The sequence below is a fragment of the Allobosea sp. LjRoot237 genome (assembly GCF_964253285.1).
Lineage (GTDB): Bacteria > Pseudomonadota > Alphaproteobacteria > Rhizobiales > Beijerinckiaceae > Allobosea.
This window is the reverse complement of the sequence record NZ_CAXUQP020000001.1, coordinates 4,825,964-4,883,634: the sequence shown is the minus strand read 5'-3', so window position 1 is coordinate 4,883,634 and position 57,671 is coordinate 4,825,964. Positions and strand designations below refer to the sequence as shown.

Sequence of the window (57,671 nt, the reverse complement as noted above, 5' to 3'; positions counted from 1 at the left end):
GATGGCCGGTCGCCGCATGCTCGACGCCGGCCGGCGCAACACCCATGTTGCGCAGCCCGATCCGGACGGTGAAGCGCTCCGGCACGCGCAAGCCGTCGAGGGGATAATGAAAATAGACGAGCGCGCCGGGCGGCGGCTTCTGCCGCTTGGCGGTCTGCGCCAGCCCATCGGACACCCAGAAGGGGCCGGCCATCAGACAAGAGACCGCCAGGAGACCAGCCACGCTACGGCGCGAAGTTCTCATCGACGCCTCGCCGATTTGCGGCCGCCCGGCATCACCGTGACGGTGATGCGCTCCGACATGACCGGCGGATCGTGCGGCACATGGTTCGTGTCCGCGAGCAGGAGCTGCAGCGTATGCTTGCCGGGCGGCAAGGTGATGCGCCGCTCCGTCTGGCCACCGCCGAGGTGAATATGGTTGAGGTCGGACGGGATCGGATCGGCGAGCCCCGGTGTTGGCACGTCGACCAGCAGGTGATGGTGCCCGGTATTCGTCTTGGCGACGCCGGCCGGCGCGACGCCCATGTTGCGCAGCCCGAAGCGGATCGTCGAGCTCGGGAAGATCGTCGTGCCATCCTTCGGGTAGACGAAGTAGACGATGGCGTCATTGGGTGCAGCCGTGCGCGGGCGGCCCGCTCCCGCCGCCGGGGCAGCGGGCGCGGTAGGGCCGGCCTGCGCCGAGTCGACGACGCGCACCCGGATCCGCTCGGACATCACCGGCGGGTCATGCGGGACATGCTCGTGATCGCCGAGGAGAAGCTGCAGCGTATGCTCGCCGGGCGGGAGCGAGAGCTCGACCTCGGTCTGCCCGCGTCCGAAATGCAGATGGTTGAAGTCGCTGGGGATCTCGCGATCGAGCGCCGGCGCCTCCGCGTCGACCAGCAGGTGGTGATGGCCGCCATTGGCGCTCACCGTGCCGGCGGGCGCGATGGTGATGCCCTCGATGCCGAATCGGATCTTCGCGCGGGTCGGAATCGTGGCGCCATCCTTGAGGTCGATGAAGAAGACCCGGCCGGCAGGAGCGACGGCGGAGCGCGGCTTCTCGGCCGGATCGGCCGCGACCTCGAGGGTGATCCGCTCTGACACGACCGGCGGGTCATGCGGCGCATGGTTGTGGTCGGCAAAGAGCAGCTGGAGCGTGTGCCGGCCTGGCGTCAGCGCAATCTCGGCCTCGGTCTGCCCGCCGCCGAAATGGATGTGGTTGAAGTCGCTCGGGATCGGTTGGTCGAACGCCGGCAGTCCGGTGTCGATCAGCAGATGATGGTGCCCGGCATTGCGCCTGGCCTGCCCGGCAGGCGCGATCTCCATGCCGCTGATCGCAAAGCGGACCGTGAGCTTGCCGGGAACGCGGTCATTGTTGGAGAGGCCGACGAAGCTGAGCTTGGCAGTCGCCGGGGCCGGGTTGCGCTGCATTGCGCGCGCCTGGGCCACAGCCTCCCCGACCGGAAGAGCAAAGGCCACGGCGCATGCCAAAGCCGCCGGTACCAGGGCGGGTATAAGGCGAAGCGCCCTCGATGGCATCGACGTCCCCCAACCACGAGACGAGTGCAGGCAGGCTACCAGCGTGGCTGTATGTCTACAAGCCGAACACTTGGCGCTGACGTAGCTGGAGCGGCTTTGTTCTGGCGCCCGGTGAAGTCATGCGGTAGCCTGTGACGCCAGGAAGGGGGCCATGATCCTCATCGCCAGACTCTGCGGGCTGATCATGCTCATGTTGACGGGCCTCGCCATGGCGGCGCCGGCTTCGGAGCGCCGCGTTGCCCTCGTCATTGGCAATTCCAGCTATCGTAACGCGCCCGTTCTGCCGAATACGGTCAACGACGCCCGCGACATGGCCGCGGCGCTGCGCAAGGTCGGCTTCGAAGTGGTCGATGGCATCGACCTCGACAAGCGCGGCATGGACGCGGCGCTGACCCGCTTCGCCCGGCTGGCGCAGGACGCCGATTCCGTGATGTTCTACTTCGCCGGCCACGGCTTCCAATTCAATGGCGAGAATTACCTCGTGCCGGTCGAGGCCAAGATCGAGGACGAGGCCGGCGTCCAGTATGAGACGACACGGCTCAACGACGTCGTCACGGCGCTGAACTTCGCCAAGGGCGTCAAGATCATGGTGCTGGACGCCTGCCGTAACAACCCTTTCGTCAGCCAGCTTGCCAAGAGGCAGGCGACGCGTGGCTTCTCGGTCGGCTCGGGCCTCGCCCCCGTGGCGCGGGCACAAGGCATGGTCATCGCCTATGCGACGCAGGCCAACGACGTCGCCGCCGACGGCGCCGGCCGCAACAGCCCGTTCACGGCGGCGCTGGTACGCGAGATCGACCAGCCGGGGCTCGAAGTGGCGACCATGTTCCGCCGCGTCCAGAAGAGCGTCTACGATGCGACCGCGGGGCGGCAAACGCCGGAGCTCTCGCTGTCCTTGCTCGGCGATTTCTACCTTAATCTCGCGGAGACCGATGCCAGCGTCTGGCAGCGCATCCGCTCCACTGACGAGCCCGACGTTCTCCGGGACTTCATCCAGCGCTATCCGGCCAGCTCCTTGTCGATCGACGCCCGCACGCGCCTCGACCTGATCGAGCGCCGCTCGATTGCGGCGAGTGAACGCGACAGGTTGGTGCGCGAGTTCGCAGAGCGCGAGCGGGCACTGCTTGAACGGCTCGAAAAGGCCGAACAGGGGCGCCAGCAGGCCGCGACCGACCTTGCCCGGCAGGAGCCCGCCGAGCCGGTGCGGCCACCGGCCGGGACCAACGACACCACGCAAAGGAAGCCGTCCCCGAGCCCACCTAAGCAAGCGGCTGCGGACCCCGCCGAGCGTTCCCGTCTCGCCGACGAACTGGCCCGCCGCGAGAAGGAGTTGGCCACGCTCGAAGTCGAGAAGCGGCGCCTGGCCGAAGAGCGTCGCAATGTCGAGCAGGCGATGGCCGCGCGCCTCGGCACGCTGACGCCTTCGCCGCCCGATCGCTCGACACAGCCCCAGGCCGTGCCGGCGAGCGCCCCGCGCCCGGTCGAGCGTCGTGCCGATGCTCCGGCTGCGACCATGCAGACCAAGGCGCAGTGCAGCGAGCTTCTGCTCCGGGCCCAGCTCGGAGAGCTGACGCCGGCAGCACGCGAGCAGCTTCAGCAATGCCGCTGAGCGGTGCTGGCGGGAGCCTCACACGGGAGGAGGAATGAAGCATGTCGATCCTCACGCGCTTCGGTCGCATTCTGATTCCGCTGACGCTTCTGGCGAGCGCCGCCGCCGCGCGGGCACAATCGGCGCCGCCGCCCGTACCGGTGCCTTTCCCGCAAGCGCTGCAGAAGGCGGCCGACGACCTCTTCGGCAAGGCGGCGCTCACTGACCAGCAGGTCGATCTCGTCATCGATCCCCTGATCGACGCGGCCTCTGGCTCGCAATCGACTGCCACCCGCTCGATGCAGCAGACCCTGATCGAGATCGTGCGCAAATCCTATCCGCGCTTCACTGTGCGTTCCTTCGACAGTGCTTCGCTGGCGCGCAAACCGGTCGTGCTGGTCGGCACCTTCACGGCGGTGAACAACAGCGGAGCGACGGACGGCGCGCGTGACGCCTACCGGATCTGCCTGACGCTTGCGGACCTGAAGTCGAACAGCGTCGTCTCGAAGGGTGTGGCACGTGCCCAGATCGAGGGCGTCGATGTGACGCCGACACCGTATTATAGCGACTCGCCGCTCTGGGCGAAGGACCAGGCCACCGACGTCTATATCAAGACCTGTCAGGGCACGAAGCTCGGCGAGACGATCGACCCGACCTATGTCGAACGGCTGACTGCCAACGCTTTGGTCAATGACGGTATCCTTGCCTATGACGCCCAGCGCTTCCGCGAGGCGCTGGCCTATTATCGGGCGGCGCGCACCTTGCCGGGCGGCGAGCAGCACCGGGTCAGAATCGGCACCTATCTCGCCGCCAGCAAGCTCGCGCGGCGTGACGATATGGTCGACGCCTTCGGCGACCTCATCGATTACGGACTGGGCGCCAACCAGCTCATGGTGAAGCTGCTGTTCAAACCCGGGACCACGCAGTTCATCGATGATCCCCGGATCACCGAGCCCTATCCGATGTGGCTCAGCCAGATCGCGACGCGCGCGCGCCAGAAGGGAGCCTGCCTGGAGGTCGTCGGGCACACCTCGCGCACCGGGCCACCGCAGGTGAACGAGCGCCTCTCGGCGCTTCGCGCCCAGTTCGTCATGGATCTGCTGTTGACCGGCATGCCGGAGGACCGCGCCCGCGTGATCGCGAGCGGGCGCGGCTTCAAGGAAAACCTCATCGGAACCGGCAAGGACGACGGCAGCGACGCGCTCGACCGGCGGGTGGAGTTCAAGGTGATCGGCTGTTGACAGGTTAATCATCCTGAGATGCGTCGAAACAAGGTGACCTGAACGTATTCACGCCATGCTGACAGGGCTGGAGCCCAAGTCTTTCATTGCGGCTATAAGGGCACTTGGACGCAATCGGGATGGGATGTCCGCATGGCCAAGGACTTTGCCGGCAAGCGCGTGATCGTGATGGGTGGCAGCCGTGGCATCGGGCGCGCCATCGCGCTCGGCTTCGCGGCGGGCGGCGCATCCGTTTCGATCTGTGCTCGGGGCACGGGACCGCTCGAAGCAACGCGCCGGGAGATCGAGGCGCTCGGCGTTGCCGCTCACGGCGCCAGCGTCGACCTCGCCGATGCGGATGCGATCGAGGCCTATGTGCCCGAGGCGGTGAAGGCTCTCGGGGGGCTCGATGTCCTCGTCAACAACGCCTCCGGCTTTGGCCATTCCGATGACGAGGAGGGATGGGCAGCTTCACTCAACGTCGACATGATGGCCGTTGTCCGCGGCAGTCATGCGGCGATCCCTCACATGAAGCCGGGTGCGTCGATCGTGAACGTCTCGTCGATCTCGGCCCTGCGGGCCTCGTCCCGTTCGGCGCCTTATGGCGCCATCAAGGCAGCCGTCATGCACTACACGGCGAGCCAGGCGAAAATGCTGTCGCAAAAGGGCATTCGGGTGAACTGCGTCGCGCCCGGTTCGATCGAGTTCCCAGGCGGCACGTGGGAGGACCGGAGGGCGTCGAATCCCGAACTCTACCGGTCGACACTGGCCAGCATTCCCTTCGGCCGGATGGGCAAGCCCGAGGAGGTCGCCCAAGTGGTGCTCTTCCTCGCTTCAGACAAAGCCAGCTGGGTCACCGCTCAAACCGTGGTGGTCGACGGCGGCCAGCTCGTAGGGCCCTGATCTCGATCGGCACTCGCAATTGCTCGACCTCATCGCGCGCAGCTGATCTCGGTCAGGCTCGACAAAGACTGTTCCGGGCTGGGCTGCCAAACCGCGGATTGCAGCCTCCAAGGAAATCGAGGCAAGAAGGAAGGTACTGAATCGTTCGAGCTTGTCAGATCGTCGAGCTGGCGGTCCGGCGGGCAACTGGATGGTCTGATGGTTACACGCGTAGAGCTTGTGTCGCGGCTGGAGCGGGCGTTCCTCGACCATGGCTACGAGCACCTGACCATGACCGGTCTCGCCAAGGCCGTCGATGTCACGCGGCGGACGCTTTACAACTACTTCAGCAGCAAGGAGCAAGCCTTTCGCTTCCTGATCGAGAACGTCAACGCTCAAGCGGTCGAGATCGGGATGGCGGCAGGGCGAGAAGCTCTGGCAGACGGGCGAGACGCTGCTGAGATTCTGACGGTCATTCTCGATACCCGATATGGCAACACGCGCCGGCGTCTGGCGACATCGCCCCACGCCTTCGAAATCAACGATCAGGCTTTCCGGCGCTGCCGCGACATCATGATCGCGTCGGCGGTCGGGTTTCAGTCGGAGCTCGCGCGCTTCATCGGCGAGCTGGAGGGGGAAAGCCTCTTGCGGGTCAAGCCGGATGTCGGCGCCGAGACCTTGGCGCAATTGCTCGCCGATGGTGCGCGCGGCACCAATCAGAGTCTGCCTCCGATCGATCCAGCCAAGCTTCACCAGCGCTATCGCGACATGGTCCGCGCGCTGCTTCACGGAGCGACGCAGCTTGCCATCTGACGAGCTCGACTGTTTGGCCGAAACGTTGCGATGAAGACACTATTCGATGCGAACCAAGTGTCGCATCGCGTCTTGTGAACCGCCGTTCAAAAGGGGCCCGGCAGCGAGGCATCCGGCGGGGTATGCGCAGCTGTACGACGTTGTGCCGAGCGAACAATATTCGCCTGGCGTGTGCGAGCGCAGCAGGCGGGGGATCGAATGCAAACGCTGGAAGCGGAGATCGAGCAACTGCTCGCCCATCCGCTGTTCGATCGCGCCGTGCAGCGCCTGGCAGGAAGCTTCATGGCGGTGCAGGCTGCCGCGCCCCGGTTGGCCTCGCAGTTCTCGACCCAGCAGCGCTGGCTGATGTCGCATGCGGCATTGTCCCGCTATTTCCGTGGGCTGAAGATCGGCCGGCCAGGGTTGTCGCGGCGCGAGTTCGTCGAGGAGGCTCTCGCTCACGGGCTGGCGAGCCGGAACACCGCCACCTCCTTTTTTGGCGAGGCGTTGCAATACGGGCTCGTCCAGCCGACCAGAACGCATGCCGGTCTGGTGGAGCCTGCACCTTCGACCCTGTGGGCTCTGACCGAATGGTACGCGGGCCATTTGGCCGCGCTCGATGCTCTCGATGACGGGGCCAGGGCCTCGCGGTTGCGGACCTCGGGCGATGCTCTGCTGAAAGGGATCGAGCCTGCCACCGCTGATGCGCTGCTGTCGTCCGCGGTGATCCGCGTGCCGTCGCCGGGTTATGCGGTGTTCGCCTCGGTCGACGAGGGCGGCAGCCTGATGGATCGGCTCATCACGGGGGTCGACATTGCCGCGGCGCGCGGGGAGGAGAGGGCGCTCACGGATGTGACCTCGGTCTCGGCGCTCGCCCGTCCGTTCAACCTCTCCCGGACACATGCCGGCCGGACGCTCGCGGCGGCGGTGGCGATCGGCAGCATCGGCTGGAGCGGTGTGCGCGGGCGCTCCCCGATCTGGCTGTCGCGAGGCTTCCGCGACGAATACGCACGTTTTCAGGCAACGAAGCTCGCCATCATCAGCGCAGCCTTCGCGCAAGCCACAGCGATCTCGCCGCCAGAATTTCAGGACGAGAGCGCCGCGGTGGGAGCTGTTCGCGAAATCGCAGGCAGCCCGGCATGCTGACCAGGGCTGAGGACGTAAACGCGCCGATGCGGGCGATTGCCGAGCGGCTCGACGCCTTGCCCTTCTGCCGGCTGCGGCTGGCGCTCTTCGGCGTCCTGACCCTCGCTCTCTTCGCCGACATCGCCGAGGTCGCGCTCGGCAATGCCCTGGGAGCGGTGTTCCAGGCGCCGCCCCGCACCATGACGCAGGCCGAGCTGTCGCTGTTCCTCGCGGCGATCTTCGCCGGCGGCGCTGTCGGAGCCCCGGTCTTCGGCATGCTCGGTGACCGCTTCGGCCGCCGGCTCACATTGCAGGCGGCGCTCGTCGCGATCGCGCTCGGCTCGCTTGGCGCGGCTGCGAGCGACCATCCCACGACTCTGATCGGTCTCCGCTTCCTGTCGGGCCTGGGCATCGGGGCCTGCCCACCGCTGATCGCCGCCTATATGGCCGATGTCATGCCGCCGCGCTGGCGCGGCACCCTATCCTGCCTGTGTGCCGGCCTCGCTTTTCTCGGCGCGCCAGCCATCATCTTCCTGATGCGCGCGGCTTCTCCGACGCTGTTTGCGGTCGACGGCTGGCGCTGGGCTCTCGGCTCGGGGGCGCTCGTCGCCGTCGTCGCCGCGGGCCTGCTTGCGCTCTTGCCTGAATCGCCGCGCTGGCTTGCTGCCGCCGGCCGCTGCGCCGAGGCCGACGCTGCGCTGCAGCGTTTCGGTCAGCGGAGCAAGGTGGCGCTGACCGCTCCGGCAGGAGCGGGAGAGGCATCCCAAACGGCACTCGATCGCCCGCAGATCGATCTGGGGCGCAGGCTGCTCCTGCTCTGCGCCCTCTATGCGCTCGCTCCCTGGGCGACGGTCGGCTTTCCGCTGATGAGCGGGGCCGTGATGGTGGCGAAGCAGTTCAGCATCGGCGATTCCGTCATGGCGGCCGGACTGATCATGTTCGGACCGGCGCTGGGCAATCTGCTCGTCGCTCCGGTGATCGATCGGGTCGGCCGCAAGATCAGCCTGATCGGCGCCGCGAGTGCCATGGCCGCGCTGGGCCTGGCATTTGCCGCCGCAACCACCTTCCTGCCACTTGTCACCCTTGGCATCGCCTTCGCGCTGGCCAGTGCCATCTATGCCAGCGTCCTCGCCGTCTACGCCGCCGAGATCATCCCGACCGAGCTGCGGGCCTCGCGGACATCCATGGCGTGGGGGTAGGCCGCTTCATCTCCATCTTCGTGCCATTGGTCTTCTTCGCGCTGATCCACCAGGTCGGGACCTGGAGCATGTTCGTGCTGATTGCGGCAGCCTTGGGCCTCAGCGCGGCGCTGATTGCGGTCGCCGGACCACGGGGCCGATCGCAGCAGGCGGTCGCCTGAGGGCGGTCGGCGGGCCAATCGGCGTCGCCGTGAACGGCTGTTCGCATCCGGCCCTCTGCGCATTGATCAAAAGGGCCGATCGAGCAATATCCGATATGACCATTTTTGAAACCCGTATTGCGCAGTTTCGAGCAATTTGAGAAATCTGCGGCGTTCCGAGCAGCGATCCTCTCGTTGAGCGACATGGCACGGCCGGCAGGACATTGCGGATGAACTGGTCGGACGACCTGTCGGTGTGAGGAGCTTTCGCGGGGGCGAGGCGCCGGCGGCATGATTGGGGTGGGGACGTGACTGCAGTGCACACTTTGTTCGGTCCAGCGGTGCTGGGCATGGCTCTCGTCATGAACGCGGGTTCTGCCGTCGCGCAGTCGACGGCTCCAAAATCCGCCAGCCAGCCCGTGCCACCGTCCACGCCCGCCGTTCAGCCGGTGTCGACGGAGCCCAGCAGCACCACTGCGAGCTTTGGTGACTGGACGCTGCGCTGCCAGCGCGTCTCGGACAATCCCAAATCGGCCCGCATCTGCGAGGTCGCGCAAGTCCTGCAGAGCCAGGGGCAGCAGGCCCCGATCGCTCAGGTCGCCATCGGCCGCGCAGCCGCCGGGGAGCCGCTGCGGGTCACGGCCGCGATGCCGATCAGCATCTCCTTCCCCAGCGTCGTGCAGGTCGCTATCGGCGAGAAGGACGCAAAGCCGCTCGAGCTCGGCTGGCGGCGCTGCATTCCGAGCGGCTGCTTCGCCGATACGGCGCTTGGCGATGAGACGGTCAAACAGTGGCGCAAGGCGAGCGAGCCGGGCCGGATCGTCTTCAAGGATGCTGCCGGGCGCGACCTCGCCTTGCCATTGTCGACCCGCGGTCTCGACCAGGCTGTCGAGGCCCTCGCCAAGGAACGGCTTTGACCATGGCCCGGCGCCGCAAGGTTCGTTCACAGACCGCCACCCGGACCGACGGGGCGGTGTTGCGCTGCGTTGCGGCTTCGAGTGAGCGCCGCTCCGTCCTCGCCGCGCTGCGGCAGCGTTGCCTCGTCGGGCAGGCGATGGCGCTTGCCCTTTGGAACGCGCCTGCCTTCGCCCAGAACGTCATCACGCCGGACGGACGCACGCAGACCAATGTTGCAGTCAGCGGCAACACGACCACGATCACGACGAAGACGATTTCCGGCGCCGCCGGCTACAACTCGTTCTCACGCTTCGAGCAGGGCGGCGGCTCGACGGTCAACATGCACTTGCCGCAAGGCACCGGCGTGCTGGTCAACATCGTTCGCGATGGGCCGGTGGTCATCAACGGCATCCTGAATTCCTACCGGAACGGCCAGATCGGCGGCCATGTCTACTTCTCGGACTCGGCCGGCTTCACCGTCGGGTCGAGCGGCGTCATCAACACCGGCCGGCTGACGGTCAACACGCCGACACGTGAGTTCCTCGACCAGGTGATCGGCCGCGACGGCACCGTCAACGAGACGATGGCCGCCAGGCTCAAGGCGAACGACGTGCCGATCTCGCCCGACGGCAAGATCACCATCGACGGCGCAATCAACGCGCGCCGTGGTGTGTCGCTGAACGGCCACTCTGTCAGCGTCGCCGGGCAGATCAAGACGAATGCTGCTCCGGTCGACATTGCCGAGCGTCGCGAGCGGCACCGCACGGCCTTTTCGCAGAGTGTCAACACGGCCGGCCTCCGTCATGGCGCGGGCATGGTCGCGCGCAAGGGCGGTGGTATCGAGATCGTTGCAGCCGGCACCGTCACTGTCTCCGGCCAGCTCAGTGCCAACGCCACGGCGCGGCGCGCTGCCGGCACCGTCACCGTCCGCTCGGGCAAGGGGACCACGATCGCGTCCACGGCGAAGATCACCGCCACGGGCACGGCACCGGCACCTCTTCCGGCCGGTACGGCTCCGTCGGCCGTTGTAAACACGGCGGATGGCGGCAAGGTCTCGATCACCTCCGACGCCGCGATCACGATCGCCCGCGGCGCCACGATCGATGTCAGCGCGGCTCACGGCTCGACCGGCAAGGCCGGCTCGGCGATCGTCTTCGCCGGCACCAATCTCGATGTCGCGTCCGGCGCGGTGTTCCGCGGGGTGGCGGGCACGCGCGGCGATGGCGGCTTCCTCGAGCTCAGCGCCAAGCAGACCGTCACGCTCGGCGCCGTCGACGTCGACCTCTCGGCCCGCAACGGCAAGGCTGGCCTGCTCTATATCGACCCGACCGACATCGTGATCGGCACCGGCGGCAGCGCCAACATGGTCACCAACGGCACGAACGTGCTGTTGGAGGCGACGAACAGCATCACCATTCTCGGCGACGGGATCATCGATACCCGCAATTTCAACCGCTCTGCCAATGGTGGGGTGCTCGCGGCTGCGAACCCCTCCCTCGGCAATTCCGGCAGCATCACGCTGGAGGCACGGCAGATCAACGTCGCCGGTCAGCTGCTGGCCGGCGTCAGCCCCGGCAGCGCCTATGCCGCCGGCGACATCACGCTGAGCGCGAGCGCCTCCGACCGGCGCAATTCCGGCAAGGCGACGGCCGAGGCGACGGTCGACGTCAGCGGCACGATAACCGGGCGCGACGTCAAGCTGCTGGCGGACGCGACCGGGGTTTCCTCCTTCATCAATCCCGGCCCCGGCATCGCGCTGTTCGCCGGGCTGACCAATCTGTCCATCCTGACCGGTCTCAATGGCGGCTATGTCGCCAGCGACATCACCGCCCGCGTTTCGGTCAAGAACGGCGCTTCGATCACCGCGACGCGCGACATCGTCATCAGCGCGACCGGGACGCAGGAAGCGACCCTGCCGGCCGTCTCGGTCACGGCGGTGTCGCCGCTGGCGGCCGCAGTGACTTATGCCGATCTCAAGGCGCGGGTGACCGCCGAGATCGAGTCGGGGGCGTCGCTGACGATCGGCCGCAACCTGACCGTCGAGGCGAAGAACGAGGCGACTTTGGGGGCGACGGCGCTCGCGGCGTCAGCCGGACAGACCCTGGCCGCCTTCGCCGTCGCCGTCGGCACCACGGACATCGAGACCAAGGCGATCGTCAGCTCCGGGGCGACTGTCACGGTCTCCTCCTCGGCGAGCAATGTCCGGGTCTCGGCGATCAACGAGAACGCGTTCTCGACCTCGGCCACGGCGATGTCGATCAGCGGCGGCATGGTCGGCCTGTCCGTCGCCTATTCCGACACCAAGGCGAGTGCCGAGGCGAGGCTCGGGGCCTCGCTCGGTTCGAGCAGCGGCCGGATCGGCAACGTCACGGTCGAGGCCATCTCGGACAACAGCAAGAACGCGACCTCGTCGGCGGTGACGCTCGGGCAGAATCTGATCATCGAGTCGCTCCAGATCGCCAATGCGATGGAGACGCTCTTTGCCCCGCTGACCTCCCGGCTCGGCTCGCGCGAGATCGGCAAGTTCGGCAGCACGCTCACTTTGGCGAAGAGCGATCTCTCGGCGATCGCCTCGATCGCAGCCGATGCCGGTGGCACGGCTCCGACGATCTACGCGACCAAGGCGGCGGTGGTCAGCGATGTCCGCGATTTCGCCCTGCGCGCCGCGGCCGATGCCGGCCTCAGCTCGAATTCGAAGGATCCGACGGCCACCAATCCGGAAGCGACGGTCGCCATGTCGGCCGCGGTGGTCTACGGCGACTTCCGCCATACCTCGCGCGTCTCGATCGGCGCCGGCGTCACCGTCGACGCCAATCGCATCGGCGTCTCCGCGACGACTGCTGTGCCGATCGCCAACACCTGGACCGATTGGGGCGGCTTCGGCGAGACGCTCTCGCATCTGAACGGCACTTTCGGCGTCGCCGGCAACATCCTGACTAGCTACGCCAGCGCCACGGCGGAATCGAGTCAGCTCGGCCTCGCAGGCGCCGTCAACTACTACAAGATCGCCAACCAGACCGAGGCCTATGTCGGCCCCGGCGCGACCTTGCGCCAGAACGGTGCTCTCGGCTCCTGGGACATCGCGCTAGGCACCGGCGCGCTCCAGAGTTTCGACAAGGCCGTCACCATCGCCGCCAGCACGAAGACGGAAACGATCGACGTTGCCGGCAATTACGGCATCTTCTCCGGGACCGGCACCTCCGGCGGCGCCGGCTCGGCAGTGGGCGGTGCCTTTGCCGATCTGCAGCGCGAGAGCCGAACCGTCGCGGCAGTCGGCGCCGGGGTCACGATTACCGCGCTCGAACTCGCGGTCACGGCGAAGACCGAAGACAAGATCTTCGTGCTCGCGCCGACCTCGGGCAAGGCTGCTGGTGCCTTCGCCGCCAACGGCATGGTCGTGCTGGTCGGCATCGACAATCATACGCTCGCTTCGATCAGCAACCAGGCGACGATCGACGTCACTTCGATCGATGTCACGGCCCGCCAGTTCGTCTCGCTCTTCGCGCTGACCGGTGCCGTCACTTATGGCGGCGCCAACGCTATCGGCGTCTCGGTCGCGGCGCTCGATACGGCCGGGGTGACGCGGGCCTATATCGGCGACAACTCCGCCGATCTGTCCGATAATCGGCTGGGCAGCGGTTACGCACAAGGGCTCGTCACCACCCGCTTGCTCGATGTCGAGGCGGTGACGGACGGGCGCATCACCGTCGCCTCGATCGCCGCAGCGATCTCCGATCCCAACGCCTCGAAGCTCAGCTTCTTCAAGGGCATCGCCGCCCAGGGCAAGACCGATGCGGCGGTGCTGCGTTCCGGCGCGGGCAGCGGCATCAGCCTGACCGCGGCCGGCAGCGCCGCCGTCGCCACCACGACGCTGGGCACCTCCGCCTGGATCGACGGTGCGGTCGTCGTCGCCAAGGCCGGTGGCGCGGTCATCACCGACGTCGCCGCGACGAACGCCATGGTTGCGGAGGTTGCGTCCGGTTCGGCGGCCCTCAACCTGACCGGTGCCTCGAGCCCGCTCAGCGGCGCGCTCTCGGGCGCGGTCGCGATCGGCCTCTTCGACAACAGCACCGATGCCCGCATCACCGGCACGACCATCACCGGGGCGGGCGACACCATCGTGCAGGCGCTGGCCGGCGGGCGCCAGACCGTGGTCGGCGTCAGCATCGCCGCCGCTCGCGCCAATAGCGGCGCGGCTGCGGTCTCGGCCGCGATCGGCATCATCACCGACAGCGTCAGCGCCCAGATCCGCAATTCGGCGATCAACGGCATCTCCGGGGCGTCGTCCGGCAACGACGTGCTGGTCAACGCCTATCGCGCCACGGATATCGGCATTGGCGGCGGCGCCGCCTATTTCGGCGCGCAGGCCGGCCTCGGCGTGGCGCTGACTTATGTCTCGATCGGCGGCCCGTCCGGCCGGGACGCGGTGGCCGCTCTGATCACGGATACATCGCTCTCGGCGGTCGACAGGCTGACTGTCGCGGCGCGGACCTCGAGCCGCATCGTCTCGAGCGCCATCGCCGGCGGCGGCGGCCCCGATTCGAACGGTCTGGCCGGCGCCATCGTCATCACCGAGATCAGTCCGACGACGCGCGCGGCCGTGACGGACACTGCCGGGGGCCCGTCGCGCATCGCGATGGACGGCGATGTCCTCGTCGTCGCCGATAGCGGCAAGGACGGCACGCTCGACGCAGCGCTCGATAGCCGGCTCGCCAACACCGATCCCGGCCAGATCGACTTCACCGGCAGCGCCACGAATGCGAACCAGGCCGCGAACCCCATCGGCGCCTCGATCCTCGCCATTGCTGGCGCGGTCCAGGCCGGCAAGAACAACATCGGCTCCTCCTTCCTCAGCAACACCATCAGCCAGTCGCATATCGCGCTCATCGAGAACGTCGACCTGACGAGCTCGACCGGCGTCACCGTGCGTGCGCAGGACGGGTCGCTGATCACCTCAGTGGCAGTCGGCCTCGGTGTGGCGACCGGCCAGTTCGCCGGCGTCGCCTCGGTCGCGCAGCAGACGATCGACGCCGTCGTCACCGCCCGTATCAGCGGCGGCAGCATCATGAGCCGCGACGTTGCCGTCCAGGCGCAGGCCTCCTCGACGATCCGCGGCAGCGCTGGCTCGCTCGGCATCGGCATCGGCGCCGCCGCCGTCGGCCTCTCGATCGTCGAGAGCAGCATCGCCAACGACGTCGCGGCGGAGATCGAGGGAACGCAGATCCGCGCCTCGCGCGACGTCGTGCTGACTGCCGGCTCGACCGCGACGATCGACACGATCGCCATCGGCGTTGCCATGTCGCGCAATGTCGGCCTAGCCGGCTCGGTTGCCAACAACAGCGTCGCCACCGATGTCGGTGCGACGATCACCGGCGCCGACATCATCGCCGGCAACAATCTCGGCGTCTTCGCTGCCAACACCGACCGGATCACGGTTTCGGCGGGCGCGCTCGGCGCCACGGTCGCGGCGCCCAGCGTCGCGGGCGGCGTTTCTGTCGTCAACAACACGATCGGCGGCACGACAGCCGCCGCGATCGAAGGCAGCAGCGTCGATGCGCGTGCGGGCGGCACCGGCTCGCTGAGCTATGACGCCGGCCAGCTCGTCACGGCCTTCGACCTGAGCACGGCCAACGGCCCGAGCGCGGCGCAGCCGTCGTTTGCGATGACGGCGCGCAGTGTCCACGGGCTCGGCGTCATCGCGACCTCGCAGCAATCGGTGCTGGCGAATGCGGTCACCGGCGGCGTCGCCGCCTTCCCAATCAGCGGCGCGGTCGCAATCGTGCCGATCCGCAACGTGCTCGGCGGCAGCACGAGCGCCACGATCGATTCCAGCCAGGTCGACACCCGCTTGACCGGTACGGACAGCACTGCGGTCGCCGTCGAGGCCGCCAGCCACTCCTATGCCGCGACCTTCATCACGGTCGGTGCGATCGGCGGCGTCGCCGCCAGCGGCGCCAATGCCAGCAACCTGATGGAGCGCAGCACGAAGGCCGCGCTGACGCGTTCGACCACCGGCACCACGACCCCCGGCTACACCGGCCCCGGCGTCGTTGCGCTCGACATCGCCGCGACCTCCTCGCAATCGGCGGCGAGCAATGTGATCGGTTTCGCCCTCGGCCTCGGCGGCGCAGCGGCGATGGGCATCGTCAACAGATTCGAGGCGCTGACGAGCGCTTCGCTGGATCAAGGCCTGGTCACGGCCGGGCGGGTCGGCGTCACCGCCGATAGCCGCAATGGCTTCTACGCCCGGACGGTCGCTGCCGTGGCCGGCGGCGTCGGTGTCGGCAGCGCCTTCATCGTCGGCACCAGCCGCAATGCGACGCTGGCGACGATCGGCGGCGGCTCTGGCCAGACCGTGCTCAACCTCAATGGCGGCCTCGCCGTCGCTGCGACCAGCCGCAATGCCTTCACCACGCTCGCTTCGGGCGGCGCGGCGGGCGGCTTCGCCGGTGTCGCGGGCATGGTCAGCTTCGTCGATGTCGACAACCAGACGCGCGCTGGACTTTACGGCGCCCGGGTCACGATCCAGCCGGGCGCGACGCAGACCGTCGGCGGCGTCACCAGCGCGGCCGGCATTAGCGTCACCGCCCATGAAGCGACGAGCATCACGCCGACGACGGCCGCAGGTGCGACCGGTAGCATCGGCGCCGGCGCAGGCGCCAATATCGCCAGCCTCGACGGCCTCGTTCAGGTCGATATCCAGGGCTCGACGCTGGTTGCGCCGGGCACGGTTTCGGCCTCCGCCACCTCCGAGCGCGATGTCAGCGCACTGACGGTGACCTATGGTGTCGGCGGTTCGGCCGGCATCGGTGCGGCAGTCGCCCTGATCTCGGTCGGCACCGGCGCGCCCTCGGGCGCGTCGGGCGAGCTCACGGCCGGCGGCAGCGGCACCCTCTCCCGCATCGGCCAGCTTACCGCCGGCAATGCCGATCTCGTCCTGAGCGCTGCCGGGCTCGCCAGCTATCGCAGCTATCGTGGCGCCGCTGGCACGGCGATGAGCGAGAGCGAGCTGCGCGAAGCCGCGCGGACCGACTACAATCTGCTGCTGGCCAACGGCACCGTCTCGGCCGGCGCCTATACGTTGACCGATGCGGGTGTCACGGCGTTGCGTAGCAATGCGGCGACGGCGCTCGGCATCGCCAATCCGTCCGACGCCCAGGTTCGCAGCTGGGCAGCAACGCGTTATGCGGCCTTCAGCGGCGGCGCGGTCAGCTATCTCCTCAGCGACACCGGCCTCAGCACCTACCGTTCGCAGGTGACCGCGACGACGCCGGGCGCGAGCGACGACCAGGTCCGCAGCGCCGCCAACGACGCCTATGCCCGCCTGCTCGCCAACGGCACTGTCAGCGGCGGTGTCCTGACCTTGTCCATGGCTGGTCTCGAGACCTATCGGGTCCAAGCCAATGCCAGCCTTGGCCGTCCGGCGACCGATGCCGAGATACGGAACTACGCCGCCCAGCAATACGGCTTCTTCACCGGCAATCGCAGCCGCATCGTTGCTCCGGCGGCGCAGAGCGCTGCCGCGCTGCTCGAAAGTGCCGGATCCGCCACCACCGCCAGCGTCAGCGGCGGCAGCATCGTCAGCGGCGCCGTCGCCGTCTCGGCACTGTCGCGGACGACGACGACCAACACCGCCGATGGTGTCGGGGTGGGTGGCGGCGGCGTCGGTGCGGCGACCGCCTATACCGATATCGGCGACAAGGTCTCGGCGCGTCTCGACCAGATCAGCGTGACCACCGGCTCAATCGCCGTGACCGCGAACTCGACTGACGGAACGGGCTCTGCCGCCCGGGTCGAGGCGACTGCGGGAGCCGGCGGTCTTGCCGCCGCGGCTGGCGCAGCAGTGGCCGACGGTGCGATTTCCAACCAGGTCACGGCGACGCTCGGTGGCACGCTGACGGTGACCGGCGCGACGAGCGTCAATGCAAGAAACAGCCAGACCAGCCGATCGGACGCATTCGGCGCCACGGTGGCGGGCGGTCTGGCGCTCGGTGTCTCGCTCGCGAAGAGCAGCGCCGAGAGTACCGTTGCGGCGCGATATGCCAACGGCTCGAGCCTCACCGGAACCGGCCTTACCATCGGCGCGCAAAGCACCGGTGCGGCCTATGCCGCGGCCGTCGCCGGCGTCGGCGGCCTGCTCGTGGCCGGCTCGGGCGCGGCGGCGAATGCGACCGACAGCTCCAACGTCTCCGCGGTGATCGGCGCCGGTGCCAGGGCGAATGTCGGAACCGGCACGATCAGCGTCACGGCGATGGCATCGCCCGATGCGAAGGCGGCGGCCTTCGGCGTCGCGGTTGGCGGCGGCCTTGCGGTCGGCGTCGCCGTCGCCAACGCCACTGTCGGCATGCAGGTGCTCGCAGCGATCGAGGGCAATGCCAGCCTGATCGCGAGCCAGTTCTCCGCCGGCCTCCTTTCGGTCGCGGCGACCGGCTCGGTGTTCGGCACGGCTGCCGGTGACGCCGTCAGGCTGGCGGATTCGACCTCCGGCTTCGCGCGCGGCGGCTACTCCGCCGCCGCCTCTGCGGTTGCCGGCTCGGGCTCCTATTATGTCAGCGCCACCGGTACCGATGCGCGGGCACGCAACACCAGCTCGGTGATGGCTTCGGTCGGCGACTATGTCCGCCTGCCGTCCGGCACGGTGACCATCACCGCGACGAACACCACGCTCCAGGCGGCCAAGGCGACGGGCATCACCGTCGGCGGGACGGGGGCCATCGGCGCCGTCAACGCCCAGGCCGATGCCGCAACGACGACGACGGCCTCGCTTGGCACCTCGTCCACCATGGTCGGGAGCGGCACCGGCAGGTTCACCCTGACTGCAGCCGGAGAGGATACGCAGATCGTGCACACGGAGGCCGGCACCGGCGGCGGCCTCTATGCGGGCTCCGGCGCGACCGGCTCGACCTCCAACACCTCGGATGTGACGGTCTCGATCGGTGCCAATGCAGTGATCCAGACCGGGCTCGCGACGATCGGCGCCAGCCACGCCACGCGCTATGCCGCGCTGGTCGACAGCTTGCAGGCCACGGCGCTGGGCGCCAGCGCAGCGCTCGCCCGCAACAGCGCCAATGCCGATGTGCTGGCCTCGCTGGGCGCCGGCGTCCGGATCACCGCTGCGGGGCCAGGCACGGCCGGCTGCTATCTGTCGAACTGCCTGCAGGCGATCTCGCTGACCAGCCGCAATGCGTTCACCCAGCTCGATCTCGGCGATTCCGTACGCGCGGCCGCCGGTGGCGGCATCAACGGAGCCGGCGCGACCTCGAAAACGGAGATCGACGGCACCTCCAGCGTGACACTGGGCAACGGCGCCACCCTGATCGCCGGTACGAGCCCGACGGCGGCGCCCGGGCCGATTCTGGTCCAAGCTTGGACGGAGCTGACCGGAGACGACACCGCGACGCTGACCACCGGCGGCCTCCTGCAGGGCGCGGGGGTATCAGCGCGCTATCGTGCCGATGTCGACAACACGGTGACGCTCGGCGACAACGTCGTCCTGAACTCCTTCGGCGTCATCAATCTCGGCACCTATACGCTCGCCGATGTCAGGGCGAACGCCTATGTCAGCACCTACGGGGTAGCCAGCGTCGGACTTGCCGACGCCGATGTCACCATCCGCACCGACAACAAGGTGCTGATCGGCTCGAACTCCGAATTGCTCGGCCTCTACGACGTCAACGTGACCGCTGGTCGCGACGGCTCGGGGCTGCGTACGAACAGGCTCTCGGGCACGGCGACCGCGCTCGGCTATGTCCGCGGCCTCATCGCCGTTCCCGATGCCGACGCCTCGACCAACTTGCAGAACCATGCCCGTGTCGAGATCGGCAGCGGCACCACGATCTCCAGCGCCCAGAACGTCACGCTCGGCGCCTATGACGGCGTGCTCGACGCCGATGCCGACGGCACCGGCCATGGCTATCAGCTCTATTTCATCCCGGTCACCTCCGGCTCGAGCAGCCCGGGCAGGTCGTCTAGCTCGGCATTGGTGATGAACGGCACCGCGACGGCCGGCATCTACAACACGCAGCGCATCGAGATCGGCTGCGGTGTGAACGCCTCGGTGCAATGCGGGCTGAATGAAACCCCGACGATCCGCTTCATCAGCGGCGCGCCGGTGACCGCCAGCTACACGACGGCCTTCGATCCCATCGCCTACATCAATGCCCGCTATGACGCGGCGGTCGCGAGCACGCTGATCTCCGGCGTCAGCGCAGGCTCGGTCGGGGCCGTGCGGCTCAGCCAGCTCTATGCGGCGGGCGGCAACGTCTTCGTCAATGCCAGCACGGTCCAGGGCAATGGTTCACTCATCGCCAATGGCGGGCCGTCGATCACCGTGATCAACCGCAGCGCCGCCTATCTCGTGCTCGATGGCGGCGCCTATATCCCGGAATCGACCGGCGGCCAGATCGTCGGCGCGAGCGGCACTCTGACACGCCAGAGCAATCCGGACGCGACGCCCCGGATCATCATCGACAACGCCTATGGCGGCCAGCTCGACGCCAGCGGCAACGGGCCGGCACTGCTGATCGCCGGCGACCTCACCAATCTCGGCGGGCTGGTCTCGATCAACAATACGCTTGGCTCATTCGGCTTCTCCGGCCAGCGCATCGACGCGCTGCAGTTCAACGCGACTGTGCCGAACGGCGCGGTCGCGGTCTCGTCGAACGGGCCGAACGGCATGTACACGCCCGGCGCCTCGCCGCAGGCTGAGTACGGCTCCTACATCTACTATCCGGGCGGCAGGCCGGGCTCGACCAGCTTCAACGCCGATGAAGCGGTCATCGCCGCGGCCAACGCGCTCGCTGCGGGCCAGGGCGCGACCGACCTGAACTACTTCCTTTACGGCAGGCAGGACGAGGGAACGGTCCGCAACTTCTCAATGCAGTTCTATGGCAACTGCGTCGGATATATCGGTGACGCTGGCTACAACTGTACCGGCGGCTATGACATGGGCAACAACATCCGCTTCATGGTCATCCCGACGGTTCCGACCTACCGGGAGAGCAATCCGGTCGCGCAAGGCGGCGGCACGCAGATCTACGGCGCCCAGGTCGCGATCAAGGCGACGACGATCAACGTCAATGCCTCGATCGAGGCGGGGCGGATCACCAACTGGTCGGGCAATATCGGCGGGAACGTCGGCGACATCCTGCGCGGTTCCCGGCAATCCTGGCTCGATGCCGGCTACACGACGGTGAGCCTCGCCAGCATCTTCGGCGGAGGCTGGTCGGCCGCCGGCGCGGCCCCGGTCTCCTACGACCTCGTCAACGATCGGCTGGTCATGGCCGACGTCAACGCCTCCTCTGGCGGCGGCTCGGTGCTGCTCGACGGTCAGATCATCAGCACGAACACGCTTGGCCGCATCAAGATCAATGGCGGCTTCGGCGATGTCAGCGTCAACAACCAGTCCGGGCTCGATTTCGTCGTCAATCGCATCAATACGGGCACGCAGGCCGGGGTGAACGCCAGCGTCAGCAAGGTCACCATCGTCGACCGGCTGGTCACCTCCGGCCCGAATACGACGGTCTACGCCTATACGCCCGGCTCCGGCATAGCGGTCTACAAGACCCATAATGGCGCGCAGCCGACCTTGAGCGGCGCCGGCGCCTCGACCCCCGTCGCCTTTATCTCCGGTGACACGACGAGCTACAACCCCGTCACGGGCACGCGCTATGAGTGGACCCAGCAAGCCTTGCTCCAGAAGGAGGGCCTGACCGAGGCGAACCGCAACCAGCGCGACGTCCAGGGCGTCTATTGGCGCTTCGATTCAGGCACGTCGGGCAATCCCTGGGTCTATGTCGACGCCCAGTCGCCGAGCACCAATCCGGGGCAGCACTGGGGGTATTGGTGGTCGCGCAACGCGCAATCTCCAAGCGCGACGACAGTGTCGGGCCGCCTGACGAACGACACCAGTCTGACCAATGTCGGGCTGACGCAGGAGATCACCGGCGGCCAACTCGACTTCATCTACAATGAGGCACGTTACGGCGGCTGCAACCAGCAGGCGATCAATCATTGCGACCGCGACTTCGTCGCCCAGCCTGGCGCGACACAGGCTGTATGGGCCTATAATTATGTGACCCGGGCGTTCATCCAAGTCACTGCTTCGGTCAAGGCCGACAATCCGTTCGCGGTCAGCTTCGCCGGCAATGCGGCGGGCCGCGTCAACATCACCTCGAACAGCTCGGTCATCCAGCAGGGCAACATCGTCAATCCGAGCGGCACGACGACGATCATCGCCTCGGGCGGCAGCTTCACCCAGGTGGCGAACGCCACGATCCTCAGCAACAACCTGACACTGACCACCCGCGATTCGATCGGCACGGCGTCGGCGGCGATCAAGGCGACGCTGACCCAGGGCGCGCAGCTCAACGCCACGACCGGCAGCGGTGGCATCAATCTCGACATCACCGGCAGCGCGCGCGTGGTCGCCCTGCGCGCCGACCAGACTCCGGGCGCTTATGGCAACATTAATGTGCGCGCCACCGGCAGCCTCGAGGCGGTTGCCACAGGTTCGACGAATGTCGTCGGTCGCAACATCACGCTGGTGAGCGACGAGGGCAGCATCGGCGCGCTCTCGAACCTGATGACGATGCGCGCGGTCGCGACGCAGCTGCCGAACGGCAGCTATGTCGATGGTGTGGTCAGTCTCACGGCCCGCGGCGATATCGGCATTGCTCAGGTCGCCGGCGATCTGCGCGTCGGGCAGATCGAGAGCAAGGCCGGCGATGTCCGCATAGATGTCGTCGCCGGCAGGCTCGTTTCGGCCACAGGACAGACGGCGGCGCAGGCGCTCAGTGCCGAGCAGCTCTCGCAGGTCTCGCGTGCGCTGAAGCTCACCGCGGCGGATGGCGCCGGCGCCGCTGCCTTGGCCAGCATCACCGCATTCGAGAACCAGGTCACACAGACCTACGCCCAGTATTCCGCGCTGCTCCGCAATGGCAGCGTCACCCTGGTCGACACCAACAATGACGGGGTGCCGGACAAGCGCGTCTTCACGCTCAACACTGCCGCTATTCCCCTCTATCAAGCCTTCGCCGATGCCGAGCTCGGGCGCACGGCCGGGACTGACGAAGTCGCGGCCTATGCCGCGCGGCGCTATGCTGCCTATGGCAGCGTCTTCGAGTCCGCCTATGGTGGCGAATGGGCCGATCAGGCTCGCTTCAAGCCGGCGACGCTCGAGAGCAATTACAGTTTCAGCGCGAACGCGGCCGATGTCGCCCCGGGGCTTGCCAACCGCATCGCGGGCGATGCGGTCTGGACCGAGCGGCAGCTCGTCTCGGCGATCAACACATCGGCGCTGCAGCCGGATCCTGGCGTCGTCGGCAACGGCCGGGCGCTGGTCATCGGCCACGATGTCACGCTCAACACCGCTGGTAGCATCGGCTCGCTGGCTCCCGACGTGCAGGTCGCGCTGGCGGCTATCCGTGATGGTTCGGTCACCGACGCCCAGCTCGCCGCGCTCGCGGTTGCGACAACGCCCGGCACGGTCAAGCTCATCGGGCAGAGGCAGGACGGCAGCCTTGTCGAGGTCACCGATCTCAACCATGTCCCGAACGGCGTCACGCTCATCCGCGTCGACGTCAAGCAGACCGCGCCGCTCTTCATCAACGCGACCGGAACGTTCTCCGCCTCGGCGCAGGGCGACGTCTATGTTCAGTCGACCGGGGCGCCGAACTCGGCCGGCGGCACGCTGACGATTGGCCGTATCACCGCGACGGGCACAGTCAGCCTGCAGGCGCCGCAGGCGATCGTTGCCGGGACGCAAGCCGACGGCACGACGCCGCGCAGCCCGGTACAGATCCAGACCAATGGCGATCTCATTCTGGTAGCGGGCGGTGGCGGTATCGGCTCGGCCGCGACGGCGCTGACCTACCAGATCGGCGGCAGGCTGGTCTCGGCCTCGGCCGCCGCCGGCGATGCCTATCTCGTTGCAGCTGCCGGCAATGCCGAGATCGGCCGTATCTTTGCGTCGGGCACCGCTTCGCTGACCGCAAGGGCCGGCGGCATCCAGGGCTATCTGCCGGGCGTCGCGATCTCGGCGAGCTCAATCCAGCTCAGCGCGACCGGCAATGTCGGCTCGGCCACGGCCGCGCTTGGCCTGCGCGTCGATTCCACCGGGAACATCTCCGGCACCATTGGCGGGTCCGCCTGGCTTTCCGGCCCGGCCATCGCCGGTCAGTCGCCCACCGCGTTCCGCATCGGGAATCTGACGGCCGAGACCGGGCTCAGCGTGACCGCCGACGGCGAGATCGACGTCCTGCAACGGGCCCGTTCCGGCACCGGGGCCGTCTCCCTCATCGGCGCCAAAATCGCCATGGCGAGCGGCGCAGAAGTCAGTGCCGCCGGCCGCATCACGCTCGCCGCCGACAGTGACCTCGTGCTCGGGCGCGTCGGCAGCACGCTCGCGGCACCGGCCGGAGGGGCCTCGATCGTACTGACAGCGACGGGCGCGATCATCGGCAACGGCGATAGCGGCGTTCTGCTCGACGCTCGCCAGACGGGCGGCGTGATCTCGCTTTACGCCGGAAGCGGCATCGGCACGGCGAGCACGGCGCTCGCCTTCGCTGCCCCCACGATCACCGCGCGAAGCCTGAATGGCAGTGTTTATCTTTCAACGGCTGGCGCCACTCATGCCACCAGTCTCGCCGCGGATGCAGGCACAGTCGCGCTGAGCGCTGGCGGCGATCTCGTCCTCGACACGGTCGCGAGCAGTTCGGGGGCTCGGCTCTCGGCCAGCAATGGCAGCCTGACGCTTGGAACACTCACCGCCGGTGGTGACAGCACACTCTCGGCGAGTGGCGCGATCACAATTACCTCCGCCACGACGACGGCCGGCGATCTTTCCATCACCTCGACCGGCGCCGGTATCGTCGCCGCCAGTATCGACGCTGTCGACGATGCGACGCTGGCCGCTGCGACCTCGATCTCGGTCACGACCGGCCTGACGGCTGGCGGCGCGGCCAATGTCACTGCGAGCGGCGGAATGCTCGGCCTCACCAGTCTGACCGCAGGCGCGAGTTCGTCACTGACGGCGTCGGGCGCGGTCACGCTCGGAACTGCGATGACGACGGCTGGTGATCTTTCCATCACCTCGGCCAACGCCGGCATCACCGCCGCCAGCATCGACGCTGCCGACGCTGCGACGCTTGCAGCCGCGACCTCGGTCTTGGTGACGGACGGCGTGACGGCGGGCGGCGCCGCGAACGTGGCGGCCGATGGTGGGACGCTCGCTATTGTCAGCGTGAACGCGGGAGCAAGTTCGTCCCTGTCGGCTTCGGGGGCGATCACACTCGGTAGTGCGATGACAGCCGCAGGCGACTTCTCGGTCACTTCGACCAGCGCGGAGATCATCGCCGCAACCGTCAATGCTGCTGGAAGCGCAATCCTCTCGGCTGCGACCTCGGTTTTGGTGACGGGCGGCGTGGTCACGGGCAGCAGTGTCAACCTCTCGGCCGATGGCGGAACGTTGACTGTCACTCAGTTGAATGCCGGTTCGAGCTCGACGCTGACAGCTTCGGGCACGGTAACGCTCGGTACCGCGACGACGACTGCGGGCGGTCTGACCGTCGTTTCGACCGGCGCTGACATCGATATCGCCAGCATCTCCTCCGCCGGGGACATGATGCTATCGGCAGCGACCTCGATCTCCGTGACCAATGGCCTGATGGCGGGTGGTGTCGCGACCGTCGCCGCCAGTGGCGGGACGTTGGATATCGACAGCCTGAGCACGGCCGGAGCAGTCCTGTCCGCCTCCAATGCGGTCACGTTGGGCAGCGCCACGACGACGGCAGGCGATCTTTCCATCACCTCGACAAGCGCCGGTATCGTCGCCGCCAGCATCGATGCTGCCGACAATGCGACGCTGACTGCCGCGACCTCCGTCTCGGTCACAAACGGCGTGACTGCGGGTGGTGCAGCTAGTCTTGCCGCCAGTGGCGGAACCCTTGGCCTCGGCAGCTTGAGCGCTGGTGCGAGCTCGACGCTGACGGCGTCCGGCGCGGTCACGCTCGGCGGCGCAACGACGACGGTCGGCGATCTCATCATTACCTCGACCGGCGCTAGCATCACCGCCACCAGCATCGATGCAACCGAAGACGCGATGCTTGCCGCTGCGACCTCGGTCTCGGTGACGAATGGCGTGACGGCGGGCGGCGCAGCCAGCGTCACGGCCAGCGGCGGGACACTCGATCTCGCCAGCCTGAGCGCCGGCGCGAGTTCGTCGCTGACGGCTTTGGGCGCGATCACGCTGGGAGCTGCGACGACGACGGCCGGTAATTTGTCGATCGACTCCAGCGGTGCGGGGATCACGGCCTCAACCATCAACGTCGCCGCGGACGCGACGTTGACCGCCGCAACCCTGATTTCCGTCACGAACGGCCTGACGGCGGGCGGCGCGGCAAACGTCACAGCTGTCGGTGGAAGCCTTGCCATCGATAGGCTGAGCGCAGGGGCGAGCTCTTTCTTGTCCGCTTCCGGGGCGATCACGCTGGGGAGGGCCGGAACGACCGCGGGCGACCTCTCCGTCATTTCGACGGGTGCCGGGATCAATGCGGTGACCGTCAACTCTGCCGGAAATGCGACCCTTGCGGCTGCGAACTCGGTCTCGGTCACGAACGGGTTGAACGCGGGGCGCGGCGCCAACCTCTCGGCCAATGGCGGAGCCCTGACCGTCGACCAGGTGAATGCCGGGGCGACCTCGACGCTGACGGCGTCGGGGGCGATCGTACTCGGCAGCGCGAGGACGATGGCAGGCGATCTCGCCATGACCTCGACCGGTGCCGGCATTACCGCCGCGACCATCGATGCGGCTGGCGATGCGACACTGACTGCCGCGGCCTCGATCTCGGTGACGAGCGGCCTGACTGCGGGTGGCACGGCCAGCGTCACCGCCAATGGTGGGACATTGGGTATCGATACCCTGAGCGCCGCAAGCGCGATCCTGTCCGCTTCCGATGCGGTCGCGTTGGGCAGCGTCAGGACGACGGCAGCCGACCTTTTCGCCAGCTCGATTCGCGCCGGCATCACCGCCGCCACTATCGATGCTGCCGGTACGACGACGCTGCGGGCGGCCACAGACCTGTCGATCTTGCAGCTCGTCGCTGGCGCTTCGGCGCGGCTCTCGGCGGGCGGTTCGGTCGTGGTTGGCAGCCTCGCTGCCGGACGCGACCTTGCCCTCGAGGCTGGCGAAAACCTCTCGCTCGGCACCGGGCGGGCGCGTTCAGGCGCGATCTCGCTCATTTCCCAGCGCGGCGATATCCGGGTCGACCTGCTCGAAGGCGCCGGCACCGTGGCCAGCTCTGCGCTCGGGAACCTTGCTTTCGGCACGGTGCGCAGCGGCACGGACATCCTGCTCCAGTCCTCGGCCGGCACGATCCGCGGCGGAACGCTGACCAGCGGGCGCTATATCGGCCTGCAGGCACGCGGCATCGCTTTCGACCGCCTCGATGCCGGCCACTTAGCCTCGCTCACCGCCGAGGAGAATATCGCCGGCAGGCTCGTGGTTGCCAGCGATGCACTGGTGCTGCAGGCCGGCCGCAGCGGCCACGGCTCGATCACGGTCGAAACCGGCGCCGCACGTAGCGCCAGTGTCAGCGCGGCCGACGAGGTCAAGCTCGGGCGGTTCGGCGCTGGCGACAGCATCGTCATCCTGGGCACGCGCATCGCCGCCGATATCGTTCAGCTTCCCGGTGGAGCGGGACTGCCGCTCAAGCTCGACATTGCCGGCTTCCGCGAGCGCACGGCCGAGACAGTCGAGCTGCGCATCGATACGGATCGTTTCCGGATTGGCCGCTTCGAGAGCGTCGACGGTGTGCTCACCACAACCTCGAACGATTTCGCGATCGCGGAAGCCTTCGTTCCCGGCGCGCTGCGGGTGACGACGCCGATGATGACCATCCTCGCCAACAACCGCAGCCTTGCTCCGGTGCCCGGCTATGATGTCCAGCTTTATCAAAGGGACCGGGGCTTCTCGTTGGCCGTCAACGGCAAGCGGCTGGCGACGAGCGCCTTCGTCGTCGGGCTCGACTCTGATGTCGCCGATGCCCCGGAGGCGATGCATCTGGGCCGCGATCTGGCCCGTCTCGGCACTCTGTTGTCGAACGGGCCGTCCTTCGGCGAGATCGCCCGCGGCTTCGTTCTGGGTACGGATGGTCGCTGGCGTAGCATGGGTGGCTCCGACGAGCCTGCCACGACCGCCAGCACAGGCGCCCCGCCGAAGCCGCTCGTCAATCTCGCTGGTTTCGAGGAGCAGCCTTGAACCGCGTAAGGCGCGTCGCCGTCGGTTGGGTTCTGGCTCTCGCGGCGGGCTTCGCCGCGGGGCCGACGCTCGCGCAGGTCCTGCCGCAGACCCTGGAGAACGAGGCCGCGCGCCAGCGGCGTGAGATTGAGCGCCAGACCGCACCGGCGCGTCAACGCGGTCCGGGCGTGGTGGCGCCGACGCCAGGGCCAAGGCTCGAATTCCCCGCTGGCGGCGCGACCGTGGTGCTCACGTGGGTCGACTTCGACGCATCGAAGTTCATCAGCCCGGCCGAGCTCGATGCCATCCGGGCCCGCTATCTCGGCAAGCGGGTTGATCTCGCCGCGATCGGCAAGCTCGTCCAGGAGGTCAACGACCTCTATGCCGCGAAGGGCCAGATCACCGCGAGCGCCGTGCTGCCGCCGCAGAAGCTCGACGGTGGCGTGCTCAAGGTCAAGCTCGTCGAAGGCCGAGTCGGAAAGGTCGGCATCAGCGGCGCCGCGCAGACCTGGCCCTGGTATGTCCGGTCGCAGGTGCCGATCGCTGAGGACGACGTCGTCGATGCGCCGGCGCTCAATCGCCAGGTCTCGATCTTCAACCGGCTCAATGAGCTGCAGATCCGGGCCCAACTCGCGGCTGGGGCGAGCTTCGGCCTGACGAATATCGATCTCGCGCTGACCGAGCCGTTGCGCAACACCGCCCAAATTTCCTATGACAACCAGGGTGTGCTCTCGACCGGGCGTTATCAGGGCACGCTCTTCCTTCGCCACCACAATCTGCTCGGGATCGACGACAAACTGGTGCTCTACGGCTCGCGGGCGCACGGCAGCATTCTCGGCAGTGGCAGCTATACGATCCCGATCTCGCCCTGGGGGACGCGGCTGGGGGTGACCTATACGCGTTCGGCCTATCGCATCGTCGGCGGCTCGATCCGTGAACTGCGCCCCGAGGGCATATCCGAGAGCGGGGCGCTCACGCTCTCGCAACCCATCTTCGCGACCGACACCATTCTGCTGCAAGCGACCGGCGCGCTCGGCCGCGGGCGCGGCCGCAGCAAGCTCCTCGACATCACGACGGTCGACACCAACTACATTCGCACCCAAGCCGGCGCCACGCTGAGCGTGAACCTGCCGAGCCTCACGCACTCGACGAGCGTGAACTGGTCGCAGGTGGCGCATGAGGACACGCTGGCGGGCACCAGGCGCAACTATACGATCTGGACCGGCAACAGCGCCTCGCTCTGGCGCATCACCGATGACATCTACAGTTCGTTCGTCGGCGCCGGGCAATATACGACGGAATCGCAACTGCCGGGTGACCAGATCTTCCAGATCGGCGGCCCGACGACGGTTCGCGGTTACCCGATCGGCAGCGCCTTCGGCAATTCGGGCTTCTATGGCCAGGCGGAGCTGCATTATGCGCTGCCGGAGCCGCTGAAGCTCGAGAGCTTCGTCTTCCTCGACCACGGTCAGACGTATCTTAACGGCGCGCGGGTGACGCACGCCACCTCGGTAGGCGCGGGCCTGATCTGGCGCCCGCTCGACTGGGCATCGCTCGAAGGCGGCGTCGGACGGCCGCTCCAGCGCGTCTCGGCTGCGCAGCGCGATGTCGAACTCTATTTCCGGCTCACTTTGCGCGCGAGCATCTGAGCTTTTCTGACGAGGATCCGATCATGGCGCCCCTGCCGCTGTTCTATTCAAGTATCACCATGCTCGACCGCAATGAGCATCGCGAGGCGCGGATCGCCCCGTCAGAGGCCCCCTACGCCTTCGCGGCTGGAGCCCATGTTCTGCCGGCGCTGATGCCGGAGTTCGCGGTCGCATGCCGGGACATGCCGATCCTGTTCCTCGATGAGGCGGGTGTCGTCTCGCCATTGTTCATGGTCGGGATGCGTCCCGGCGAGAGCTGTTTCGTCGATGCGCAGGGGCGCTGGCGTGGCCAGCACGCGCCGGCCTATCTGCGGCGCTATCCGTTCGTTGGCGGCGAGGTCTCGGCGGAGCAGCAGGTCGTCTGCGTCGACGGTGGCTTCTCCGGCCTGCAGAGCGAGCAGGGCGAGCGTCTCTTCACCGAGGAGGGCGAGCCGGCGGAAGCCTTGCAGCGGGTCATCACCTTTGTCGGCGAATATGCCGATGCCGCCAAGGCCACGGCCGCCTTCACCGCCGAGCTCAAGGCCCTCGACCTGTTCCACACGATCAACATCGACATACGCTCGGCCAGCGGCGCGAGCTCGAGCTTCTCCGGCTTCATGGCGGTGAGCGAAGAGCGCCTCAACGCGCTGTCGGACGAGGTCTGGCTCGATCTGCGGCGGAAAGGTTATCTGGCGCCGATCCACGCCCATCTGATCAGCCTGGCGAATTTCGCCCTGCTCGGCGAGCGCTCGTAGTCGAAATCACCGATCGTCATCGCGCTTGCCGCTGTTATTTGAAGCCGATCAAAGCATCGCGCGTTGACGATGGGCGCTTTGATCGAACACGAAAGCTTCGTTTCACCGCCGGATGCGGCAGGGAGACAATCCTCCTGGTTGAACGCCTAACTATGGAACCCTTGCCTCCGGCTGGCCGGATAATCTTCCGCCTGCGGCGCGTGTGCCGTGCGGAGGCAAGGGTTCACGGTCATGGCAGAGGCGATCGAGCGCCGCTCCTTCCTCAAGATGTCGGCTGCGCTCGCGGTTGGCGCCGCCACAGGCGGCTTCGCTTGCGTCGAGATCGCCAGCGCCGCGCCGATCGAAGTGCCCACCGTCGACCGCCTATCGATGCGTGTGCTGATCGATTCAGCCCATGATCAGTTCCTGAAGCCGAGCACGGTCCAGGGCGTGCAGCATCAGCCGCCGGGCTCGGGCCGCGGCGCCGATTATCGCCAGGTCCTGCACAATCAATGGGGCCTGTCGCTCTTCCTGGAATCGCAGCGCGCCGACGAGGCCCGCACCATCCTGCTCGACTTCGGCTACAGCCCGGATGCGCTGCTGAACAATATCGGCATCCTCAAGGTCGATCCGACCAAGGTAGACGCCCTGATCGTCAGCCACGGCCATCATGACCATTATGGCGGGCTGGGCGGCTTCCTCGCCAAATATCGCGACGCGCTCGCGCCGGACCTCAAGCTCTATGCCGGCGGCGAGGACAATTTCTGCCATCGCGTCAGCCCGAGCGGCGTCCAGGGCCAGTTCACCGACTTCGGCCAGCTCGACCGCCGCGAGCTCACGGCGCAGAAGGTCGCGACCGTGCTCTGCGAGACGCCGACCGTCGTCGCCGGCCACGCCTTCACCACCGGGCAAATCAAGCGCCGCTCGGTCGAGCGCATCTTGCCCAACACCTTCGTCGAGCGCGGCATCAAGGACGGGCTCGGTTGCGATGCCAGCCATTACAGCCCGGCAGAGCTGCAGGGGAAGATCATCCCGGACGAGCATGTCCATGAACACGCGACCTGCTTCAACATCCGCGGCAAGGGCCTGGTGGTGATCAGCTCCTGCGGCCATGTCGGCATCGTCAACTCGGTCCGGCAGGCGCAAGAGGTCTCGGGCGTCGAGAAGGTGCACGCCATCGTCGGCGGCTTCCATCTCGGGCCGGCGCCGAAGGACTATCTCCAGCAGGTCGTCGCCGAGGTCGGCAAGCTGAAGCCTGACGTGATCATTCCGATGCACTGCTCCGGGCTCAACTTCGCGCTGGAGGCGCAGGCGCAATTGCCGGAAAACGTCATCGTGCCGACGACCGGTAGCCGCCTGATCTTCTCGGCCTGAGCCATGCGCGCCCGTCAGCTGCGTATCGCGGGCCTGTTCTGGCAAGCGCTGCTGGCCGCTGCGTTCACCCTGTTGTTCGTCACCGTCTGGTCGGGCCTGTTGCGCGCCGAGGAGCCGCGTCGCCGCTCGGCCGCCGAACTGATGGACGTGTTGATGTGGAATCGCGAGCCGGTCGGCGGGGCCTTCGCGCTGAGCGACCATACCGGCCGCATCCGCCGCGACACTGATTTCCGTGGCAAGCTTCTGCTGGTCTATTTCGGCTTCAGCTACTGCCCGGACATCTGCCCGACCGATCTCCAGGAGATCACCCGCGCTCTCGGCCAGCTCGGCCCGGACGCCGAGGCGATCCAGCCGCTCTTCATCACACTCGACCCTGAACGGGACACGGCCGAGCATCTTTCGACCTATGTTTCGCTCTTCCACCCGCGCCTGATTGGCCTGACCGGATCGGCTGAGGCGATCCGCCAGGCGGCCGACGCCTATAAGGTGTTCTACGATAAGGTCGAAACCGGCAAGGGCGAGTACACGGTCGACCACTCGGCCTATGTCTATGTGATGGACCGTGCCGGCCGATATCTCGGCTTCTTCCCGCCGAACACGCCGGCCGAGCGCATGCTCACCATCATCCGTCCCCACCTCCAGGCGAAATGAGGTGTGCCCCGCACGAGAGTAAAACGCCTGCCCGAGCAAATCGCGGAAGGTTGTTCTGCCAGCAGAGGGCGCAACTTTGAAAGGCCGTTTCATTGACGGGGCGGACCGCGTGGAAGATCATTCATGACATCAGCGGCGATGCCATCGCCGATGTCGCGGGATTTGCTGGAGCAGCTTGCGCCGCGTCAACAACGCTAAAAGCACCACGATGCAATCGTGGGCTCCGAGCACGGAGACACGTGGATGAAACCGGGTAATACTTTGGATCCTGAGCCATCCGGTAAATTGCGGCGATGTTCCTGATCATTCGTCCCGCGGCCTGACCGCAGGACCTGTCGCTTTCCAGCAGCCTAGCGCGCCGGCCTGGCCGGCAGGAGCGTCGTCGCCTGACGACGCACGTCCCGCTGCGCCCTTTTTCCAGCCGAGGCCCCCATGACCGTTGTCTCGCTCGTCAATCCCGGATCAGCAGCTCCCCGCCCGCTCGGCCGAGCCGCAACAGCGCAAGCCGAGGTGCCGAGCTTCCGGTCGGCGCTGCGCCATCTCGCCGGCGGCGTCAGCGTGATCACGGCCGGGCAGGGCGAGGCTCGCACCGGCCTCACCGTGACCTCGCTGTCCTCGCTCTCCGCCGATCCGCCGACCGTGATGTTCGGGCTCAATCTGACGTCATCGAGCTTTCCCGTCCTGGCCCGTTATCGCAGCTTCGGCGTCAATATCCTCAACGCCACCCAGAAGCAGATCGCCGACCGCTTCGCCGGCCGCGCCGGCGAGAAGGGCGAGGCGCGCTATGCCGGGGCGAACTGGACTCAAGGTGTCACCGGCGCACCGCTGCTCGAAGGCGCACTGGCCGCGCTCGACTGCGAGGTCGAGGAGCTGATCGAGCGGCATTCGCACGCCATCGTCATCGGCCGTGTCCGCGAGGTCAGGCTCGGCGGCGACGACGCGGCGCTGCTCTACTGGCGCGGTGACTATGAGCGCCTCGGCTGGATGGCCGAGGAGGCGCGCACGGCGCTCGGCCTGCGCAGCATCTGACTCTTCGCGAGACGTCCCATGGCCTACGCTCTCAGCCTGCTCGACAAGAGCCCGATCCTCGACGGCGAGAGCGCTGTCGATGCCCTACAGCGCACGATCGCGCTGGCGCAGGCCGCCGAACGGCTCGGCTATCGTCGCTTCTGGCTCGCCGAGCATCACGGCTTTCCCGGTCTCGCCAGCTCGGCACCGGAAATCCTGGTGGCGCATCTGATCGCCCGCACGCGCCGCATCCGCATCGGTTCCGGCGGCGTGCTCCTGCAGCATTACAGCCCCTACAAGGTCGCCGAGACCTTCAACCTGCTCGCGGCGCTGGCGCCGGGCCGCATCGATCTCGGCGTCGGCAAGGCACCGGGCGGCCTGCCCTTCTCGACCAAGGCCCTGCGCGTCCAGCACGACCCGGAGCGCGCCCGTTCCTTCGAGGCGCTGCTGGCCGAGCTCGATGGCTTCCTCGCTGGAGAGCTCGACGCGGGCGATCCGCTCGCCGGCGCGCAGGCCCTGCCCAAGCCGCCCGCAGCGGCCGAGCGCTTCCTGCTCGGTGCCAGCTCCGACAGTGCGCGGGTGGCGGCCGAACGTGGCTGGCGCTTCGTCTTCGCCGGTCAGCTGAATGGCGACCCAAAGGCGCTGGAGGCTGCGATCGACGCCTATGCCAAGGCCGGGGCCACCGAACCGCCGCTGCTCGGGCTGGCGGCGCTCGCCGCCGCGACGGCCGAGGAGGCGCGGGCGCTGACCGAGCCGTTGCGCGTGGTCCGGCTGACGCTCGACAATGGCCAGAGCGTCAATCTCGGCAGCGAGGACCAGGCCACCGAGTTCGCCCGCCAGGCCGGCGCGGCGTCCTACACCACCGAAATCCGCCGCCCGAGCATCCTCGCCGGCACCGCCGAGGACGTTCGGCGTGAGCTCGATGCGCTCTCCGCCCGTTTCGGCATCGCCGAATTCGTCATCGACACGCCCGCCGCCGCGACGGCCCAGCGCCTCGCCTCGATCACGCTGCTCGCCGGCGATGCGCCGGCCCTGGCCGCCTGAGCCGACAGGAGAACCCGATGAGCAAGACCCGTCTCACCTTCGGTCTGATGCTGCAGGGCCCCGGCAGCCACATGAACGCCTGGCGCCATCCGAGCAATCCGCCGGATGCCAGCGTCAATCTTGACTTCTTCATCCGTACCGCCCGCAAGGCCGAGGCGAGCGGCATCGCCTTCGCCTTCGTCGCCGACGGGCTCTACATCAACGAAAAGTCGATCCCGCATTTCCTCAACCGCTTCGAGCCGCTGACCATCCTCTCGGCGCTGGCGACGACGACCAAGAAGCTCGGTCTCGTCGGCACGGTTTCGACCTCCTATAGCGACCCCTTCACCATCGCCCGGCAGTTCGCCTCGCTCGACCTGATTTCGGGCGGCCGCGCCGGCTGGAATGCAGTCACATCCCCACTGGAGGGCTCTGGCCGCAATTACGGCCGCCCGCATCCAGAGCACTCGCTGCGCTACGAGATCGCGCATGAATATCTCGAAATCGCCAAGGGCCTATGGGATTCCTGGGACGACGACGCCTTCGTCCGCGACCGCGAGAGCGGCTGCTTCTTCGATCGCGAGAAGCTGCACACGCTCGGCCATAAGGGCCGCTTCTTCCAGGTCGAGGGCCCGCTCAACATCCAGCGCTCGCCGCAGGGCCAGCCGGTGCTGTTCCAGGCCGGCGCCTCCGATGCGGGCATCGGCCTCGCCGGCCGCCATGCCGATGCGGTCTTCGCCAATCATGTCTCGCTGGAGGAGGGCCAGGCCTTCTATCGCAGCATCAAGACCAGCGCGATTGCGCAAGGGCGGCTGGCTGACGAGGTCAAGATTTTCCCGAGTGCCGGCCCGATCGTCGGCCGCACGCGGCAGGAGGCCGAGGACAAGTACCGGGTGATCCGCGACCTCGTCTCGATCGACGACGCGCTTGCTTATCTCGGCCGCTTCTTCGACCATCACGACTTCAGCGCCTATCCGCTCGACGCGCCGTTCCCCGAGCTCGGCGAGATTGGCAAGAACAGCTTCCGCTCAACCACCGACCGCATCAAGCGCACTGCCGCCCTGAAGCGCCAGAGCCTGCGCGAGGCGGCACTGGAAGCGGCGACCCCGCGCGCCGATTTGATCGGCTCGGCCGAAGAAATCGCCGATATCCTGATCGAGCGCGTCGACAAGCAGGCGGCCGACGGCTTCATCCTCGGCTTTCCCGTGATCGGCCAGGGGCTCGACGATTTCGTCGAACTCGTCATCCCGGTGCTCGAGGAGCGCGGCGTCTACGACCGCAACCTGCCAGGCCAGACGCTGCGCGACCATCTCGGCCTGCCGCGCCGCGAGAGCCGCTATGCCCGCTCCGCCCCGGCATCCGTGCCGCGCAAGGTCGGCTGAGCCGATCGCATGACCGTCCACGCCCCCATAGCCAGCACTGGCATCGATACTGGCATCGCGGCCTCGGTTGAGGAGTTCATCGCGCTGCGGCGCGATCTGCACCGGCATCCCGAGCTCGCCTTCCGCGAGACACGCACCAGCGCAATCGTCGCCGAGCGGCTGGAAAGCTATGGTTATGAGGTGACGACCGGGCTCGCCGGCACCGGTGTCATCGGGCAATTGCGCAGGGGTGACGGTTCGCGCCGGCTCGGCCTGCGTGCCGACATGGACGCGCTGCCGATCGCCGAGCAGACCGATCTTCCTTATGCCAGTAAAACCGCTGGCGTCATGCATGCCTGCGGCCATGACGGCCACACGGTGATCCTGCTGGCGGCGGCGAAGCGGCTGGCCGAGCGCGATTTCTCCGGCACGCTCACCTTGATCTTCCAGCCGGCCGAGGAGATCGGCGCCGGCGCGCGCAAGCTCCTGTCGGAAGGGCTGTTCGAGCGTTTCCCCTGCGACGCTGTCTTCGGCCTGCACAACTGGCCCGGCGTGCCATCAGGCCAGTTCGGCTTCGTCGAGGGGCCGGCGATGGCGGCAGTCGACCAGGCGATCATCCGGATCGTCGGCCAGGGCGGGCACGGCGCCTCGCCGCATGAGACGGTCGATCCCGTCGTCGCCGCGTCCAGCCTCGTGCTGGCGCTGCAGAGCATCGTTTCGCGCAATGTCGATCCGCGGCAGGCTGCGGTCGTCACCGTCGGCTCGATTCATGGCGGCGAAGCCTCGAACGTCATCCCTGACGCCGTCGACTTGAAACTGACCATCCGCAGCTTCGATCCGGACGTGCGCGCGCAGCTGGAAGAGCGCATCACGACGCTCGTTCGGGCTCAGGCCGAGAGCTTCGGTGCGAAAGCCGAGATCACCTACCGCCGCGGCTTCCCGCCACTGACGAACCATGCGGCGGAAACACAGCTCGCCCGCGAGGTCGCGCTCGCCGCTTTCGGCGCCGCGAAAATCGAGGCCGACTTCAAGCCGCGCATGGCGAGCGAGGATTTTGCCTTTCTGCTCGAGGCCTGTCCCGGCAGCTATTTCTTCGTCGGCAATGGCGGCAGCGCCCCGCTGCACAGCCCCGCCTACGACTTCGACGACAGCATCATCGCCCCGGCCGCGAGCTTCTGGGTTCGCCTCGCCCGCACCTTCCTCGTCTAGATCCTGCAACGGAGAGGCCCAGCCGCCATGTCCGACCAGTTCCTCTACACCACCCCGCTCGATCCGCTCGCCGAGCCCCTGGTCGAGCAGCTCACCTGGGAATACGCTACCCGCTACGGCAGCTATTTCGGCGAGGCGCCGGGCGCCGAGATGAGCCGCTACCCGGCCTCGCTGTTCGCGCCGCCGGACGGCAATTTCGTGCTGCTGCTGCGCGATGGGCGCGCCGTCGCCGGCGGTGCCTTCAAGCGCTATGACGCGCAGACGGCCGAGCTGAAGCGGATGTGGACCGATACCGCCTTCCGCCGCCAGGGGCTGGCCCGCCGCGTCGTCGAGGAACTCGAGGCGCAAGCGGTGCGCCAAGGCTATGGCAAGATCTTCCTGACCACCGGCTTCCGCCAGCCTGAGGCGCGGGATCTCTATCTCACCACCGGCTACACGCCGCTCTTCGATCCCGCCGTCGATCCCGAGGTCTACAAGAAGCTCGCCTTCGAGAAAGACCTGGCCGTCGCGGCCCATCTGCCGCGTCAGCCGGACTTAAACACCCTGCTCAGCTCAGCCTGATCGCGCCGTTCGCTCCAGCAAACAGAAAACGAGTTCCAGCCATGACCCTCGCCAGCGATTTCGCGGGCCTGCCGACGCACGCCGCCAGCACCCCGCCGGGGAGCGATTTCAGCCGCTACCGGATCGTGCCGGCGCGCTATCCTGCACGCACGATCGGCACCGCCTTCGCGGTCGTGGTGATCGTCGCGGTCGTGAACTCGGTCCTCTCCAATCCGCGCTGGGGCTGGGACGTCTTCGCCGAGTGGTTCTTCGCCGAGCCGGTGCTGGCTGGGCTGGCGCGAACGCTGCTGCTGACCCTGCTCGGCACCGTCCTCGGTTTTCTGCTCGGCACCGGCCTGGCGCTGGCGCGCGTCTCCGGCTCGCCGCTGCTGGCTTCGCTGTCCTGGGCCTATGTCTGGCTGTTCCGGTCGATCCCGCTGATCGTGCTGCTGCTGATCCTCAACAATCTCGGCTATCTCTACTCGACGATCTGGCTCGGCGTTCCCTTCACGCAGATCACCTTCGCCAGCTGGTCGACGACGCAGCTGATCACGCCGTTCTTCGCCGCGGTCCTCGGGCTGACGCTGCACGCCGGCGCCTTCTCCTCCGAGATCGTGCGCGGCGGCATCCTCTCTGTCGACCAGGGCCAGCACGAGGCGGCGGCCGCGCTCGGCCTACCGCGGCGCCGGCAATTCTCGCGGATCGTGCTGCCGCAGGCGATGCGCACCATCCTGCCCAACGGCTTCAATGAGATCATCCTGCTGGCGAAGGGCACCAGCCAAGTCTACATCCTGGCGCTGCCGGAGCTGTTCTACACCATCCAGATCATCTACCGGCGCAATCTCGAGGTGATCCCGCTGCTGATGGTGGCGACGGTCTGGTACCTTGTCATCCTGAGCGTGCTGTCCTTCGTTCAGCACCATATCGAGCGCTATTATTCGCGCGGGGCGCTGCGCAACCCGCCATCCTCGCTGATCGGGCTGGCGCTGGCACGCTTCGGCCGCTCGCGTGACGCCGCAGCGGCACGGCGTACCGAGGCTGCACTCGTCCAGGCCAGTTCGTCCGCCGCGGTGATTCCATCGCTGGCGAGCCTGCGGCGCAGCGGCGGCGAGATCCGCATCAGCAATGTCTCGAAGAGCTTCGGCCCGCTCAAGGTGCTCGACGATGTCAGCCTGGCGCTGCGTCCCGGCGGCGTCACCGCGATCATCGGCCAATCCGGCTCCGGCAAGTCGACGCTGCTGCGCTCGATCAACCATCTCGAGCGCGCCGACGAGGGCTTCATCGCCATCGACGGCGAACTGATCGGCTACCGCCAGGACGGCGACACGCTCTACGAGCTCAAGGAGCGCGAGATCCTGAAGCGCCGTGTCGATGTCGGCATGGTCTTCCAGAGCTTCAACCTGTTCCCGCATCTCACCGCGATCGAGAACGTCATCGAAGCCCCGCTCTCGGTGCGCGGCGTCACCCGTGAACAGGCGCTGGCCGAGGCGCGCGAGCTGCTCGCCCGCGTCGGCCTCGCCGACAAGGTCGACGCCTATCCGCGCCAGCTCTCGGGCGGCCAGCAGCAGCGCGTCGCCATCGCCCGGGCGCTGGCGCTGAAGCCGAAGGTGCTGCTCTTCGACGAACCGACCTCGGCACTCGATCCCGAGCTCGTCAACGAGGTGCTCGACGTCATCAAGGAACTCGCCCGCTCCGGCACGACGCTGGTGATCGTCACCCACGAGATCGGCTTCGCCCGCGAGGTCGCCGACGAAGTCGTCTTCATGGAGGCAGGCCGCATCCTCGAAGTCGGCCCGCCGGCCCGCGTCCTCGGCGAGCCAGACCATCCCCGCACCCGCGAATTCCTCGCCAAGGTCCTCTGACAATCATTTCCAAGGAGCAACCATGATCACCAGACGCAACACGCTCGCTCTGCTCGGCGCCGCCTCGGCCGGCGCCATGCTCCCCTCCATTGGCTTCGCCCAGCAGGCGATCGATCTCTCGCCCGAGCAGGCCGGCCGGCCGCGCGCTGGGCGCGACGAGGCGGCGATCAAGCTGATCGGCAAGGATGCCAAGTTCGTGAAGGACGGCGTCTTCACCGTCGCCAACGCCACCGGCCGCCTGCCTTTCGCCGGCTATGCCGCGGATGCCAAGACCATCGTCGGCTCCGAACCCGACATCGCCCAGCTCGTCGCCGATGCGCTCGGCCGCAAGCTCGAGATCGTCCCGGTCTCCTGGGCCGACTGGCCGCTCGGCGTCGTCTCCGGCAAATACGATGCGGCGATCTCGAACATCACCGTCACCGAGCAGCGCAAGGAGAAGTTCGACTTCTCGACCTACCGCAAGGACCTGCTCGGCTTCTATGTGAAGAAGGACAACGAGATCCAGATTCGCGAGCCACGCGACGTCGCCGGTCTCAAGATCATCGTCGGCTCCGGCACCAACCAGGAGCAGATCCTGCTGCGCTGGAACGAGCAGAACGTGAAGGATGGGCTGAAGCCGGCCGAGATCCAATATTATGACGACGATGTCGTGCTCTATCTCGCGCTCGAGACCGGGCGCGCCGACGCTTATCTCGGCCCGAACGCGCTCCTCAGCTTCAAGGCGGCGCAGGAGAACAAGACGCGCCTCGCCGGCAATTTTAGCGGCGGCTGGCCGGTTCTGGCCGAGATCGCGGTGACGACCCGCAAGGGTGCCGGCCTCGCCGAGGCGATCACCCACGCGGTCAACACCCAGATCGGCAATGGCAACTACGCCAAGGCGCTGGGGCGCTGGAACCTCGCGGCCGAGGCGATCGAGCAGTCGCGCACCAACCCGCCCGGCCTGCCGGCCAAGTGAACGCAGCGGGCGCCGCCGCGACTGGTCGCAGCGCTCACCTCATCAAGAAAGACGGAAAGACAATGATGTCGCGAGCGCGCGCCATGCTGGCCCTTCTCCTCGGTGGCCTGGCCATCTTCGGCCCGGCGCAGAGCCCGGCCGTGGCTCAGGCACCCTTCGATCTCGGACCGGAGCAGCCGGGCCGGGTCAGGGCGGAGCAGCAGCCAGCGGCGATCGCCGCTATTCCGAAAAGCTTCAAACTCGCCGCGCCCGGCATGCTCACCGTGGCGGTCAGTCCCGGCGGGCCGCCGCTCGCGACCTATGCGACGGACGCTAAGACCGTGGTCGGCGCCGACGCCGATTTCGCCCAATTGATCGCCGACAGTCTCGGCCTCAAGCTGGATCTGCAGCCGATTGCCTGGGCCGACTGGCCGCTCGGGCTCGCCTCCGGCAAGTACGATGCGGTCATCTCCAATGTCGGCGTCACCGAGCAGCGCAAGGAGAAGTTCGACTTCTCGACCTACCGCAAGGGCCTGCACGGCTTCTTCGTCAGGGCCGATAGTCCGGTCACCGAGATCAAGGAGCCGAAGGATGCAGCCGGGCTCAAGGTCAGCGTCGGCGGCGGCACCAACCAGGAGCGTATCCTGGTCGAATGGAGCAAGCAGAACGTCGCCGCGGGCCTGAAGCCGATCGAGCTTCTGCTCTTCGACGATGAGGCCGGGCGGCTGGTGGCGCTGCGTTCGGGTCGGGTCGACGTCATCGTCCAGCCGCATGCCCAGCTCGTCTTCATCGCTGCGCGCGACAAGGATATCAAGCGCGTCGGCACGCTCAGCGCCGGCTGGCCGCTGAAGTCGGATGTCGCGATCACCACGCGCAAGGGCAGCGGCCTGGTCGATGCGCTCACCATCGCGACCAACGGGCTGATCGCCAATGGCAAGTTCCGGCAGTCGCTGGCGCGCTGGAGCCTGGAGGAGGAAGCACTCGACCGCTCCGAGACCAACCCGCCCGGCCTGCCGAAGTACTGAAAAGCCCATGTCCTCGCGCCTGAGCGTGCGGGCTGACAACGTTGCCTGTGATCAGATGTCGAAGAACACCGTCTCGTTATCGCCCTGGAGCTGGATGTCGAAGACGTAGGTGTCGCCGCTACGCTGCGCGATCAGCGTCGGCACGCGCACCTTGTGCTCGATGCGTGCGAGCACCGGATCCTCGGCATTGGCGGCTTCCTCGTCGCCGAAATACATGCGGGTGTGCAGGCCGATATTGATGCCGCGCGCGACGATCCAGACGGTGAGGTGCGGCGCCATCAATCGCCCGTCATTGAAGGGCACGCGGCCCGGCTTGATCGTCTCGAAGACGCATTCGCCGCTGACCATGTCGGTCGCGCGCCGGCCCCAGCCGGTGAAATGCGGATCGGCGGTGCCGCGCCGCTCGTCCGGCGAATTGTACAGGCCGGCCGCATCGGCCTGCCAGATCTCGATCAGGGCGTCCTTGAGCGGCGTGCCGGCGCCGTCGATGACGCGCATTTTCACCGTGATGCGCTCGCCCCTGGTCTTGTCGCTGACCATGGCGGTGCCGAGATCATCGGGGTAGACGCCGCCAATATCGGCGAAGTTGGGGGTGAGGCCGATATGGACGTACGGGCCCGCAGTCTGCGACGGGCTTTCCTTCAGGCGGTCGAGCTTCTGGGCCATCAATTGCCCTCCCGCCGGTTCTCGAACATCGTCGAGCGGCGCCCGCGCAGCACGATGTCGAACTTGTAGGCGCGCATGTCCATCGGCAGCGTCGCCTGCATGTCGAGCGCCGCGGTCAATTGCTCGATCGCCTGGGGATCGTTGATCGTCTTCACGATCGGGCATTTCCAGATCATCGGATCGCCCTCGAAATACATCTGCGTGATCAGCCGCTGGCCGAAGCCGTGGCCGAACACCGAGAAATGGATATGGGCAGGCCGCCAGTCATTCGGCCCGTTCGGCCAGGGATAGGGGCCGGGCTGGATCGTGCGGAAGCAATAGGAGCCGTCGTCGCCGCTGATCGTGCGGCCGCAGCCGCCGAAATTCGGATCGAGCGGCGCGAGATAGCTTTCCTTCTTGTGGCGGTAGCGCCCGCCGGCATTGGCCTGCCAGACCTCGATCAGCACGCCGGGCACGCCAATGCCGCGCTCGTCGAGCACCCTTCCATAGACCATGATGCGCGGGCCGATGGCGCTCTCGCCGGGCTTGGCGAAGTTGACGATCATATCGTCGTCGAGCTCGCCGAGCATGTCATGGCCGAAGACCGGCCCGGTGATCTCCGAGATCGTGCTGTTGAGCGAGAGCAGCGCCCGGCGTGGCGAGCGCAGCACCGAGGTCTTGTAGCCCGGCGTGAAGGCCGGTGGATGCCAGTCGCGGTCGCGCTGGAAGAAGGCGCCCGCCTCGGGCGGCCGATTGGGAGCGACGATGTTGCTCATGACTTGGCTGCATCCATCTCGTCGAAGGTCTTCTTGGCAATCTTGATCGCATGGTTGGCCGCCGGCACGCCGGCATAGATCGCAACGTGAAGCAGCGCTTCGCGGACATCCTCGCGCGTCGCCCCGGTATTGGCAGTGGCGCGCACATGCATCGCGACCTCGTCATCCTGGCCGAGCGCCGCCAGCAGCGCGATGGTGATCAGCGAGCGCTCGCGCTTGCTGAGTTCGGGCCGTGACCAGACATGACCCCAAGCCGCCTCGGTGATCAGCTCCTGGAAGGGCAGGTCGAACGCGGTCTTGTTCGCTTCGGCGCGGTCGACATGGGCATCGCCCAGCACGGTGCGTCGCGTCGCCATGCCTTGCCGATGGCGGGGAGACTCCGGTTGCGTCACGTCCGCTCTCCGTCGTGCTTGCTCGCCATGAAATCGGCGATGAGCGCCGACAGCGCCTCCGGCTGCTCGACGCAAGGGATATGGCCGGCGCCGGCGATGACCTCGAAGCGCGCGCCCGGTATGGCCTCGGCCAGGCTCCGCACGAGCTCGGGCGGCGTCGAGCCGTCCTGATCGCCGACGACCATCAGGGTTGGCACAACGATCGCCGGCGCCGCCGCCGAATAATCTGCATCGCGGATCGCTGCACAGGCCGCCGCATAACCCGCGGGCAGTTGCCGGGAGAGCATGGTCTTGTAGCCGGTAAGATCGGCGGCGCGGTTCCGGTGGAAGTCCGGCGTGAACCATTTTTCCATCACGCCGTCGGCGAAGCTGGCGATCCCGGTCGACAGCGTCGCCGCGATACGATCGTTCCACGACTGCGCCGTGCCGATCTTGGCCGCCGTGTCGCAGAGGATCAGCTTTTTGACGAGGCCGGGCCGCGTCCTGTAGAGGCTCTGCGCGATTAGCCCACCGATCGAGAGCCCGCACAGCGTCGCCTGCGCGATGCCGAGATGGTCGAGCAGAGCTGCGAGATCGGCGGCATAAGTCTCAATGCTGACCGGCGCGTCGCCGAGCTCGCTCAGGCCATGGCCACGCTTGTCGTAGAATACGAAGCCGAACTGGCCTGCCAGTCTGTCGGCGACATCCTGCCAGATGCGGAAATCCGTCCCGAGCGAATTGATGAAGACCAGCACCGGCCGGCCCGGCGCAGGCTCGTGGCGATAGTGCAGGCAAACGCCGTTGATACGCGCGAACACGATGCTGCCACCCTCCCGTTTCACAAAAAATGACGCTTCAGTTTGGTTATGTAAAATGATATTTCTGGCACCAGGAATAACCTATAGGTTATGTTTTGAGCCTGCCCATCAAGCTCCGTCATCTCGAAGCCTTTGTCGAGGTCGCGCGGCAAAGGAGCGTCCAGAAGGCGGCCGACGCGCTCCATGTCAGCCAGCCGGCGGTCACCAAGACGATACGCGAGCTCGAGGAGAGCCTGGGCGTCGCCGTCTACGAACGCGACGGGCGCGGTATCAGGCTGACCAATCACGGCGAGGTCTTCCTGCGCCATGCCGGGGCGGCGCTCGTCTCGGTCAGGCAGGGCCTGGACTCCGTCTCGGACGGGCGCGCCGGCGAGCATCAGCCGATCCGTGTCGGGGCCTTGCCGACGGTGTCGTCCCTGACCATGCCGCGCGCCATCGAGCTCTTCTTGCAGGAGCAGCCGGAGCGGCGGGTCCGGATCGTCACCGGCGAGAACGCCGCGATCCTCGAACAGTTGCGCCAGGGCGAACTCGACCTCGTGGTTGGGCGGCTGTCAGGGGCCGAGCTGATGGTCGGCCTGTCCTTCGAGCATCTCTACTCCGAGGCCGTCCGTTTCGTCGTGCGGCCCAAGCATCGATTATTGTTGGCAGCCGGCTCGGTTCTGGAGCGGATCGCCGACCATCTCGTGCTGATGCCGCCGCCAGCCTCGATCATTCGGCCCTATGTCGACCGGTTTTTGATCGCCAATGGCGTGCATGCCTTTCCGCGGCAGATCGAAACCGTGTCGGATACGTTCGCTCGCGCCTTCCTGCGGGCGAACGACGCGGTCTGGATCATCTCGGCCGGCGTCGTGGCCAACGACCTTGCCGATGGCACGCTTGTCGCCCTGCCGGTCGACACGGCGCAGACGCTCGGTCCGGTCGGGCTGACGATGCGGGCCGATGGTCCCTTGCGTCCGGGAACCGAGCTTCTGGCGCGCGCGATTCGGGCGGCCTCGCGTCAGGGTGCGTGAGACTCCTTCTGAGTGCGCGTCCGGATCAGCGCAGCCGCTTCACCTCTTCGGCCGTGACGCTCGGCTGCTGCCCACCCCAACTCGCTCGTAGCCAGTTGGAGAGGTCGGCGACCTGCTGGTCGGAGAGGTGCGCGGCAAAGCCCGGCATCGGCTGCATACGCTCCAGCCCAGGGAAGCGCTGGGCCGGGATGCCGGCGAGAATGACCTTGTTCAGGTTGCGCGCATCCGCCAGCCTGAGCGAGGCATTGGTCGCCAGCGGCACCACGACATGCGGGATGCCTTGCCCGTCGACGCCATGGCAACTGGCGCAGACGGCGAGATAGCTGGCACGGGCCGAGGTCGCGACATCAGCGGAGACCGCGACCGGCTTCGGCGGCGCCGGCGGGGTCGCGCGCTCCGGCAGTTTGTCGAGATCGAAGAGATAAGCCGACATCGCGGCGAGGTCGTCGGCGGTGAAATATTGGGTCGAGAAGTGGACGACCTCGAACATCTGGTTGGTCATCGCACCCTGCGCCGAGATGCCCGACTTCATGAAGCTCGCGAACACCAGGGGATCGAAGCCCATCCGCGCCAGCCCGGCCTTGGTGATATCCGGCGCGATCACGCCTTCGAGTTCCGCGCCCTGGAGATAGGCGCTCTCCTTCATCCCCATCGCAAGGTTGCGCGGCGTATGGCATTCGCCGCAATGGGCGAGGGCGTCGGTCAAATAGCGGCCGCGGTTCCACATCGCCGAGCGCCCGGCAACCTCGGTCCTGGTGTCGGAGGACAGGTTGACCAGGTTCCAAAAGGTCAGCCCCTGTCGGATGTTGAACGGGAAGGGCAGGTGATTGGCCATGTTGGCCACCTTCATCGGCTCGCGGCTCATCAGGAAGGCGTAGACGGCGTCGACATCATCCGCCGTCAGCTTGCGATAGGAGGCGTAGGGCATCGCCGGATAGAGATGGCCATGCTTGCCGACGCCGTCGCGCACGGCGCGGTGGAATTCGGCGCGCGTCCAGCTGCCGATGCCGTGCTCCTTGTCCGGCGAGATATTGGTCGAGAAGATCGTCCCGAATGGCGTCTCGAACGGCAGGCCGCCTGCCCAGGGCGCGCCGCCCTTGACGACATGGCAGGCATAGCAGTCGGCAGCGACGGCGACATAGGCGCCGCGCTTGGCGAGCGTCTTCATCTGCTCGGGGCTCAGCGGCTGCTCGATCTCTTTGGCGACGACGCTGCGCTCGAACAGGCTGAGGAAGACGGCCCCCGCCGCGAGCGCGCCGACGACAGCGACCGCCAGAGCGGCCAGAAGCAGCTTCCTCGCCATCAGCCTTACGCCTTCACCAAGCCGGGAGTCCTGAGGACGAGATCGCGCACCGCCTCGAAATAGCGAACATAGCCGGTGCAGCGGCAGATATGCCGGTCGAGCGCCTCGCTGATCACCTGCTCCAGCGCCTCGCGCTTGACCGGGTTGCGCCTGAGCTGGTCAAGCAGCACCGTCGCGCCGGTGACGAAGCCGGGCGTGCAATAGCCGCACTGGAAGGAGAAATGCTCGATGAAGGCCTGCTGGACCGGCGAGAGCTGCGTGATCGCGCCACTCGCGTCGCGCTTGGCCTGCCCTTCGACGGTCCTGACCTTGCGCCCCGCGAACCAATGCACGCCGGTGATGCAGGTCCGCATCTCTTCGAGCGAGCCGTCCGCCTTCTCCAGGACCACGGTGCAGGCATGGCAGATGCCCTGGCCGCAGCCCATACGCGAGCCGGTGAGGTTGAGATACTCGTAGAGGAAATCCTGCATCATCATCGTCTCGGGCACGTCGATCGGGCCGACGGCCTTGTCGTTGATGGTCAGGGAGAGCGTCTTGGTCGCGATCGTCATGCCAGCGCCTCTCGAATCCTCTCAGGCGTGAGCGGCAGGGTGTAGAAGCGCTTGCCGATGGCGTGGGCGACGGCATTCACGATCGCCGGCACCACGGCGATCATCACCACCTCGGCCATGCCCTTGGGCGGATCGGTCTCCGACAGTGGTGGCAGGACCTCGGATGTCTGCGACCAGACCGCGACGTCCTTCGAGGTTGGCAGTTCGTAGCGGTTCCAGTTCCAGGTGCCGTTGCCCGGGCCGTCCTCATAGAGCGGCAGATACTCCTTCAGGGCGTGGCCGATGCCCATGGCGAGCCCGCCCTGGACCTGGCCCGAGACCAGCTCCGGCACGATCTGGTTGCCGCATTCGAGGATGGAGTGATGCGAGAGCAGGCTGACCTCGCCGCTGCCGGTGTCGACGACGATCTCGGCGAGCGTCGCCATCGGCGCGTAATAGGTGACGCCGGCGTTGTTGCGCTGTGCCGGCGGATAGGAGACGGAAGCCCGCTCGACGAAATGCCAGCCGCCTTTCATCAGCGCCTTGCGCTCGGCCGGCGCTCCCTCGCCGTATTTCACCGCCAGCGCGTCGATGGCGAAGCGGCGGCGTCCGGCATCGGGCAAGTCGAACTCCGCCTCGGCCCATTGCCAGCGGTTGAAGCTGTGCACGGTGACGCCGGTGACGAGGCCGAGCCGGTGCGCTTCGGCTGCGACCTCGGCAAAGGACAGAGGCTGCATGGCGGCCGCGTTGATCGTGCCGCGGACGATGCGCAAATCCTCGCGGCGGACCGCCTCCGGCGCCAGCTGGCCGCCGCCGATGCCGCGCGACCAGAGCGAGCGCGCTGCCGGCCAGATCGAAAGCTCGACCAGCGCGCGGGCGGCCTCGCGTGTCGCATGGCCGAGATAGTAGACACTGTTGGAGGCGCTCATCGGCGAGGTGAAGCTCGGCGTCCAGCGCGGATTGGCCATCCGCTTGTCCTCTTCCTCCTGCGACAGGGTATAGGGCTCGTCGGTCGTTTCGAGTGGCATTTGCGGCCAGCGCACCTTGCCGAATTCGGTCTCGTCCGGCTGCCGTCCGAGGATGGCAGCGGCCATCACCGCCTGCGAAGTCGTGGCGCCGGTGCCGATCTCATGCGCGACATGCGAGAGCCTGAGGCGGCCACTCGGATCGAATTCGAGCCCGCACAGCGCCGCCTCGGCGCCAGTGCCGTAGTCCTTGTGCACATGGCCGTAGCCGACGCCGTATTTCTTGCCGGGATTGGCGGCCTCGAACTCGGCCTTGCGCGTCTGCCTGCCCACCCAGAGCGGATGCTTTTCCGCTTTCGCCAGGATCTCGTCATGGCGCAGCGCCCCGGACGGAATCGCGCCCTGCGAGTTCTTCATGCCCGACTTCAGCGCATTGCGCCGCCGGAATTCCATCGGATCGAGGCCGAGCGCTTCGGCGGCCTCGTCGACCATCATCTCGGTCGCCGCCATGGTCTGCAGCGTGCCGTAGCCGCGCATCGAGCCGGCATCGACCGCCCGCGACGACATGATCGCCGCCGAGAAATCGCTCTTCGGCAGATAGTAGATCGACTGCGCCGCCGTCGCGCCGACCGTGCCGACCGAGACCGAGAAGTTCTCGCGCCCGCCGCCATCGTTGCGGTAGCGCCCGGTCATCGCCCGGAACTTGCCGGTCTTGCGGTCGATGACCATGGCCTTGTCCATCTGGAAGGCATGGCGCTTCAGGGCGGTCTGGAACTGCTCGTAGCGGTCATTGGCGAGCCTGACCGGACGCCCGTCGCCATAGAGGCCGGCGAGCACGCAGAAGAACGGGAAGATCGCGTGATCCTTGGTGCCGTAGCCGACGGTGTAGCCGATCTTGAGGTCGATGCTCTGAAGCGCGAACTTGGACTTCGACACCATATGGGCCGCCATCTCGGCGACCTCGTGCGGCGACTGCGTCGCGATCAGCGCATGCAGGATTCCCGTTCCGCGCTCGTACCAGACATTGCCGTTGTCAGCCTCCATCGCCGAGGCATCGGCCGACTGGGTCGAATAGGAGCGCCGCAGCACCAGCACGTCGTCGCCGGCATTGGCGATCTCGCGCTCGATCTCGGCGGCCGCCGCCATGCCCCGCGCCATCGCGTCACCGTCCCCGGGGGTGGGCCATTGCGGCTCGTTGCCCTTGAAGCCGGTGCGGATCGTCGTGTCCTTGAGTGCGGAATAGCGGTCCTCGGCATCGGGGCTGCCGCCATCGATCCGGACATAGCGCGCCGCGCCATAGGGGCCGGGCGTGGTCGACGGGCCCTTAGCGCCGTAGCGCACGACCTTGTCGTTGAAGCGCAGCTTGCGCTTGGCCGCGTCATAGCGGGCGAAGTCGTGATAGATCAGCATTGCGACAGGCTGGCCGAGCAGGCGTGCCGTCTGCCCCTTCGGAACGAAGAAGACGTCGCCATAGAAGCCCGGCCATGGCGCCGGCATCGCGACGCCGTCGGCGACGAGGTCCTTGTGGAGCACCAGCCGGTCGGGCTTGAGCTCGTCGCCGAGCAGGCCGAGGTCGACGCCGTCGAAGACGCGGTCGACCCGCGTGGCATTGAGCATGAAGGCGTGTGCCTGCTCCTTCGGCCAGCCTTCGAGGTCGCGGGCGCGGTAGTCGCGGGTGAAGGTCTTGCCGCCGGTCACCTTGGCGATAGCGTCGAGGCGGTATTTCGGCTTGCCGCCGGGAGCCAGCCAATCGGCGCCGCGGCGCGGCGGCGTCTCGATCAACTCCGCCTGGGTGGCCGAGGACAGCAGCGAGATCTTGATGGCGACGCCGGCGGCTCCGGCCTTGAGGAAGCCTCTGCGGGATAGCCCTGTCTTCACGTCGGACACCCCGCTCGCTGACGAGCCGACCCTGCTCTCCTGCCGATATTATGAGCACACGGCAGGCGTGTATACGGGATATTCGAATTGGTCTCGTTCAAGGATCGGGAGGTTGCGGCAGGGATCGTCGCCGCGCTTATCGGCCGCCGCTTCTCACTGTTCTGGCGTTCGCGGACCGTGCCGCTCGCTGGCAGCGGCCATTGGTCTCATTCAGCCGTCGGCGAGTGGCTCCAATAGCCAACGAGCTTCTGGCGCCCGTCGACGAAACAGGGCAGCGACTTGGCCTGGTCGCGCAGCTCCCGGACCACCGACCGCTCCGCGGCAACCCAGAGATAGCCGCCATCCTGGTCTCGCGGGGCGTTCGCGAGCAGGCTGCCTATCCTGCTTTCGGCGATGCCGTTGCCGCTGCCGGTGAGCCAGGTCACGCGCGCGCCGGGATGCTCGGGCAAGTCCTGGACATGCGCTTCGTCGGCGAGCTCGACGAAGATGTCGCTGAAGATCCCGGCCGGTGTCTGTTCGAGGATGCGTGCGACGGCCGGCAGGCCGGTCGCATCGGCGATCAGGAGCTGCCAGCGCAGGTCGGTCGGCGGCACATAGAGCCCGCGTGGATTGTTGATGACGATGCGCTCGCCGACCGACGCAGCCATCGCCCAGTCGCTGGCCTGCCCGCCATCATGGACGACGAGATCGATGTCGAGCTCGCGGCTCGCCGCATCGAAACGGCGGACCGTGTACGTGGAGTAGCGGACGCGTTGCCGTTCCTCGGGCATCGTCCAGCGGCCCTCGCCGTCGATCGCGGGCAGGACGAGTTCGCCGCTCTCCGGATCGGGAAAGAACAAGCGGATGTACTCGTCCGGGATACCGGTCGAGCGGAAGTTCGCGAGGCCTTCGCCGGAGAAGGTCAGCCGGACCATTCCGGGCGTCAGCATCTGGCGTTGCGTCAGCGTCGCTTCATGGAACGGGCCGGTGCTCATGCTCTCGCGGACCTGTTTGGCGGTTCGGACGGCGCCGCTTCTTCCATGCCAGGCGCCCATAAGCAAGCGCTTAGGCATTTGATTTCTTTAGATTATCTCTAAATCATCGTCGTTGCTGCACATGGTCTCCGCTGTTATGGACGCTCCAGGTGATGGCATCTGCGGAGCCTTTTTCGGCCATGTCCACGAGCCTCGATGACATCGAGAGCCTCTATGCGCTCGAGCAACGCCGGCTTGAGCGGCTGGCAGCGCGGCGCGTCGGACCTGCCAATGCCGCCGATGTCGTGCAGGACGTCTTCATTGCGCTGTGGACGCGGGCGCGCGAGCAGATCGGCTGTTCGTCCGCCTATCTGACGCGGGCGACCCATTACACCGCGATCAGCCATCTGCGGGCCGAGCGCCGGCGGGCGAGCCTGCCGCGGCGCATCACCGAGGAGCAGTATGCCGCTCCCGTGGTGCTGCCTGACCAGGCGGTCGCGGCGCGGCAGGAACTCGCGCGGCTCGACGATGCGATCACGGCCCTGCCCGAGCGGACCCGCCAGATCTTCCTGTTGAACCGGTTGCACGCCTGCTCCTATGAGGAGATCGCGACGGCGCTCGGGCTCTCCTACAGCACGGTCGAGCGCGAGATCGCGCGAGCTTTGCTGGCCTGCCGCGACGCGCTGCGCTAGTCAGCCCTCGACAATCAAACGGGCAGCTTCCGGACCATGTCGGACGAGGGGCAGATCGAAAAGCAGGCCATCGCCTGGTTCACCCGCATGAACGGCAGGCCGTCGCCGGCCGACCGCGAGGATTTTGCGCGCTGGCTCGGCGCCTCCGTGGCGCATGAGCAGCACTATGCGAATGTGCAGCGGCTCTGGACCGATCTCGGCCCGCTTTCGGATGCGGTCGAACGGCGCGAGGCCGCAGCGCTCGCCAGCCCCTTGCAGAAGATCGAGGAATTGCGGCGCCAGCGCAGTCGCGGCAAGCTCGCGGCCGGCGCCGTGCTCGGCTTGGTACTGTGCCTCATGACCGGCTGGCTCTGGCTTGAACGCCCGCATCTCCTTCAGGATTGGCAGGCGGATTATGCGACTGCGCGCGGCGAACAGCGCAGCCTGACGCTGGCTGATGGCTCGACCGTGCTGCTCGACGCCGACAGCGCGGTTGCGGTCGATCTCAAGGCGACGGAGCGCCGCGTCGAGCTTATCCGCGGCACAGCCTTTTTCAGCGTCATTCCGGGGCAGACGCCCTTCACCGTAGCGGCGCGCAATGGCGAGGCCCGCGTGCTCGGTACCCGCTTCGAGGTCGCCGCCGAGGACCGCGAGGTCAGTGTGACGCTCGACAGCGGCAGCGTCGAGGTTGCGCTGCGCGATGGCGCGGGCAGCCTCGTGCTGAAGCCCGGCGAGAGCGTCGCTTACGGTGCGGCCGGCCTCGGCAGCGCCCATGCCGTTGATCTCGCCGAGGCCACGGCCTGGCGGCAGGGCCGCTACATCTTCACCAACGTCCGGCTCGCGGATGTGCTGGAGCGGATCGGGCGCTATCGCGGCGGCCGCATCCTGGTGACGAGCGGCGCGCTCGGCGAGCGGCGCGTCAGCGGCAACATCGCGCTGCGCGACGGCAATGCGGCGCTGGCGGCCGTGCAGTCCACCGTCGGATTTCAGGTCACCGCGCTCGGCCGGCTGACGCTTGTCAGCCCCTGAGCGAGCCGACTCGGGTCCTCGCTATTTTTTTGTCGAAACAATGAGGGTGGTGCCCGCTCCCGGACGACTAGGAGATGAAGGCAGCACGCGACGGGTGCGTGGAGCTGCCGACGTCACTGGACTTCGGGAAGGCTGGGGCATGAGCAAGGCAAGGCTGGGCAGGGTGGGGCTCCTGCTGGCGACGACGATGCTGGTCGGTGCGGGCGTCGTCGGCATTGTTCGACCGGCGCAGGCGCAGTCGGCCTACAGCTTCGACATTCCCGCCAAGCCGGTGCGCGCCGCGATGAACGACATCGTCCGGGTTACCGGCATCGACGTCGTCTTTGCCGAGACCGCCGCCGCCTCGCGTCGCGGCAATCCGGTCCAGGGCTCGCTGACGACGGGCCAGGCGGTCGCGGCGCTCCTGTCGGGCACCGGCCTGTCCTACCGCTTCAGCAACGCCACCACGGTCGAGATCTTCGATCCGGCCCAGCCTCTGCCGGGTATGGCAGGCGTGCCGGCCGGCGCGATCCCGCTCGACACGATCAACGTCACCGGCGCCGGCGTACCGGGCCTCGCGCCGGTCTATCCGGGCGGCCAGATCGCGACCGGCGGCCAACTCGGCGTGCTCGGGGCCAAGAGCGTCATGGACGCCCCGCTCACAGTCTCGAACTATACCGCAAAGCTGATCGAGGACCAGCGCGCGCAGTCGGTAGCCGATGTCGTGAAGAACGACTCCGCCATCCGCAATGTCGAGTCGACCAATGTCGGCAACGCCAACTACTTCGTGATCCGCGGCGTCCAGATCGGCAATGCCGCGGTCGGGTTCGGCGGCCTCTTCGGCATCGCGCCGAATGCGCAGACCACGCTCGCCGGCATCGAGCGGGTCGAGATCATCAAGGGACCGGGCGCCTTCCTCGGCGGCCTCTCGCCAAGCGGTGTCGGCGGTGTCATCAACCTGATCCCCAAGCGCGCCGGCGACGAGCCGCTGACGCGCTTCACCGCGACCTGGATCGGCAACAGTCAGTTCGGCGGCCATCTCGACGTCGGCCGCCGCTTCGGCGCCAACAAGGAATTCGGCGTTCGGGCGAACCTGCTCTATCGCGACGGTGGCACGCCGATCAGCCAGCAATCGCAGACGCTGCTCAACGGCACGCTGGCGCTCGACTATCGCGGCGAGGCGCTGCGGCTCGCCCTCGATGTCGGCTATCAGGTCCTGAACACCGACCGAATGAACAATACGGTGACGCCGCTCGCCGGCCAGCGCGTGCCGCGGCCGATCAAACCGGACAAGACCTATGTCTCGCCGTGGAACTACAGCAAGTTCACCGACACCTACGGCATGCTCTCGGCCGAATACGACATCACGCCCGACGTCACCGTCTACGCCAAGGGTGGCGTCAGCCGGATGGACTGGGACCAGGCGGTCGAGGCCGGCTCGCGGCTGATGTCGAACGGCAACTTCACCGCGACCAGCGCGGTCTACCAGATCGACATCAATCGCCATTCCGGCGAGACCGGCCTGCGTGGCCGCTTCCTCACCGGCCCGGTCGAGCACGAGGTCGTGGCCTCGGCCAACACGCTCTATTCGGGCCGCGCCGGTGCGCCGCAGCCAACGCCGGTGGTGACGCAGTCGAACATCTACAACCCGCGGTTCTCGGTGATGCCGTCGATCGGATCGCCGATCCGCTACAAGCAGAACGAAAGCACCTTCACCAGTTTCTCGGTCTCGGACACGCTCTCGATCCTCGACAAGCGGGTCCAGCTCACGCTCGGGCTGCGCCAGCAATATGTGGAGGCCAAGACCTTCGCGGCAGTGACCGAGGCGGTGACCTCGCGCAACAAAAGCAACGCGCTGACGCCCATGGTCGGCCTCGTCGTCAAGCCGCTCGAGAATGTTTCGCTCTATGCCAGCTATATCGAGGGGCTGACGGTCGGCACCGTCGTCGGCAACACCTTCGTCAATGCCGGTCAGATCCTGCCGCCCTTCGTCACCAAGCAGTACGAGGCCGGCGTCAAGGTCGACTGGGGCACGGTGCTGACCACGCTCAGCGCCTTCCACACCACGCAGGCCTCGGGCATCGCCGACACGCTGACCAACACCTTCAACGACAATGGCGAGGCCCGCTATCGCGGCATCGAGCTCAATGTCGCCGGTGAGGTTGTTCCGGGTGTGCGGGTGCTCGGCGGCGTGACGCTGCTCGATGCCAAGCTGACCCGTACGCAGGACGGGCTCTATGACGGCAACACCGCGCAGGGCGCCCCGCGCGTCCAGGCCAATCTCGGTGTCGAATGGGATCCGGGCTTCGTGCGCAACCTGACCCTGTTCGGGCGGATGATCTACACCGGCTCGAACTATGCCGATGCCGCCAACCTGCAGAAGCTCAAGGCCTGGACGACCTTCGACATCGGCGCGCGCTACAAGATCGAGCGCGCCGACGGCAAGCCGATCACGCTACAGGCCAATGTGACGAACCTGTTCAACAAGGCCTATTGGACGACCTATCCGGGCTTCAACCTGCTCTATCCGAGCGAGGCGCGCATGGTCTCGGTGTCCTCGACCTTCGAGTTCTGAGCGGGGTGCGAGGCCGGGCAGAGTTCTCGCGGCGCGCCTTCGCGGCCGGGGCCGCCGCGCTGCTGGGCGCTCCCGCAGCTATGGCTGGGCCGGCGAGACGGCAGGTCGCGACCTCGCTCGGCCGGATCGACATCCCGGTTGTGCCGCAGCGCGTCGTCGCGATCGACTCGCGCATCGGCCTGGAGCAGGCGCTGGCCTTTGGCCTGCCACTGGTCGGCTACAGCCACAGCCGGGCGCGGCCCTGGGTGCCGGTGCCACCGGGCGTGCCCTTCCTGGCTGCACCGCCCGATCTCGAGCAGATCCTGATGCTGGCGCCGGACCTGATCCTGTGCCCGGACAGCGCGCCCAACTCCGACTGGTGGCCGCTGGCGCGTCTGCCGGCGATCGCCCCGATCCTGCCGAGCAACCATCGCGTCACCTGGCAGGAGAACCTGACGCGGCTGGGCGGCTGGCTTGGCCGGCCGGACGATGCGGCACGGATCGCCGCGGCGCATGCCGATGTGATCGCGGCGGTCCGGCAGCGCCACCGGCAGACGATCGAAGGCTCGCTCGTTGTCGCCGTCCACTATGACGCGATCAAGCGGCGCCTGCTGGTGCGCAGCGCCGGCACCCGCTACGGCTTGGTCATGCCGGCCCAAGTGCTTGCCGAGCTCGGCGGCAGCGAGGTCGCCGCCGATCGGCTCGGCCCCAACGGCGAGGTCGCGCTCGATTCCTTCGGCGATGTGCTCGGTAAGGTCGACGCGATCCTGTTGATCGATTTCGGCGATGGCGGGCCGCAGGCGCTGGCGCGCGAGGCACTCTGGCAGCGGCTGCCGGCGGTGAAGGCCGGCCGGGTCGAGACCGTCGCCGGCAACTGCACCTTCGGCTCGCTTTATACGGCGAACTATCTCGCCCGTGCCTGGGACGCACTCTTTGCGCGGCTCTCGGCATGACCGGCCGCGTGCGCAGCACCTTTTTCGTGGGCCTCCCGCTCGCGGCTGCGATGCTGGCCAGCCTGCTTGCCGGGGCGAAGCTCCTGCCTCCGTCGAGCCTGCTCGACCTCGTGCAAGGGCGGGACAGCGAGGCGGCGCTGATCCTGTCGCAACTGCGCCTGCCGCGGCTCATGCTCGGGCTCGTCGTCGGCGCGGCGCTCGCTGTGGCTGGCGCGATCATCCAGGCGGCGACGCGCAACCCGCTCGGCGATCCCGGCCTGCTTGGCATCAATGCCGGCGCGAGCCTTGCCGTCGTTATCGGCTCCGGTCTGTTCGGCCTTGCTCCGAAGATGACGGTCTGGCTGGCCTCCGGCGGCGCCGCGATAGCGGCGCTCGCCGTGCATGCGGTCGCCGGCGCGCCGCGCGGCCCATCTGCGCCGATCAAGCTCACGCTCGCCGGCGTTGCCGTCACCGCCTTCTGCCTCGGCATCGGACAGGCGGTCGCGCTCGCCGATCCCGAGCGCTTCGACCTCGTCCGCAACTGGCGCGTCGGCGCGCTGTCCGGCGACGGCCTCGCACTGCTGCCCGCGATCGCGCCCCCGCTGCTCGCAGGGGCGATGCTGGCCGCGCTGCTCGCGACCCGCCTCAACCTGCTGGCGCTCGGCGAGGACCGCGCTGCCGCGCTCGGGCTCAGCGTCGGCTGGACGCAAGGTGGCAGCCTGCTCGCCGTCGTTCTGCTCGCAGGCGCAGCCGTTGCGGCCGCCGGGCCGATTGCCTTCATCGGCCTCGCCGCACCGCATATCGCGCGCCGCCTTGGTGGCGTCGATCAGCGCATCGTGCTGCCTTTGGCCGCGGTCATCGGTGCAGCGCTCGTCGCCGCCGCCGATGCGCTCGGGCGCGTTGCTGCGCCGCCGGCCGAACTGCCTGTCGGCATCGTCGCGGCCCTGATCGGCGCTCCGGTCCTCGCCATGCTGGCGCGGCCCCGGCGCAGCGAGGCATGACGATGCCACAAGTCATTCTTGTGCCGGCGCGCCGACCATTGCGCAAAGGGTGGACCGTCATGGGTCGAGCCGTTGCGGTCGACCTCGGCCTTGCAACGGCCTGCACCGGCTTGGCGCTGCTCGCGCTCACGCTCGGAACCATGCCGGTTTCTCTGGAGGATGCCGCCCGCGCGCTGGCCGGCGAGGCGACAGGCCCGTTGCGGCTCGTCGTGCTCGAATGGCGCTTGCCACGGATTCTCGCGGCGCTCTGCGCCGGCGCTGCGCTCGGCATGGCGGGCGCCCTGTTCCAGACCCTGCTGCGCAACCCGCTCGGCAGTCCGGACGTGATCGGCTTCGATGCCGGCGCCTTCTCCGGCGCGATCCTGGCGATGCTGGCCGGCGCCGCAGCCTCGGTCGTCGCGCTGGCGTCCCTTGCCGGAGGGTTGACCGCCGGGCTTCTGGTCTACGCGGCGGCGGGCGGCGGCCATGTCGAGCGCAACCGATTGATCCTGATCGGCATCGCTGTCGGCGCCGGCTTCACCGCCCTGAACGACTGGCTGATCTTCACCGCCCCGCTCGATTCCGCGCTGATCGCCGCGAGCTGGAAGCAGGGCGCACTCGCTGGGGTCGACAGAGGCCGGCTCGCGATCGGTGTGACCATCCTGCTCGTGCTGCTGCCCCTCGGATTAGCTTGCCGCCGTAGCATGGATGCGCTCGCGCTCGGCGACGACAAGGCGATGTCGCTGGGCGAGCCGTCCGGTACGGCGCGACTGCGCCTCGGCCTCGTTGGACTAAGTCTCACGGCCACCGCGACCCTGATCGCCGGGCCGGTCGGCTTCGTGGCGTTGATCGCGCCGCATGCAGCGCGCCGGCTCGCCGGCAGCGCCGGGCTGCCGCTCTCGACCTCGGCCCTGTTCGGGGCACTCTTCCTGCTCGGCAGCGACTGCGTCGCGCGGACTTTGTTCGCACCACGCTTGCTGCCTGTCGGAGCGGTCACCGCCTGCCTCGGCGGTCTCTATTTCGTCCTGCTGCTGCGAAGCAGGATGCGGCGCGGTGCGGCGACATGAGCACGACCTATCCTCTCGAAACCCGTGCTTTGCGTGCCGACCATGGTTCCAGGGAGATCCTGCGCGGGCTCGATCTCGCTTTTCCGCGCGGCGGCTTCACAGTCGTCGTCGGGCCCAACGCCTGCGGCAAGTCGACCTTGCTGCGTACACTCGCCCGCCTGCACGAGCCGTCCGGCGGCAGTGTCCTGCTCGACGGGCGCGCCATTGCTGATTTCAGCCATCGCGAGCGCGCCCGCCGACTCGCCGTGTTGCCACAAGGCGCCGA

At 67.5% G+C, this 57,671-nt stretch carries 39 protein-coding genes (2 of these 39 running past the window's edge); 29 read left to right on the top strand and 10 right to left on the bottom strand.

Features of this window, described 5'->3' with window-relative positions; translation table 11 throughout:
* Both ACSQ24_RS23760 and ACSQ24_RS23755 read right to left on the bottom strand, forming a co-directional pair.
* Positions 1 to 193 carry the 5' portion of a DUF4399 domain-containing protein gene (locus tag ACSQ24_RS23760; protein WP_436097072.1) on the bottom strand. It extends 209 nt beyond the left edge of the window, so only the first 193 of its 402 coding nucleotides appear in the window; it begins with the start codon at positions 191 to 193; its stop codon lies beyond the left edge, outside the window.
* A gap of 47 nt (positions 194 to 240) precedes the next feature.
* Positions 241 to 1,413: a DUF4399 domain-containing protein gene (locus tag ACSQ24_RS23755; protein WP_436097071.1), complete on the bottom strand. Its 1,173-nt coding sequence runs from the start codon at positions 1,411 to 1,413 to the stop codon at positions 241 to 243.
* Between the two features lie 259 nt (positions 1,414 to 1,672).
* Here ACSQ24_RS23755 and ACSQ24_RS23750 point away from each other — a divergent pair, with 259 nt between their 5' ends.
* From ACSQ24_RS23750 to ACSQ24_RS23650, 21 genes are all read left to right on the top strand, one after another.
* Entirely contained in the window at positions 1,673 to 3,127 is a 1,455-nt protein-coding gene (locus ACSQ24_RS23750; protein ID WP_436097070.1) for a caspase family protein, read from the top strand.
* A gap of 41 nt (positions 3,128 to 3,168) precedes the next feature.
* On the top strand, positions 3,169 to 4,347 hold the full coding sequence (locus ACSQ24_RS23745; RefSeq protein WP_436097069.1) for an OmpA family protein: 1,179 nt from the start codon (positions 3,169 to 3,171) through the stop codon (positions 4,345 to 4,347).
* A gap of 132 nt (positions 4,348 to 4,479) precedes the next feature.
* On the top strand, positions 4,480 to 5,229 hold the full coding sequence (locus ACSQ24_RS23740) for an SDR family NAD(P)-dependent oxidoreductase (protein ID WP_436097068.1): 750 nt from the start codon (positions 4,480 to 4,482) through the stop codon (positions 5,227 to 5,229).
* A gap of 198 nt (positions 5,230 to 5,427) precedes the next feature.
* Positions 5,428 to 6,021, top strand: coding sequence for a TetR/AcrR family transcriptional regulator (locus tag ACSQ24_RS23735; protein ID WP_436097067.1), 594 nt, complete (start codon positions 5,428 to 5,430; stop codon positions 6,019 to 6,021).
* Between the two features lie 171 nt (positions 6,022 to 6,192).
* Complete coding sequence (locus tag ACSQ24_RS23730; RefSeq protein ID WP_436097066.1) at positions 6,193 to 7,146, top strand: hypothetical protein; 954 nt, start codon at positions 6,193 to 6,195, stop codon at positions 7,144 to 7,146.
* Positions 7,140 to 8,324, top strand: a complete 1,185-nt coding sequence (locus ACSQ24_RS23725) for an MFS transporter (RefSeq protein ID WP_436097065.1) — start codon at positions 7,140 to 7,142, stop codon at positions 8,322 to 8,324. Before ACSQ24_RS23730 ends, ACSQ24_RS23725 begins: the two co-directional genes overlap by 7 nt.
* Positions 8,315 to 8,485 (top strand): hypothetical protein, encoded by a 171-nt coding sequence (locus ACSQ24_RS23720; protein WP_436097064.1) that lies wholly within the window; start codon positions 8,315 to 8,317, stop codon positions 8,483 to 8,485. Before ACSQ24_RS23725 ends, ACSQ24_RS23720 begins: the two co-directional genes overlap by 10 nt.
* Positions 8,486 to 8,826: 341 nt before the next feature.
* Complete coding sequence (locus ACSQ24_RS23715; protein ID WP_436097063.1) at positions 8,827 to 9,381, top strand: invasion associated locus B family protein; 555 nt, start codon at positions 8,827 to 8,829, stop codon at positions 9,379 to 9,381.
* A 2-nt stretch (positions 9,382 to 9,383) separates the two neighbouring features.
* Complete coding sequence (locus ACSQ24_RS23710) at positions 9,384 to 27,617, top strand: leukotoxin LktA family filamentous adhesin (protein WP_436097062.1); 18,234 nt, start codon at positions 9,384 to 9,386, stop codon at positions 27,615 to 27,617.
* A complete protein-coding gene (locus ACSQ24_RS23705; protein ID WP_436097061.1) occupies positions 27,614 to 29,245 on the top strand; it encodes a ShlB/FhaC/HecB family hemolysin secretion/activation protein in 1,632 nt (543 codons plus the stop codon). The genes ACSQ24_RS23710 and ACSQ24_RS23705 overlap by 4 nt, the downstream gene beginning before the upstream one ends.
* A gap of 23 nt (positions 29,246 to 29,268) precedes the next feature.
* Positions 29,269 to 29,979 carry a SapC family protein gene (locus ACSQ24_RS23700; protein WP_436097060.1) on the top strand — a complete coding sequence of 237 codons (711 nt, stop codon included), beginning with the start codon at positions 29,269 to 29,271 and terminating at the stop codon, positions 29,977 to 29,979.
* Between the two features lie 231 nt (positions 29,980 to 30,210).
* On the top strand, positions 30,211 to 31,332 hold the full coding sequence (locus ACSQ24_RS23695) for an MBL fold metallo-hydrolase (protein WP_436097059.1): 1,122 nt from the start codon (positions 30,211 to 30,213) through the stop codon (positions 31,330 to 31,332).
* Between the two features lie 3 nt (positions 31,333 to 31,335).
* On the top strand, positions 31,336 to 31,983 hold the full coding sequence (locus ACSQ24_RS23690; RefSeq protein ID WP_436097058.1) for an SCO family protein: 648 nt from the start codon (positions 31,336 to 31,338) through the stop codon (positions 31,981 to 31,983).
* Positions 31,984 to 32,415: 432 nt separating this feature from the next.
* A complete protein-coding gene (locus tag ACSQ24_RS23685; protein WP_436097057.1) occupies positions 32,416 to 33,012 on the top strand; it encodes a flavin reductase family protein in 597 nt (198 codons plus the stop codon).
* Positions 33,013 to 33,030: 18 nt separating this feature from the next.
* Positions 33,031 to 34,035 (top strand): MsnO8 family LLM class oxidoreductase, encoded by a 1,005-nt coding sequence (locus tag ACSQ24_RS23680; RefSeq protein ID WP_436097056.1) that lies wholly within the window; start codon positions 33,031 to 33,033, stop codon positions 34,033 to 34,035.
* Positions 34,036 to 34,052: 17 nt separating this feature from the next.
* Positions 34,053 to 35,396 carry an LLM class flavin-dependent oxidoreductase gene (locus ACSQ24_RS23675; protein ID WP_436097055.1) on the top strand — a complete coding sequence of 448 codons (1,344 nt, stop codon included), beginning with the start codon at positions 34,053 to 34,055 and terminating at the stop codon, positions 35,394 to 35,396.
* 9 nt (positions 35,397 to 35,405) lie between these two features.
* Positions 35,406 to 36,584 (top strand): M20 aminoacylase family protein, encoded by a 1,179-nt coding sequence (locus ACSQ24_RS23670; RefSeq protein ID WP_436097054.1) that lies wholly within the window; start codon positions 35,406 to 35,408, stop codon positions 36,582 to 36,584.
* A gap of 27 nt (positions 36,585 to 36,611) precedes the next feature.
* Complete coding sequence (locus tag ACSQ24_RS23665; protein ID WP_436097053.1) at positions 36,612 to 37,145, top strand: GNAT family N-acetyltransferase; 534 nt, start codon at positions 36,612 to 36,614, stop codon at positions 37,143 to 37,145.
* 41 nt (positions 37,146 to 37,186) lie between these two features.
* A complete protein-coding gene (locus ACSQ24_RS23660; protein ID WP_436097052.1) occupies positions 37,187 to 38,986 on the top strand; it encodes an amino acid ABC transporter permease/ATP-binding protein in 1,800 nt (599 codons plus the stop codon).
* A 22-nt stretch (positions 38,987 to 39,008) separates the two neighbouring features.
* A complete protein-coding gene (locus ACSQ24_RS23655; RefSeq protein ID WP_436097051.1) occupies positions 39,009 to 39,941 on the top strand; it encodes an ABC transporter substrate-binding protein in 933 nt (310 codons plus the stop codon).
* 83 nt (positions 39,942 to 40,024) lie between these two features.
* Positions 40,025 to 40,945 carry an ABC transporter substrate-binding protein gene (locus ACSQ24_RS23650; protein WP_436097050.1) on the top strand — a complete coding sequence of 307 codons (921 nt, stop codon included), beginning with the start codon at positions 40,025 to 40,027 and terminating at the stop codon, positions 40,943 to 40,945.
* 51 nt (positions 40,946 to 40,996) lie between these two features.
* Here ACSQ24_RS23650 and pcaG read toward each other — a convergent pair whose 3' ends face one another.
* From pcaG to pcaD, 4 genes are read right to left on the bottom strand one after another with little or no spacing between them, the layout of a single operon-like run.
* Positions 40,997 to 41,611, bottom strand: a complete 615-nt coding sequence (gene pcaG / locus ACSQ24_RS23645; RefSeq protein WP_436097049.1) for a protocatechuate 3,4-dioxygenase subunit alpha — start codon at positions 41,609 to 41,611, stop codon at positions 40,997 to 40,999.
* A complete protein-coding gene (gene pcaH / locus ACSQ24_RS23640; RefSeq protein WP_436097048.1) occupies positions 41,611 to 42,366 on the bottom strand; it encodes a protocatechuate 3,4-dioxygenase subunit beta in 756 nt (251 codons plus the stop codon). Before pcaH ends, pcaG begins: the two co-directional genes overlap by 1 nt.
* On the bottom strand, positions 42,363 to 42,758 hold the full coding sequence (pcaC, locus tag ACSQ24_RS23635) for a 4-carboxymuconolactone decarboxylase (protein ID WP_436097047.1): 396 nt from the start codon (positions 42,756 to 42,758) through the stop codon (positions 42,363 to 42,365). The genes pcaH and pcaC overlap by 4 nt, the downstream gene beginning before the upstream one ends.
* The gene (pcaD, locus tag ACSQ24_RS23630; protein WP_436097956.1) at positions 42,755 to 43,558 is read right to left on the bottom strand and encodes a 3-oxoadipate enol-lactonase; all 804 of its coding nucleotides are present in this window, start codon (positions 43,556 to 43,558) and stop codon (positions 42,755 to 42,757) included. The genes pcaC and pcaD overlap by 4 nt, the downstream gene beginning before the upstream one ends.
* 92 nt (positions 43,559 to 43,650) lie before the next feature.
* On the opposite strand from pcaD, the gene pcaQ reads away from it, so the two are divergent.
* Positions 43,651 to 44,565 carry a pca operon transcription factor PcaQ gene (gene pcaQ / locus ACSQ24_RS23625; protein WP_436097046.1) on the top strand — a complete coding sequence of 305 codons (915 nt, stop codon included), beginning with the start codon at positions 43,651 to 43,653 and terminating at the stop codon, positions 44,563 to 44,565.
* A 25-nt stretch (positions 44,566 to 44,590) separates the two neighbouring features.
* Here the strand turns inward: pcaQ and ACSQ24_RS23620 are convergent, their stop codons facing one another.
* The 4 genes from ACSQ24_RS23620 to ACSQ24_RS23605 all read right to left on the bottom strand — a co-directional run bounded on the left by ACSQ24_RS23620 (position 44,591) and on the right by ACSQ24_RS23605 (position 50,215).
* Positions 44,591 to 45,868: a cytochrome c gene (locus ACSQ24_RS23620; RefSeq protein ID WP_436097045.1), complete on the bottom strand. Its 1,278-nt coding sequence runs from the start codon at positions 45,866 to 45,868 to the stop codon at positions 44,591 to 44,593.
* Between the two features lie 5 nt (positions 45,869 to 45,873).
* The gene (locus tag ACSQ24_RS23615; protein WP_436097044.1) at positions 45,874 to 46,419 is read right to left on the bottom strand and encodes a (2Fe-2S)-binding protein; all 546 of its coding nucleotides are present in this window, start codon (positions 46,417 to 46,419) and stop codon (positions 45,874 to 45,876) included.
* Positions 46,416 to 49,241 carry a xanthine dehydrogenase family protein molybdopterin-binding subunit gene (locus tag ACSQ24_RS23610; RefSeq protein WP_436097043.1) on the bottom strand — a complete coding sequence of 942 codons (2,826 nt, stop codon included), beginning with the start codon at positions 49,239 to 49,241 and terminating at the stop codon, positions 46,416 to 46,418. Before ACSQ24_RS23610 ends, ACSQ24_RS23615 begins: the two co-directional genes overlap by 4 nt.
* Positions 49,242 to 49,447: 206 nt before the next feature.
* Complete coding sequence (locus tag ACSQ24_RS23605; protein WP_436097042.1) at positions 49,448 to 50,215, bottom strand: siderophore-interacting protein; 768 nt, start codon at positions 50,213 to 50,215, stop codon at positions 49,448 to 49,450.
* A 179-nt stretch (positions 50,216 to 50,394) separates the two neighbouring features.
* On the opposite strand from ACSQ24_RS23605, the gene ACSQ24_RS23600 reads away from it, so the two are divergent.
* From ACSQ24_RS23600 to ACSQ24_RS23570, 7 genes are all read left to right on the top strand, one after another.
* A complete protein-coding gene (locus ACSQ24_RS23600; RefSeq protein WP_436097041.1) occupies positions 50,395 to 50,886 on the top strand; it encodes an RNA polymerase sigma factor in 492 nt (163 codons plus the stop codon).
* 36 nt (positions 50,887 to 50,922) lie between these two features.
* Positions 50,923 to 51,894, top strand: a complete 972-nt coding sequence (locus ACSQ24_RS23595) for a FecR family protein (protein WP_436097040.1) — start codon at positions 50,923 to 50,925, stop codon at positions 51,892 to 51,894.
* Positions 51,895 to 52,033: 139 nt separating this feature from the next.
* Positions 52,034 to 54,448, top strand: coding sequence for a TonB-dependent siderophore receptor (locus ACSQ24_RS23590; protein WP_436097039.1), 2,415 nt, complete (start codon positions 52,034 to 52,036; stop codon positions 54,446 to 54,448).
* 80 nt (positions 54,449 to 54,528) lie between these two features.
* Entirely contained in the window at positions 54,529 to 55,380 is an 852-nt protein-coding gene (locus ACSQ24_RS23585; RefSeq protein WP_436097038.1) for an ABC transporter substrate-binding protein, read from the top strand.
* The gene (locus ACSQ24_RS23580; RefSeq protein WP_436097037.1) at positions 55,377 to 56,360 is read left to right on the top strand and encodes an iron chelate uptake ABC transporter family permease subunit; all 984 of its coding nucleotides are present in this window, start codon (positions 55,377 to 55,379) and stop codon (positions 56,358 to 56,360) included. Before ACSQ24_RS23585 ends, ACSQ24_RS23580 begins: the two co-directional genes overlap by 4 nt.
* Before the next feature lie 59 nt (positions 56,361 to 56,419).
* Positions 56,420 to 57,406 (top strand): FecCD family ABC transporter permease, encoded by a 987-nt coding sequence (locus ACSQ24_RS23575; RefSeq protein ID WP_436097036.1) that lies wholly within the window; start codon positions 56,420 to 56,422, stop codon positions 57,404 to 57,406.
* Positions 57,403 to 57,671 carry the beginning of an ABC transporter ATP-binding protein gene (locus ACSQ24_RS23570; protein WP_436097035.1) on the top strand. It continues 538 nt past the right edge of the window, so the window shows 269 of its 807 coding nt (coding positions 1–269); it begins with the start codon at positions 57,403 to 57,405; its stop codon lies off the right edge, out of view. Before ACSQ24_RS23575 ends, ACSQ24_RS23570 begins: the two co-directional genes overlap by 4 nt.

Coding starts and splice junctions, on each gene's coding strand:
- ACSQ24_RS23675 (WP_436097055.1), top strand. CDS start 34,053: ATGAGCAAGACCCGTCTCACCTTCGGTCTGATGCTGCAGGGCCCCGGC.
- ACSQ24_RS23695 (WP_436097059.1), top strand. CDS start 30,211: ATGGCAGAGGCGATCGAGCGCCGCTCCTTCCTCAAGATGTCGGCTGCG.
- ACSQ24_RS23700 (WP_436097060.1), top strand. CDS start 29,269: ATGGCGCCCCTGCCGCTGTTCTATTCAAGTATCACCATGCTCGACCGC.
- ACSQ24_RS23740 (WP_436097068.1), top strand. CDS start 4,480: ATGGCCAAGGACTTTGCCGGCAAGCGCGTGATCGTGATGGGTGGCAGC.
- ACSQ24_RS23575 (WP_436097036.1), top strand. CDS start 56,420: ATGGGTCGAGCCGTTGCGGTCGACCTCGGCCTTGCAACGGCCTGCACC.
- ACSQ24_RS23710 (WP_436097062.1), top strand. CDS start 9,384: ATGGCCCGGCGCCGCAAGGTTCGTTCACAGACCGCCACCCGGACCGAC.
- ACSQ24_RS23585 (WP_436097038.1), top strand. CDS start 54,529: ATGGCTGGGCCGGCGAGACGGCAGGTCGCGACCTCGCTCGGCCGGATC.
- ACSQ24_RS23685 (WP_436097057.1), top strand. CDS start 32,416: ATGACCGTTGTCTCGCTCGTCAATCCCGGATCAGCAGCTCCCCGCCCG.
- ACSQ24_RS23690 (WP_436097058.1), top strand. CDS start 31,336: ATGCGCGCCCGTCAGCTGCGTATCGCGGGCCTGTTCTGGCAAGCGCTG.
- ACSQ24_RS23595 (WP_436097040.1), top strand. CDS start 50,923: ATGTCGGACGAGGGGCAGATCGAAAAGCAGGCCATCGCCTGGTTCACC.
- ACSQ24_RS23600 (WP_436097041.1), top strand. CDS start 50,395: ATGTCCACGAGCCTCGATGACATCGAGAGCCTCTATGCGCTCGAGCAA.
- ACSQ24_RS23715 (WP_436097063.1), top strand. CDS start 8,827: ATGAACGCGGGTTCTGCCGTCGCGCAGTCGACGGCTCCAAAATCCGCC.
- ACSQ24_RS23620 (WP_436097045.1), bottom strand. CDS start 45,868: ATGGCGAGGAAGCTGCTTCTGGCCGCTCTGGCGGTCGCTGTCGTCGGC.
- ACSQ24_RS23680 (WP_436097056.1), top strand. CDS start 33,031: ATGGCCTACGCTCTCAGCCTGCTCGACAAGAGCCCGATCCTCGACGGC.
- ACSQ24_RS23590 (WP_436097039.1), top strand. CDS start 52,034: ATGAGCAAGGCAAGGCTGGGCAGGGTGGGGCTCCTGCTGGCGACGACG.
- ACSQ24_RS23615 (WP_436097044.1), bottom strand. CDS start 46,419: ATGACGATCGCGACCAAGACGCTCTCCCTGACCATCAACGACAAGGCC.
- ACSQ24_RS23735 (WP_436097067.1), top strand. CDS start 5,428: ATGGTTACACGCGTAGAGCTTGTGTCGCGGCTGGAGCGGGCGTTCCTC.
- ACSQ24_RS23670 (WP_436097054.1), top strand. CDS start 35,406: ATGACCGTCCACGCCCCCATAGCCAGCACTGGCATCGATACTGGCATC.
- ACSQ24_RS23605 (WP_436097042.1), bottom strand. CDS start 50,215: ATGAGCACCGGCCCGTTCCATGAAGCGACGCTGACGCAACGCCAGATG.
- pcaH (WP_436097048.1), bottom strand. CDS start 42,366: ATGAGCAACATCGTCGCTCCCAATCGGCCGCCCGAGGCGGGCGCCTTC.
- ACSQ24_RS23655 (WP_436097051.1), top strand. CDS start 39,009: ATGATCACCAGACGCAACACGCTCGCTCTGCTCGGCGCCGCCTCGGCC.
- ACSQ24_RS23660 (WP_436097052.1), top strand. CDS start 37,187: ATGACCCTCGCCAGCGATTTCGCGGGCCTGCCGACGCACGCCGCCAGC.
- ACSQ24_RS23755 (WP_436097071.1), bottom strand. CDS start 1,413: ATGCAGCGCAACCCGGCCCCGGCGACTGCCAAGCTCAGCTTCGTCGGC.
- ACSQ24_RS23745 (WP_436097069.1), top strand. CDS start 3,169: ATGTCGATCCTCACGCGCTTCGGTCGCATTCTGATTCCGCTGACGCTT.
- pcaG (WP_436097049.1), bottom strand. CDS start 41,611: ATGGCCCAGAAGCTCGACCGCCTGAAGGAAAGCCCGTCGCAGACTGCG.
- ACSQ24_RS23725 (WP_436097065.1), top strand. CDS start 7,140: ATGCTGACCAGGGCTGAGGACGTAAACGCGCCGATGCGGGCGATTGCC.
- ACSQ24_RS23650 (WP_436097050.1), top strand. CDS start 40,025: ATGCTGGCCCTTCTCCTCGGTGGCCTGGCCATCTTCGGCCCGGCGCAG.
- ACSQ24_RS23580 (WP_436097037.1), top strand. CDS start 55,377: ATGACCGGCCGCGTGCGCAGCACCTTTTTCGTGGGCCTCCCGCTCGCG.
- ACSQ24_RS23750 (WP_436097070.1), top strand. CDS start 1,673: ATGATCCTCATCGCCAGACTCTGCGGGCTGATCATGCTCATGTTGACG.
- ACSQ24_RS23665 (WP_436097053.1), top strand. CDS start 36,612: ATGTCCGACCAGTTCCTCTACACCACCCCGCTCGATCCGCTCGCCGAG.